Source organism: Enterovibrio paralichthyis (assembly GCF_019209835.1).
Taxonomy (GTDB): Bacteria; Pseudomonadota; Gammaproteobacteria; order Enterobacterales; family Vibrionaceae; genus Enterovibrio; species Enterovibrio paralichthyis.
The window spans coordinates 1-57,671 of the sequence record NZ_JAHUTS010000022.1 but is presented as its reverse complement, the minus strand read 5'-3'; the positions used below and the strand labels follow the sequence as shown (position 1 = coordinate 57,671).

Annotated in this window: 52 protein-coding genes and 2 rRNA genes (1 of these 54 running past the window's edge); 26 read left to right on the top strand and 28 right to left on the bottom strand. The window is 51.1% G+C overall.

Annotated features, from left to right (window positions below; all coding sequences use genetic code 11):
- From rseP to rpsB, 8 genes are all read right to left on the bottom strand, one after another.
- Nucleotides 1-327, bottom strand: partial view of a sigma E protease regulator RseP gene (gene rseP / locus KU854_RS19610; RefSeq protein WP_218360036.1) — the 5' portion only. The gene continues 1,029 nt to the left of window position 1, outside the view; 327 of the gene's 1,356 nt are visible here — the first part of the coding sequence; the start codon lies at nucleotides 325-327; the stop codon falls past the left edge of the window.
- Nucleotides 324-1,520 (bottom strand): 1-deoxy-D-xylulose-5-phosphate reductoisomerase, encoded by a 1,197-nt coding sequence (ispC, locus tag KU854_RS19605; RefSeq protein WP_218360035.1) that lies wholly within the window; start codon nucleotides 1,518-1,520, stop codon nucleotides 324-326. The genes rseP and ispC overlap by 4 nt, the downstream gene beginning before the upstream one ends.
- Before the next feature lie 67 nt (nucleotides 1,521-1,587).
- The gene (locus KU854_RS19600; protein WP_218360034.1) at nucleotides 1,588-2,439 is read right to left on the bottom strand and encodes a phosphatidate cytidylyltransferase; all 852 of its coding nucleotides are present in this window, start codon (nucleotides 2,437-2,439) and stop codon (nucleotides 1,588-1,590) included.
- Nucleotides 2,440-2,449: 10 nt separating this feature from the next.
- Nucleotides 2,450-3,220, bottom strand: a complete 771-nt coding sequence (locus KU854_RS19595; RefSeq protein WP_218360033.1) for an isoprenyl transferase — start codon at nucleotides 3,218-3,220, stop codon at nucleotides 2,450-2,452.
- 75 nt (nucleotides 3,221-3,295) lie between these two features.
- The gene (frr, locus tag KU854_RS19590) at nucleotides 3,296-3,853 is read right to left on the bottom strand and encodes a ribosome recycling factor (protein ID WP_054780474.1); all 558 of its coding nucleotides are present in this window, start codon (nucleotides 3,851-3,853) and stop codon (nucleotides 3,296-3,298) included.
- 56 nt (nucleotides 3,854-3,909) lie between these two features.
- Nucleotides 3,910-4,638: a UMP kinase gene (gene pyrH, locus KU854_RS19585; protein WP_054780473.1), complete on the bottom strand. Its 729-nt coding sequence runs from the start codon at nucleotides 4,636-4,638 to the stop codon at nucleotides 3,910-3,912.
- A gap of 86 nt (nucleotides 4,639-4,724) precedes the next feature.
- Nucleotides 4,725-5,567: a translation elongation factor Ts gene (gene tsf, locus KU854_RS19580; protein WP_054780472.1), complete on the bottom strand. Its 843-nt coding sequence runs from the start codon at nucleotides 5,565-5,567 to the stop codon at nucleotides 4,725-4,727.
- A gap of 131 nt (nucleotides 5,568-5,698) precedes the next feature.
- Nucleotides 5,699-6,427 (bottom strand): 30S ribosomal protein S2, encoded by a 729-nt coding sequence (gene rpsB / locus KU854_RS19575; RefSeq protein WP_054780471.1) that lies wholly within the window; start codon nucleotides 6,425-6,427, stop codon nucleotides 5,699-5,701.
- Between the two features lie 328 nt (nucleotides 6,428-6,755).
- On the opposite strand from rpsB, the gene map reads away from it, so the two are divergent.
- The 3 genes from map to KU854_RS19560 all read left to right on the top strand — a co-directional run bounded on the left by map (nucleotide 6,756) and on the right by KU854_RS19560 (nucleotide 10,766).
- The gene (map, locus tag KU854_RS19570) at nucleotides 6,756-7,553 is read left to right on the top strand and encodes a type I methionyl aminopeptidase (RefSeq protein ID WP_218360032.1); all 798 of its coding nucleotides are present in this window, start codon (nucleotides 6,756-6,758) and stop codon (nucleotides 7,551-7,553) included.
- Nucleotides 7,554-7,601: 48 nt separating this feature from the next.
- Entirely contained in the window at nucleotides 7,602-10,223 is a 2,622-nt protein-coding gene (gene glnD / locus KU854_RS19565) for a bifunctional uridylyltransferase/uridylyl-removing protein GlnD (protein WP_218360031.1), read from the top strand.
- Between the two features lie 165 nt (nucleotides 10,224-10,388).
- The gene (locus KU854_RS19560; protein WP_218360030.1) at nucleotides 10,389-10,766 is read left to right on the top strand and encodes a DUF3461 family protein; all 378 of its coding nucleotides are present in this window, start codon (nucleotides 10,389-10,391) and stop codon (nucleotides 10,764-10,766) included.
- 53 nt (nucleotides 10,767-10,819) lie between these two features.
- Here the strand turns inward: KU854_RS19560 and truC are convergent, their stop codons facing one another.
- Together truC and KU854_RS19550 are read right to left on the bottom strand one after the other, a co-directional pair.
- A complete protein-coding gene (gene truC / locus KU854_RS19555; RefSeq protein WP_255555651.1) occupies nucleotides 10,820-11,599 on the bottom strand; it encodes a tRNA pseudouridine(65) synthase TruC in 780 nt (259 codons plus the stop codon).
- A gap of 6 nt (nucleotides 11,600-11,605) precedes the next feature.
- On the bottom strand, nucleotides 11,606-11,932 hold the full coding sequence (locus KU854_RS19550; RefSeq protein WP_054780485.1) for a YqcC family protein: 327 nt from the start codon (nucleotides 11,930-11,932) through the stop codon (nucleotides 11,606-11,608).
- Between the two features lie 161 nt (nucleotides 11,933-12,093).
- Here KU854_RS19550 and KU854_RS19545 point away from each other — a divergent pair, with 161 nt between their 5' ends.
- From KU854_RS19545 to KU854_RS19530, 4 genes are all read left to right on the top strand, one after another.
- The gene (locus tag KU854_RS19545) at nucleotides 12,094-13,131 is read left to right on the top strand and encodes a DUF3549 family protein (RefSeq protein WP_218360029.1); all 1,038 of its coding nucleotides are present in this window, start codon (nucleotides 12,094-12,096) and stop codon (nucleotides 13,129-13,131) included.
- Between the two features lie 3 nt (nucleotides 13,132-13,134).
- A complete protein-coding gene (locus KU854_RS19540) occupies nucleotides 13,135-13,446 on the top strand; it encodes a DUF3301 domain-containing protein (RefSeq protein ID WP_218360028.1) in 312 nt (103 codons plus the stop codon).
- Between the two features lie 1,526 nt (nucleotides 13,447-14,972).
- The gene (locus KU854_RS19535; RefSeq protein WP_218360027.1) at nucleotides 14,973-15,212 is read left to right on the top strand and encodes a DUF2789 domain-containing protein; all 240 of its coding nucleotides are present in this window, start codon (nucleotides 14,973-14,975) and stop codon (nucleotides 15,210-15,212) included.
- Nucleotides 15,213-15,255: 43 nt separating this feature from the next.
- Nucleotides 15,256-15,531, top strand: a complete 276-nt coding sequence (locus tag KU854_RS19530) for a hypothetical protein (protein ID WP_218360026.1) — start codon at nucleotides 15,256-15,258, stop codon at nucleotides 15,529-15,531.
- A 29-nt stretch (nucleotides 15,532-15,560) separates the two neighbouring features.
- Here the strand turns inward: KU854_RS19530 and KU854_RS19525 are convergent, their stop codons facing one another.
- Entirely contained in the window at nucleotides 15,561-16,334 is a 774-nt protein-coding gene (locus KU854_RS19525; RefSeq protein WP_218360025.1) for a Zn-ribbon-containing protein, read from the bottom strand.
- Between the two features lie 6 nt (nucleotides 16,335-16,340).
- Nucleotides 16,341-16,886: a SecY-interacting protein gene (gene syd, locus KU854_RS19520; protein WP_218360024.1), complete on the bottom strand. Its 546-nt coding sequence runs from the start codon at nucleotides 16,884-16,886 to the stop codon at nucleotides 16,341-16,343.
- Nucleotides 16,887-16,948: 62 nt separating this feature from the next.
- On the opposite strand from syd, the gene queF reads away from it, so the two are divergent.
- The 5 genes from queF to xni all read left to right on the top strand — a co-directional run bounded on the left by queF (nucleotide 16,949) and on the right by xni (nucleotide 24,249).
- The gene (gene queF, locus KU854_RS19515) at nucleotides 16,949-17,794 is read left to right on the top strand and encodes an NADPH-dependent 7-cyano-7-deazaguanine reductase QueF (protein ID WP_218360023.1); all 846 of its coding nucleotides are present in this window, start codon (nucleotides 16,949-16,951) and stop codon (nucleotides 17,792-17,794) included.
- A 60-nt stretch (nucleotides 17,795-17,854) separates the two neighbouring features.
- On the top strand, nucleotides 17,855-20,122 hold the full coding sequence (locus KU854_RS19510; protein ID WP_218360022.1) for a tetratricopeptide repeat protein: 2,268 nt from the start codon (nucleotides 17,855-17,857) through the stop codon (nucleotides 20,120-20,122).
- Nucleotides 20,123-20,253: 131 nt separating this feature from the next.
- Nucleotides 20,254-21,810, top strand: coding sequence for a GGDEF domain-containing protein (locus tag KU854_RS19505; protein ID WP_218360021.1), 1,557 nt, complete (start codon nucleotides 20,254-20,256; stop codon nucleotides 21,808-21,810).
- 189 nt (nucleotides 21,811-21,999) lie between these two features.
- A complete protein-coding gene (gene ppnN / locus KU854_RS19500; protein ID WP_218360020.1) occupies nucleotides 22,000-23,370 on the top strand; it encodes a nucleotide 5'-monophosphate nucleosidase PpnN in 1,371 nt (456 codons plus the stop codon).
- Nucleotides 23,371-23,469: 99 nt separating this feature from the next.
- On the top strand, nucleotides 23,470-24,249 hold the full coding sequence (xni, locus tag KU854_RS19495) for a flap endonuclease Xni (RefSeq protein WP_218360019.1): 780 nt from the start codon (nucleotides 23,470-23,472) through the stop codon (nucleotides 24,247-24,249).
- 29 nt (nucleotides 24,250-24,278) lie between these two features.
- Here xni and rlmM read toward each other — a convergent pair whose 3' ends face one another.
- Genes rlmM through KU854_RS19475 form a run of 4 tightly spaced genes read right to left on the bottom strand, consistent with a single transcriptional unit; the run spans nucleotide 24,279 to nucleotide 27,298 of the window.
- Nucleotides 24,279-25,346 carry a 23S rRNA (cytidine(2498)-2'-O)-methyltransferase RlmM gene (rlmM, locus tag KU854_RS19490; RefSeq protein ID WP_218360018.1) on the bottom strand — a complete coding sequence of 356 codons (1,068 nt, stop codon included), beginning with the start codon at nucleotides 25,344-25,346 and terminating at the stop codon, nucleotides 24,279-24,281.
- 58 nt (nucleotides 25,347-25,404) lie between these two features.
- On the bottom strand, nucleotides 25,405-25,779 hold the full coding sequence (locus KU854_RS19485) for a DUF423 domain-containing protein (RefSeq protein ID WP_218360017.1): 375 nt from the start codon (nucleotides 25,777-25,779) through the stop codon (nucleotides 25,405-25,407).
- Nucleotides 25,776-26,396 carry an alpha/beta family hydrolase gene (locus KU854_RS19480; protein ID WP_218360016.1) on the bottom strand — a complete coding sequence of 207 codons (621 nt, stop codon included), beginning with the start codon at nucleotides 26,394-26,396 and terminating at the stop codon, nucleotides 25,776-25,778. The genes KU854_RS19485 and KU854_RS19480 overlap by 4 nt, the downstream gene beginning before the upstream one ends.
- Entirely contained in the window at nucleotides 26,393-27,298 is a 906-nt protein-coding gene (locus tag KU854_RS19475) for a transcriptional regulator GcvA (RefSeq protein WP_218360015.1), read from the bottom strand. Before KU854_RS19475 ends, KU854_RS19480 begins: the two co-directional genes overlap by 4 nt.
- A gap of 383 nt (nucleotides 27,299-27,681) precedes the next feature.
- On the opposite strand from KU854_RS19475, the gene KU854_RS19470 reads away from it, so the two are divergent.
- The 6 genes from KU854_RS19470 (at nucleotide 27,682) to phaC (ending at nucleotide 34,137) form a co-directional block, all read left to right on the top strand.
- A complete protein-coding gene (locus KU854_RS19470) occupies nucleotides 27,682-28,905 on the top strand; it encodes an aminotransferase class V-fold PLP-dependent enzyme (RefSeq protein ID WP_218360014.1) in 1,224 nt (407 codons plus the stop codon).
- A gap of 11 nt (nucleotides 28,906-28,916) precedes the next feature.
- Entirely contained in the window at nucleotides 28,917-29,342 is a 426-nt protein-coding gene (gene csdE, locus KU854_RS19465; RefSeq protein ID WP_218360013.1) for a cysteine desulfurase sulfur acceptor subunit CsdE, read from the top strand.
- Between the two features lie 551 nt (nucleotides 29,343-29,893).
- Nucleotides 29,894-30,634: an SDR family oxidoreductase gene (locus KU854_RS19460; RefSeq protein ID WP_218360012.1), complete on the top strand. Its 741-nt coding sequence runs from the start codon at nucleotides 29,894-29,896 to the stop codon at nucleotides 30,632-30,634.
- An 18-nt stretch (nucleotides 30,635-30,652) separates the two neighbouring features.
- Nucleotides 30,653-31,861: an acetyl-CoA C-acetyltransferase gene (locus KU854_RS19455; RefSeq protein WP_218360011.1), complete on the top strand. Its 1,209-nt coding sequence runs from the start codon at nucleotides 30,653-30,655 to the stop codon at nucleotides 31,859-31,861.
- Nucleotides 31,862-31,911: 50 nt separating this feature from the next.
- Nucleotides 31,912-32,259 (top strand): phasin family protein, encoded by a 348-nt coding sequence (locus tag KU854_RS19450; protein ID WP_054780419.1) that lies wholly within the window; start codon nucleotides 31,912-31,914, stop codon nucleotides 32,257-32,259.
- A gap of 63 nt (nucleotides 32,260-32,322) precedes the next feature.
- Complete coding sequence (gene phaC, locus KU854_RS19445; RefSeq protein WP_218360010.1) at nucleotides 32,323-34,137, top strand: class I poly(R)-hydroxyalkanoic acid synthase; 1,815 nt, start codon at nucleotides 32,323-32,325, stop codon at nucleotides 34,135-34,137.
- Nucleotides 34,138-34,238: 101 nt separating this feature from the next.
- On the opposite strand, the gene tcdA is transcribed toward phaC, so the two are convergent.
- Together tcdA and KU854_RS19435 are read right to left on the bottom strand one after the other, a co-directional pair.
- Entirely contained in the window at nucleotides 34,239-35,045 is an 807-nt protein-coding gene (gene tcdA / locus KU854_RS19440; protein WP_218360009.1) for a tRNA cyclic N6-threonylcarbamoyladenosine(37) synthase TcdA, read from the bottom strand.
- Between the two features lie 92 nt (nucleotides 35,046-35,137).
- On the bottom strand, nucleotides 35,138-36,022 hold the full coding sequence (locus KU854_RS19435) for a LysR substrate-binding domain-containing protein (RefSeq protein ID WP_218360008.1): 885 nt from the start codon (nucleotides 36,020-36,022) through the stop codon (nucleotides 35,138-35,140).
- 125 nt (nucleotides 36,023-36,147) lie between these two features.
- Between KU854_RS19435 and KU854_RS19430 the strand changes: the two genes are divergently transcribed.
- The 3 genes from KU854_RS19430 (at nucleotide 36,148) to KU854_RS19420 (ending at nucleotide 39,399) form a co-directional block, all read left to right on the top strand.
- On the top strand, nucleotides 36,148-37,467 hold the full coding sequence (locus tag KU854_RS19430; protein ID WP_218360007.1) for an aspartate aminotransferase family protein: 1,320 nt from the start codon (nucleotides 36,148-36,150) through the stop codon (nucleotides 37,465-37,467).
- Nucleotides 37,468-37,476: 9 nt separating this feature from the next.
- Nucleotides 37,477-38,310, top strand: a complete 834-nt coding sequence (locus tag KU854_RS19425; protein WP_218360006.1) for a beta-keto acid cleavage family enzyme — start codon at nucleotides 37,477-37,479, stop codon at nucleotides 38,308-38,310.
- Nucleotides 38,311-38,430: 120 nt separating this feature from the next.
- The gene (locus KU854_RS19420) at nucleotides 38,431-39,399 is read left to right on the top strand and encodes a TAXI family TRAP transporter solute-binding subunit (protein WP_218360005.1); all 969 of its coding nucleotides are present in this window, start codon (nucleotides 38,431-38,433) and stop codon (nucleotides 39,397-39,399) included.
- A gap of 67 nt (nucleotides 39,400-39,466) precedes the next feature.
- Here KU854_RS19420 and mltA read toward each other — a convergent pair whose 3' ends face one another.
- Nucleotides 39,467-40,561 (bottom strand): murein transglycosylase A, encoded by a 1,095-nt coding sequence (gene mltA, locus KU854_RS19415; RefSeq protein ID WP_218360004.1) that lies wholly within the window; start codon nucleotides 40,559-40,561, stop codon nucleotides 39,467-39,469.
- 272 nt (nucleotides 40,562-40,833) lie between these two features.
- Between mltA and KU854_RS19410 the strand changes: the two genes are divergently transcribed.
- Nucleotides 40,834-41,055: a thioredoxin domain-containing protein gene (locus tag KU854_RS19410; protein ID WP_218360003.1), complete on the top strand. Its 222-nt coding sequence runs from the start codon at nucleotides 40,834-40,836 to the stop codon at nucleotides 41,053-41,055.
- Between the two features lie 4 nt (nucleotides 41,056-41,059).
- Here the strand turns inward: KU854_RS19410 and KU854_RS19405 are convergent, their stop codons facing one another.
- Nucleotides 41,060-41,491 (bottom strand): DUF2850 domain-containing protein, encoded by a 432-nt coding sequence (locus KU854_RS19405; protein ID WP_255555649.1) that lies wholly within the window; start codon nucleotides 41,489-41,491, stop codon nucleotides 41,060-41,062.
- Nucleotides 41,492-41,580: 89 nt separating this feature from the next.
- On the opposite strand from KU854_RS19405, the gene argA reads away from it, so the two are divergent.
- Nucleotides 41,581-42,936 carry an amino-acid N-acetyltransferase gene (gene argA / locus KU854_RS19400; RefSeq protein WP_218360002.1) on the top strand — a complete coding sequence of 452 codons (1,356 nt, stop codon included), beginning with the start codon at nucleotides 41,581-41,583 and terminating at the stop codon, nucleotides 42,934-42,936.
- On the opposite strand, the gene recD is transcribed toward argA, so the two are convergent.
- From recD to KU854_RS19380, 4 genes are all read right to left on the bottom strand, one after another.
- Nucleotides 42,902-44,899 (bottom strand): exodeoxyribonuclease V subunit alpha, encoded by a 1,998-nt coding sequence (recD, locus tag KU854_RS19395; protein ID WP_218360001.1) that lies wholly within the window; start codon nucleotides 44,897-44,899, stop codon nucleotides 42,902-42,904. The genes argA and recD overlap by 35 nt on opposite strands.
- Before the next feature lies 1 nt (nucleotide 44,900).
- Nucleotides 44,901-48,455: an exodeoxyribonuclease V subunit beta gene (gene recB / locus KU854_RS19390; RefSeq protein ID WP_218360000.1), complete on the bottom strand. Its 3,555-nt coding sequence runs from the start codon at nucleotides 48,453-48,455 to the stop codon at nucleotides 44,901-44,903.
- A gap of 116 nt (nucleotides 48,456-48,571) precedes the next feature.
- Nucleotides 48,572-51,967, bottom strand: coding sequence for an exodeoxyribonuclease V subunit gamma (gene recC / locus KU854_RS19385; RefSeq protein WP_218359999.1), 3,396 nt, complete (start codon nucleotides 51,965-51,967; stop codon nucleotides 48,572-48,574).
- Between the two features lie 111 nt (nucleotides 51,968-52,078).
- On the bottom strand, nucleotides 52,079-53,035 hold the full coding sequence (locus KU854_RS19380; RefSeq protein ID WP_472848987.1) for a TDT family transporter: 957 nt from the start codon (nucleotides 53,033-53,035) through the stop codon (nucleotides 52,079-52,081).
- Nucleotides 53,036-53,200: 165 nt separating this feature from the next.
- Here KU854_RS19380 and KU854_RS19375 point away from each other — a divergent pair, with 165 nt between their 5' ends.
- On the top strand, nucleotides 53,201-54,109 hold the full coding sequence (locus KU854_RS19375; RefSeq protein ID WP_218359998.1) for a LysR substrate-binding domain-containing protein: 909 nt from the start codon (nucleotides 53,201-53,203) through the stop codon (nucleotides 54,107-54,109).
- Here KU854_RS19375 and KU854_RS19370 read toward each other — a convergent pair.
- Nucleotides 54,106-54,792 carry a DNA-3-methyladenine glycosylase I gene (locus tag KU854_RS19370; protein ID WP_218359997.1) on the bottom strand — a complete coding sequence of 229 codons (687 nt, stop codon included), beginning with the start codon at nucleotides 54,790-54,792 and terminating at the stop codon, nucleotides 54,106-54,108. The genes KU854_RS19375 and KU854_RS19370 overlap by 4 nt on opposite strands.
- Before the next feature lie 81 nt (nucleotides 54,793-54,873).
- Between KU854_RS19370 and KU854_RS19365 the strand changes: the two genes are divergently transcribed.
- Together KU854_RS19365 and dapD are read left to right on the top strand one after the other, a co-directional pair.
- Nucleotides 54,874-55,173: a YebG family protein gene (locus KU854_RS19365; RefSeq protein WP_054780426.1), complete on the top strand. Its 300-nt coding sequence runs from the start codon at nucleotides 54,874-54,876 to the stop codon at nucleotides 55,171-55,173.
- A gap of 221 nt (nucleotides 55,174-55,394) precedes the next feature.
- The gene (gene dapD, locus KU854_RS19360; RefSeq protein ID WP_218359996.1) at nucleotides 55,395-56,426 is read left to right on the top strand and encodes a 2,3,4,5-tetrahydropyridine-2,6-dicarboxylate N-succinyltransferase; all 1,032 of its coding nucleotides are present in this window, start codon (nucleotides 55,395-55,397) and stop codon (nucleotides 56,424-56,426) included.
- 56 nt (nucleotides 56,427-56,482) lie between these two features.
- Here dapD and KU854_RS19355 read toward each other — a convergent pair whose 3' ends face one another.
- The 3 genes from KU854_RS19355 to KU854_RS19345 form a co-directional block, all read right to left on the bottom strand.
- Nucleotides 56,483-56,845, bottom strand: a complete 363-nt coding sequence (locus KU854_RS19355; RefSeq protein ID WP_218359995.1) for a DUF2799 domain-containing protein — start codon at nucleotides 56,843-56,845, stop codon at nucleotides 56,483-56,485.
- A 475-nt stretch (nucleotides 56,846-57,320) separates the two neighbouring features.
- Nucleotides 57,321-57,436, bottom strand: a 5S ribosomal RNA gene (gene rrf, locus KU854_RS19350).
- A gap of 157 nt (nucleotides 57,437-57,593) precedes the next feature.
- Nucleotides 57,594-57,671, bottom strand: a 23S ribosomal RNA gene (locus tag KU854_RS19345); the annotation flags it as partial.

Here is a 57,671-nt window from a genome sequence, read left to right as displayed (position 1 = left end):
GAAGTTGGCAATAGGACCAGCAGCGACAATGGCGCTGCGCTGCCACAAGGGACGGTTATTGAAGGCCTGCTCGCGCATCTCTTCCGGCACATCATCGACACGCTCATCGAGCATTTTGACGTAGCCGCCGAGCGGGATCATCGCCAGAGTGTATTCCGTGCCATCTTTGCCGACACGGTTCCAAATGGCTTTACCAAACCCGATAGAGAACCGCTCAACCTTCACGCCACAACGGCGGGCAACCCAGAAATGTCCAAACTCGTGCACGGCAATCAAAATGCCGAGTGCAATCAAAAAGAAAAGCAGATTCCACAGTACACTGCTCATCGCGCTAACCTCATAATCCGTTCTTTAGCCATCTCGCGAGCCTTCGCATCTGTTTGTAAGAGGCTATCAATACAAGATGGTTCAACCAGTTGGGAATCTTGTAACACAGCATCGTTGATTTCAGCAATCTGCATAAACCCAATCTGCCCTTGCAAAAAGGCATCCACCGCAATTTCGTTTGCGGCGTTGAGGGTTGTTGTTGCAGCCTGGCCAACATAGCAAGCATCGATAGCAAGCTTGAGGCACGGGTAGCGGTTAAAGTCAGGTTTAAGGAACGTAAACTCCCCAATCTCACTGAAGTCGAGCGGTTTAACGCCAGCCTCAATGCGCGACGGATAGGCCATAGCATAGGCAATCGGGGTACACATATCAGGATGCCCCATCTGCGCCAATACCGAACCATCGCGGTATTGCACCATCGAATGGATGACTGACTGGGGATGAATGATCACCTCAAGCTGCTCGCGGCTTGCGTTAAACAGCCAGCGCGCTTCGATGTACTCCAGCCCTTTATTCATCATCGTGGCTGAATCGACGGAGATTTTAGGCCCCATTGACCAGTTTGGATGGGCAATTGCCTGCGCCGGTGTCACCGACTGCAATGCATCAAGTTCGCTATAACGGAACGGGCCACCTGAACCGGTCAGCAAAATCTTACTCACGCCTTCTGCCGCCAAATCACAAATGCCAGGACGGGATTGAATCGCTTGAGGCAAACACTGGAAAATTGCATTGTGTTCACTGTCGACAGGAAGAAGCTCAGCGCCATACTGATGAACCGCGTCAATAAAAAACTGACCGGACATCACCAGCGCTTCCTTGTTGGCCAGCAGGACACGTTTACCCGCTTTCACCGCCGCCATGGTAGGAATAAGACCTGCAGCGCCAACCACCGCTGCCATGACGGTGTCGACCTCTTCATGGGCAGCAAGCGCCGAAAGCCCCTCTACGCCACTCAAGACCTCTGTCTTACAGCCCTGGTTTTTCAGCGCCAGTCTCAACGCAGCAGCAGCGGTTTCATCAGCCATTGCTGCAAAGGTGGGTTGCCATTTGAGGCACAGCAAAATCATGTCGTTGACATTGGCATTCGCCGCCAGTGCGAACACCTGATAAGCATGAGGATTTTGTGCAATCACGGCCAGCGTACTGCTGCCGATTGAGCCTGTCGCTCCGAGGATAGTGATCTTACGCATAAGAAGACTCTAAAAACTGTTTCATCCAGCCAGAAGACAATTCACCGGCTTTACGCCGGTGAATTCGTTATGCCAACCAGAAGTACAACACAGTGAAAACCGGGAAAGCAGCCGTCAGGCTGTCAATCCTGTCGAGAATACCACCGTGTCCTGGCAGGATACTGCCACTGTCTTTCACACCGGCCACACGTTTAAACATGCTTTCCGCCAGGTCGCCCAGTACAGAGGCAAAAGCGGTAACCAAAGCAATGACCGCCAATACCGGCAGGGATGAGAATGGAATAGCTAGATATTCTGCGGCACCGAGTGTCACTACAATCGCAGCCGCAATGCCACCAATCAAACCCTCAATGGTTTTGTTCGGACTCACCGACGGTGCCATTTTACGTTTACCAAATCGCTTACCGGCGAAATAGGCACCACTGTCTGCAGACCATACCAGCAAACAGACCAGCAACACCAATTTTGCGCCAAGGAATGGGGTCGCATCGTAGTGATAAGCGCGAAGCAGGAGGACACTCCAAAGGAAAGGCAACAGAGTGAGGATGCCAAATCCCTGCTGCATGACATTGCTTTGCGCCCATCCGCGGGTTCCTTTGGGATAGCGAAGCACCATCACAGTAGCCACAAGCCACCACAATGCACCAATAACAGCAAACGTGCCGCCACTTAAGGAAGAAAGAGACATGCCGTTTTCAGAAACCGGCAAAACAAAACCCAAAGAAGCCAGCAAGATAATGGCAGGGAAAATAAATGCACTAAAACGTGATGACATAGTCACAAACTTGGTCCACTCCCAGTGCCCAAGCAGCGTAATGCCCGCTACCGCAATCACGAAATATTGAAACGGCAAAAAGAAAATAGCCGCGATAACAAGTGGTGCTAACACCGCCGCCGTTAAAACACGTTGTTTCAGCAAACGAAACCCTCTACTTTTCTACTTGTAACATGGCCTTGATCTGCTCACCGGTGCAGCCAAAACGGCGCTCGCGGTTAATAAACCAAGCAATGGCTTCAGTGAGACTGGTCTCGTCAAAATCTGGCCAGAATTGTTCGGTAAAATACAGTTCAGCGTAAGCTGCCTGCCACAACATGAAGTTGCTGATGCGACATTCACCGCTGGTACGGATCATCAAATCCACATCGGGCAAACCGGCGGTAGAAAGATGTACCTGCAAATCGGCTTCCGTCAGTTGCTCGGCAGGGATTTCCCCTTTCGCCACCTGACCGGCAAGTTTGCTCACCGCCTGCATGATGTCCCACTGGCCACCATAGTTGGCCGCGACATTCAGTACCAATCGGGTGTTATTGGCCGTCAGCGCTTCTGCGGCAGCGATTTTATCTTGTAATGACTGGCTAAAGCGCGAAGTATCGCCAATAACCCTAAGCTTTACGCCATTTTTGTGAAGTCGTTTAACTTCGCGGCCCAGCACAGTGACAAAAAGTTCCATCAGCAAGCTGACTTCTTCTTCTGGTCGTCGCCAGTTTTCACTGCTGAACGCGAACAGGGTTAAAACCTGGATACCGAGACGGTTGGCGGTAGAGACCGTTTTGCGCACGGCTTCAACGCCGGCTTTATGACCGAACATACGCGCTTTGCCACGCGCTTTAGCCCAACGTCCGTTTCCGTCCATGATGACGGCAATGTGCTTGGGCAACAGACTTGGATCTATATCGGGATGGGAAGACTGAAAGCTCATCATTATCCTTCGCAAAGAAAAAGCGCTGTACTGCTAGCACAGCGCTTTGGCAATGGAGTCAGAGTGTAGCCGGAATTAAACTTCCATCAACTCTTTTTCTTTTGCTTCAAGAATCGTATCGATTTCTTTTACCGCTGCATCAGTCAGTTTCTGGATATCTTCCTGACCGCGACGCTCTTCATCTTCAGAGATTTCTTTCTCTTTCAGCAGCGCTTTCAGATCGCCGTTCGCATCACGACGGATGTTACGCACAGCAACACGACCACCTTCGGCTTCGCCACGTACAATCTTAACCAGATCACGACGACGCTCTTCAGTCAGCGGAGGAAGCGGAACGCGGATAACCGCACCAGCAGACATTGGGTTCAGACCCAGATCTGATGTCATGATCGCTTTCTCAACTGCTTTAGAAACAGACTTGTCGAAAACAGTCACTGCCAGAGTACGTGCATCTTCCGCAACGATAGAAGCCAATTGCTTCAGTGGTGTTGCTGAGCCGTAATAATCTACTGACAGACCGTCCAGCAGCGCAGGGTGCGCACGACCGGTACGGATTTTAGACAGGGTGTTCTTCAGCGCTTCAACGCTTTTCTGCATGCGCTCTTTCGCATCTGCGTTAATTTCATTGATCACGAGAATATCCTTGAAAATTCTTTATTCAACGAGTGGGATTATGCCACTAAATTCGATTAACCGTTATTAATTAGTGTGCCTTCCTGCTCACCCATCACAACACGACGCAATGCACCCGGCTTGTTCATGTTGAAAACACGGATTGGCATCTTGTGGTCACGAGCCAGAGTAAACGCAGCCAGGTCCATCACTTTCAGCTCTTTTTCCAGAACGTCTTGATACGTCAAGTTGCTGTAAAGCTCAGCATCCGGGTTCTTCGCCGGATCATCAGTGTATACACCGTCAACTTTGGTTGCTTTGATCACGACGTCCGCTTCAATTTCAATACCACGCAGACATGCAGCCGAGTCAGTGGTAAAGAATGGGTTACCGGTACCTGCAGAGAAGATAACAACGCGGCCGTTGCGCAATTGGCTGATTGCCTCTGCCCAGTTGTAGCTGTCACACACACCGTTCAGTGGGATTGCAGACATTACCCGTGCGTTCACATAGGCACGATGCAGTGCATCACGCATTGCCAGGCCGTTCATCACGGTCGCCAACATACCCATGTGGTCGCCCACAACCCGGTTCATACCCGCTTCTGCAAGGCCAGCACCGCGGAACAGGTTACCGCCACCGATTACCAAGCCAACTTGTACGCCAAGTTCAACCAGTTCTTTGATTTCTTGCGCCATACGGTCCAGTACGGCTGGGTCAATACCAAAACCTTCTTTTCCTTGCAGCGCTTCGCCGCTCAGTTTAAGCAAAATACGTTGATAGGCTGGTTTAGGGTTTGTAGTCATTCTCACTACCTTTAGGCACTTACTTCTACGGATGGGATTGTGAAAAGACCGCAGGTTTCTGCGGTCTTTTGGGTCTCAAAGAGGAATTAACCTTTCTGAGCAGCTGCAACTTCTTCTGCGAAGCTCAGGCCTTCAACTTTCTCGATACCTTCACCTACTTCCAGGCGTACGAAGGTAGAAACAGAAGCGCCTTTCTCTTTCAGGATTTCGCCTACAGTTTTCTTAGGCTCCATGATGAAAGGTTGACCAGTCAGAGAAACTTCGCCGGTGAATTTCTTCATGCGGCCTTCAACCATTTTCTCTGCGATTTCTTTAGGCTTGCCTTCGTTCATCGCGATTTCAACTTGAACTTCGCGCTCTTTAGCAACTACGTCTGCTGGTACGTCTTCTGGGTTAACGTACTCTGGACGAGATGCTGCAACGTGCATTGCGATGTGCTTCAGAGTTTCTGCGTCGCCTTCACCAGCAACAACAACACCGATGCGCTCGCCGTGACGGTAAGAAGCCATCGCTGAACCTTCAACGTAAGATACGCGACGGATAGAGATGTTTTCGCCGATTTTAGCAACCAGTGCTACGCGGTCGTCTTCGAACTGAGCTTGCAGTTCTTCTACAGACGCTTTAGACGCTACAGCTGCTTCAGCTACTGCGTTTGCGAAAGTAGTGAAGTTGCTGTCTTTAGCAACGAAGTCAGTTTGGCAGTTAACTTCTACCAGCGCAGCAACGCCGTTAGATTCTTTGATGATGATTGCGCCTTCAGCTGCAACGTTACCTGCTTTTTTAGCAGCTTTCGCAGCGCCAGACTTACGCATGTTTTCGATCGCCAGCTCGATGTCGCCGTTGGTCTCAACCAGTGCTTTTTTACATTCCATCATGCCTGCGCCAGTGCGTTCGCGCAGTTCTTTTACCAGGGCAGCGGTAACAGCCATTGTTCATTCCTCGATTCGAAACTATTTGGGTAAAAATCAGGGGCCCGTAGTTGGCCCCTGCTAACCTACTTAGCTTACAGCGCTGTCTGTGACAGTCTGATGGCTAAGAACGCTCACAAGGAGCAAGTGTCTTATTCAGCGACTTCAACCAGCTCGTCTTCAGCTTGAGCTACGATGTCCTGGCTACGGCCTTCGCTGTAAGCTTGTGCTGCAGCGTTCAGGTACAGTTGAACTGCGCGAATCGCGTCGTCGTTACCTGGGATAACGAAATCAACGCCGTCTGGGTCAGAGTTGGTATCAACTACCGCGTACACTGGGATACCCAGGTTGTTTGCTTCTTTAATAGCAATGTGCTCGTGATCAGCGTCGATTACGAACAGTGCGTCTGGCAGACCGCCCATGTTTTTGATACCGCCCAGAGACTTCTCAAGTTTCTCCATTTCACGGGTGCGCATCAGAGCTTCTTTCTTAGTCAGCTTCTCGAAAGTACCGTCAGTTGACTGAGTTTCCAGATCTTTCAGACGTTTGATTGACTGGCGAACAGTTTTCCAGTTAGTCAGCATACCGCCCAACCAACGGTTGTTCACGTAGTACTGATCACAGCTTTCTGCTGCTGCTTTTACAGATTCGCTAGCGGCACGCTTAGTACCAACGAACAATACTTTACCTTTACGCTCACCAACTTTGGTCAGCTCAGCCAGTACGTCGTTGAACATTGGTACAGTTTTTTCTAGGTTGATGATGTGAACCTTGTTACGTGCACCGAAGATGAATGGCTTCATCTTAGGGTTCCAGTAACGGGTCTGGTGACCGAAGTGAACACCAGCTTTCAGCATGTCGCGCATTGAAACAGTAGCCATTTTAATTCCTCTCGGGGTTAGGCCTCCACATATCCCATACATCCGACCCGCAAGGGGCACCCCGGAGCATGTGCCGATATGTGTGTGTGTTAAAAATAAGTGTTTAGTGAAACCACGTTAGTGGAACCCAAATTTGGATTAACCATTAAGGCGTATTTCGGCGCGCTTTATACCACAAAAAGCATCCTTTAATCCAGCATAAAAAAGTGACCACCGTGTAGCCCGAGGTTCACACTTCGCGATGCGATTGATACTATGTATTAAATGCAGTCCCATCCTCCCTGAACGATTTTGACCTAAAATTCAGGGAGCCAACTGAGAGAAAGCAATGAGCGCCATTATCAAATCGGCTGAAGAAATTGTAAAAATGCGTGAGGCCGGTCGCCTTGCAGCGGAAGTGCTTGAGATGATCGAGCCACACGTGAAAGCAGGCGTGTCTACCGAAGAGCTGGATGCGATTTGCCACAAATACATCACAGAAACCCAGCAGGCGATTCCAGCGCCGCTGAACTACCACGGTTTCCCGAAATCAATCTGTACTTCCATCAACCACGTGGTATGTCACGGCATCCCAAGCACAGAAGAAGTATTGAAAGACGGTGATATCGTCAATATCGACGTGACCGTGATTAAAGACGGTTACCACGGCGACACCTCCAAGATGTTCCTGGTAGGTGAGGTATCAGCGGAAGACAAAGCGCTGTGCCACGTTGCGCAGGAAAGCCTGTATCAGGCGCTGAAGAAAGTAAAACCGGGTGCCCGCGTGGGTGACATCGGTACTGAAATTCAGAAGTTCATCAAGAACCGTCCGCGTCGCTACTCCATCGTGAAAGATTACTGTGGCCACGGCATTGGCGCAGAGTTCCATGAAGAGCCGCAAGTGGTGCACTACAAAAACAGTGACCGCACTGTGATGAAAGCCGGCATGTGTTTTACCATCGAGCCGATGATCAATGCGGGCAAGTTCAGCACGGTTCTGGACGATGAAGATGGCTGGACGGTATACACCGAAGATGGCAAAAAATCGGCGCAGTGGGAACACACCATTCTAGTAACAGACAATGGCTGTGAAATCCTGACCCTGCGCAGTGACGAAAAACTGCCACGTATTCTGGTCAACGCTTAATCATTAAAAAGTCGGCTCACGAGCCGGCTTTTTTTATCAAGGACGACAATGGACAACGTTTTGCTCTCCCCGCGCGATCTCACCGAAGACCAACTCAACCTCGCCTTTTTAAAGCAACAACTCGCCCTGTTCAGCGAGCAGCAAAAGAGCATCTTTCTCGATAAAGGCTTGGTGACCGATTTGGTTTATGAGCGTTCTGACTACATGGATGCGCTGCTAACGCGTCTTTGGCATCACTTCGCCTTTAGCCACCACCCCAACCTGGCGTTGATTGCGGTCGGCGGGTATGGTCGCCGCGAGTTGCACCCATTGTCCGACATCGACCTGCTGATCCTTTCTGAAAGTGGGATTGATACAGACTATCAGGCACGTATCAGTGAATTTTTTACCCTGCTGTGGGATTTAAAGCTCGAAGTGGGGCACAGCGTGCGCACCCTGGCTGAATGTTTTGATGTCGGGCTGGATGACCTGACCGTTGCGACCAACTTGCAGGAAGCAAGGCTGCTTTGCGGCAATGAGCGCACTTTCAATGAATTGAAAAGCCGCGTTCATTCAGAGCAGTTCTGGCCGAGCGAAAAGTTTTTTAAAGCCAAAGTCAAAGAGCAGAAAGAGCGTCACGCCCGCTACCATGATACCGCCTACAATCTGGAGCCTGACATCAAATCCAGCCCCGGCGGCCTGCGAGATATCCATACCCTAAGCTGGATTGCCCGTCGCCATTTCGGCGCCACCAGCCTGCGTGAAATGAGCAAATATGGCTTTCTCACGGATGCAGAGTTCCGCGAACTGGACGAGTGTCAGACCATGCTGTGGCGTATCCGATTCGCCTTGCATCTTGAGCTTCGCCGTTATGACAACCGTCTGACCTTTGCACACCAGCCCTCCGTCGCTGAATCGCTGGGCTACCAGGGCGAAGGAAACCGCGCCATTGAGCTGATGATGAAAGACTTCTACCGCACCCTCGGCAGAGTCTCTGAGCTTAACAAAATGCTGATCCGGCTTTTCGCCCAGGCGATTGAAAACGAACCAGACAGCAAAACCATCGAGATCCTCAGTAACGACTTTCAGCGCCACGGCCGCCAGATAGAAGCGCGCAAACCTGCACTGTTCCAGGCTCGGCCGGAAACCATCCTGGACATGTTCCTGCATATTGCCAATGACAAATCGATTGAATCTATCTCGGCACCAACCCTGCGCCAGCTTCGCACCGCGCGCCGCCGTCTCAACCGATTCTTGTGTGATATCCCGGAAGCCAAAGAAAAGTTTGTCACCCTGACAAGGCACCCTAATGCCCTGTTCAAAGCTTTCCCACTGATGCACAAACACGGCGTCATGTCCGCCTACCTGCCTCAGTGGAGTCAGATTGTCGGCCAGATGCAGTTTGACCTTTTCCACGCCTATACCGTGGATGAGCACACTGTGCGTCTGCTCAAACACATTCACAGCTATACCATTGAGGAAAACCGCGACCGCCATCCCATCTGTTGCGACGTTTATCCGCGCCTTGCCAAGCCAGAGCTTTTGCTGCTGGCCGCGATTTTCCACGATATCGGCAAAGGACGCGGCGGCGACCATTCAGAAATCGGTGCTGTTGAAGCGTATGAGTTCTGTATCGACCACGGTTTTTCGCGCCCGGAAGCCAATTTGGTGAGCTGGCTTGTCGGCAACCACCTGCTGATGTCAGTGACCGCGCAGCGACGAGATATCTATGATCCGGAAGTGATCACCGATTTCGCCCAGACCGTGCGCGACGAAGAGCGCCTTGATTACCTGATTTGCCTGACAGTGGCAGACATCAACGCCACCAACCCTGAGCTTTGGAACAGTTGGAAACGCACCCTTCTGGCAGAGCTTTACTACTCGACGCAGAAAGCACTGCGCCGTGGGCTGGAAAACCCGCCGGATATCCGAGAGCGTATCCGTCACAACCAGCAACTGGCCTCGGCACTGCTGAGAAAACACGGTCACACGCCGCGAGAAATTGAGCTCTTGTGGCAACGCTTCAAAGCCGACTATTTCCTGCGTCACACCCACAAGCAAATTGCCTGGCACAGCGAGCATATCCTCGCGCATCAAAGCGATGAGCCTTTGGTGCTTGTAAGTAAAAATGCCACCCGGGGCGGCACTGAGATATTCGTATACAGCCAGGACAAACCAAGTCTGTTTGCCCGTGTGGTAGCGGCGCTGGACAAGAAAAATCTCAGTGTTCATGACGCCCAGATCATGACCAGTAAAGACGGCTTTGCCCTTGATACCTTTATGGTGCTGGATGCCAACAACAAAGCGATCCCCCACGATCGGCACGAAAAAATCCGCGAAGGGGTCGCACACGCCCTGATTCAGGACGGGGCGATTACCATTCCGGTGAAGCGCGCATCGCGCAAATTGATGGCATTCAATGTAAAAACCCAGGTTTCTTTCCTGCCAACCCGCACCGGACGTCGCACCTTGTTGGAACTGGTCGCACTGGATACACCGGGGCTGCTGGCAAGGGTCGGGGCGGTTTTTGCCCGTCAGGGCGTATCATTACAGGCAGCCAAGATCACCACCATTGGGGAGCGTGCAGAAGACTTCTTCATTGTGACCGACGGTGAGCGACAGGCGCTGTCTGATGAAGCCCAGCAGGCGCTGCGCGAAGCACTATTTGATACTTTAAGTGACGCCCACTGATGCTATTTGCTGCCAGACCCCTTCCGTCTGGCAGCACATTAAGCGATCTTGACCACAAGTCTCAGACTTTGATCAGTGCGGTTATTGGGGGGATTTCGGACTGCTGCTAAAGTGAACAATAAGTGATTGAAAAAGTAGTCTGATTGCAAAAATAAGGCGGCAGTTATGTATGAAAATCTAAAAAACATCGGCGTAGAACATCCGGAAAACATCGAACGTTACACACTTCGCCAGGAAGCCAATTCAGACACGCTGAAGATCTATTTTCACAAAGCCAAAGGCGAGCTGTTCGCAAAAAGCGTGAAGTTCAAATATCCGCGCCAGCGTAAAAATGTGGTCGTAGACAGCGGTAGCGGCCGCTTCCGTCAGGTGACTGAAATCAACCGCAGCCTGTCTCTGGTTGTAGATGAGCTGGATAAAATTGTACGTGCGGAGCAAAACGAGCACGACGTGAAGAAGAAGATCCTTCACGACCTCCGTCACCTGGAAAAAGTGGTGGCCAGCAAGATCGCCGAGATCGAATCGGATCTGGAAAAACTCTAACGGCAACCATCTGGTAACAAGCATTAAAAAAACCGCCGACGGCGGTTTTTTTATTACAACAACTCCTGCCAGCCAAGGCCGTCGAGCACACGTCGCCAGACAGGGTCAACTTTGGCTTCAATCACCAATGGCTCTCCAGTGACCGGATGCAAAAACTCCGTACGTGATGCATGTAAAAGCAATTGGTGACAGTCAAATTCTTGTCTAAACAAGCGGTTGTGTCTGCCATCGCCATGGTTTACATCACCGACAATGTGGTGACTCAAGTGGTGCATATGACGTCGAAGCTGATGCTTTCGCCCAGTATGCGGCTTCATTTCCACCAGCGTGTAACGGCAGCTTTGGTAGCGCCCCATTGGGATTGGCAGTTCCGCATAGGCAACAGGCTGATATTCAGTAATGGCCTCTTTCGCCTCTGGCTCTGCGGTAGCGAACTTGTCAGCGACCTTATCCAACTCTTCTTTGAGCGGATAATCGAGCGTCGCCCCTTCTTTTACCCAACCACGTACAACTGCATGGTAGGTTTTGTGGATATCACGACCGGCAAACTTTGGCATCATCTGTGAGGCCATTTCAGAAGACAGGGCAAACAGCAACACACCGGATGTTGGGCGATCCAGACGGTGCAGCGGAAACACATGCTGGCCAATCTGATCACGCAGGGTTTGCATCACAAAGCGCGTTTCTGCTTTATCGAGCCAGGAGCGGTGGACCAGCATGCCGGACGGTTTGTTGACCGCGACTAACCATTCATCGCGATACAGTATCTCAAGTTCTACTTTTTCCGGTGCTTCCAACCGCACTTCTTCTGATGGCATGTTTTCTAATTGCATAATGACTTACTGTGATGCGTGACTGAACAAAGCGTCGATATCTACCGACACCTGGGTAATAGCCTGCCCGCCTTCAGCACCTTTCAACGCCTCTTCCACGTAGGGTGAAATGGAAAAAGCCTGCGGAAGCGGAAAGTTGTGTTCGACCAAAAATTGCATCTTTGGCAGAAAAATCCATTGCAGCCACTCGGTACAAGACAGGGTATCAATGGCAAATGGCTCAGTGCTGGCCAGTTTGTCTTCAGAAGGCGGTGTCGGTTGCCAGTAACCATGTTGCTCAAGGGCATCCTGTAACTGCACCAGCAACACGCCGACTTTTTGGTGTTGGTTCATGATAATGCTCTCTTCTTTAGCAGCATGGGTTGAAATTTCAGGTTCGCGCAAGCATATCAAAAAACACAGGAGGCGGTGAAAACTCCGCATCCAGAATTACGGCTGATATACTGATGCCTTTCTTATTTACCGCCAGCAGTGGCAACAGCAATAGAAGTTTTATGGAAAATTCGCTCTCTCTTCATGCCATTCTCGATCAAGCCAACTGTGATTATCTGGTGTTTGATCTCAGCCGCCGCGTGACAGAAATCAGCCAAAAGGATTTTGTTGCCATTGAAGAAAACCGCGCGCCCTATCCCTACCCTATCCAACAGCATGCTCAGTTGGGCATCGCCTTTTGGCAGGCAGGTCAAGCGCCGTGGATTTGGTTCCTCAAAATGCCACTTGATGAGCGGGGGTTACTAAACCAAGCCGCACTGGGGGATTTTATCCAGTACGTAGCACAAGCTATGGGCGCAACACTGGACAAAACCCCGACCGAGGAAGAGCAGGAGAAGCTGGCAAACAACCCCTATACCTTCAACCCGCAGGATGACAAAAAGGCGATTTTCCATGCCTTTTTGACCTCACGCCTGAACCAGCCTGCCAGCCAGTATTATGACCATGCGCAGCACTACACCTCTGGTGAGCTGGGCTGGGAGCAATGGCAGGGCGTTGGCCTGCAGGGTATTGCAGACCTCTGCGCTCGTATGGACAAGCACAATAACCTTACCCGCCTGCGCAAGGCGGTTGCCAATATGCCGGAAACCCCGAAATATGCGTTATTGGGTTGTCTTGAGCACTGCGCGGTTCCCGCATCACTGGCAGAGCGACTCGAAGACGCTATTCAGGCACAGCTTGCTAGCAATGAAGCCGATCTGTTTTTGCTTACCGCCCATGTCAGGGCTTTGGCAGGTGCCGAATCTTCAAGGTTACAGCGGATCATTGAAACTGTTCTGGCACAGCCTTCCCTTCGCCACCGGGAAATGTTGATTGCCATTGCCGGACGTTGCTGGCAGGCGCTCAGCCAAAGCGATTTGCTGGATACGTTCCTCATCGCCGTGGCAGAACAAAACGATCAAGCTTTTTTCCAGCAAATGGTTGCGGATTTGGTGATGATCCCAGCCCTGCGTCCACAGGTGTTGTCACTGTTGCACGGCGCTGCTTCACCGACACTGCTTGAGGCAGTCAAGCAACTGCAACAAAGCGTGAAGGCCTGAGCCATGATTAGCGATCTGCTGTGGATTCTATTGATAGCCGTTGCCGCCAGTCTGTTCTGGCAGCAACGTCGCCAGAGTGAGTTGGCCAGAGGCTTTATCCAGCGCCGCTGCCAACAGGTCGATGTACAGCTTATTTCTATTGCGCGGGGAAGCCATTCTTTCGGTTGGCCAAAAGGGCCTTTGAATATCCAGACCCGCTATTACTTTGAATTTTCAGTGAACGGTCTTGATTGCTATCAGGGCTATGCCGTGATGAAAGGAATGCGGATCCAGGAGATGTATATGCCTGCGTATCCAGTGATAGAAGGCCATTAAGAAAAAGTTTGTGGCGCAGAAAAAAGAACGGGCGCGACTTTCGTCGCGCCCTTAAGGTCTTACTTGCAGCTATCCGGCTACGAAATTTGCTCCCTGCATCAATCCTTGATCAGTAGCTGATTCCTTCAGCGTAATCCTTATCTCTCCTTCCTGGAGGTGTCCTTCGGTCTTACCATGACCCATCGAGCATTCCAGTTCTCGACTCTCATCCTCGTCCTGAGGGTGTCCTTACTTCGTCCTGAAGTGATTTCCTTAAGCCCCCAATCCCGGGTTGTCCTAAGTGTCATCCTGACCAGTAAACATCCTGCTTACTGCTACGGTTCCATCCGTGTCCCTAATTCCGCTTTCCTTGCTGGTAACACATTCCTTGCATTACCTGCTCATCCTGAGCAACCAAGTCCGTGGTGTTAGTTCCTGTTCCGTGTGTCAGTTCCCTTCCGACACCGAGAAGATTACGCGAACCAATTTCCAAAACAACCAACCTCAGCGTGATTCTCATCACACTTATCAAACACACAATCACACAATCACACAAACCATTGAATTTTAATCTTTTATTTTTAAGACTTTTACCACTATCCCTACTGAAAACAGTCGTTTCTTACCTTCATGTAAGAGATATCTCACAAGCCTGTCAGCTATATCAACCGAATAATGCACCGTCAACTTTGGGCGTTTCCGTTGAGGATCAGCATTTATCGCTAATTTGTTATCAGCTTGTGGTTATATTCTTGATGTGGAGACAGAAAAGGCAGAGAACAAAGAGCGAGACAAGAGATTAGAGATTAGAAACCAAAGATGGGGTAAAAGCGATAACGCTCCGCGAAGAAAAGCTTGGGAAATGCAGCGCTACAAAAAAGAGCGGGCGCGACTTTCGTCGCGCCCTTGAGGTCTTACTTGCAGCTATCCGGCTACGAAATTTGCTCCCTGCATCAGTCCTTGATCAGTAGCTGATTCCTTCAGCGTAATCCTTATCTCTCCTTCCTGGAGGTGTCCTTCGGTCTTACCATGACCCATCGAGCATTCCGATTCTCGATTCTCATCCTCTTCCTGAGGGTGTCCTTACTTCGTCCTGAAGTGATTTCCTTAAGCCCCCAATCCCGGGTTGTCCTAAGTGTCATCCTGACCAGTAAACATCCTGCTTACTGCAACGGTTCCATCCGTGTCCCTAATTCCGCTTTCCTTGCCGGCAACACATTCCTTGCATTACCTGCTCATCCTGAGCGACCAAGTCCGTGGTGTTAGTTCCTGTTCCGTGTGTCAGTTCCCTTCCGACACCCAAAAGATTACGCCAACCGTTTTCTTAAACAAGCCTCCCCTTACTGATGAGGGTCACATTTTTTCACCCACCACACGAAGGTTCGTGTAACAAGCTGTATTTAAAGAATTTAAATACAGGAGCTACCGATTTAGCCATCACTAAAAACAGGATAATCCTACTTGCGCGTAAGAGATCTCTCACAGATAACCACGGTGACTGGCAGTATCAGCTTCTATACTGTCGGAATATTCACAGGAGGTGCACGATGGAAGTGTTTAACCATGATCTTGAAAACCTGTTTAAACAGCTGGGATTAGCGGCTGACAGCCAAGCTATCAACACATTTATAGCCAACCACCACCTTTCTGATGACGAGAGTCTGGCGCAAGCGGCTTTCTGGTCGCCAAGTCAACGCCAGTTCCTCGAAGAGGCTATGCACCAAGATGCGGACTGGGCGGAGCATATCGATATACTCGACACCCTGTTGCGCAAAGGGAGAAGTTAAGGTATTTCTTGCGCCCATGCGCACTTACCTTAAGGACAGCCCCATGAGCAAAGATTTCACTTCCGTTTTGCAACAAGCCATAGACACCCTGGTCGCTGAGCAGAAAACCCCGAGTGTCGCGCTGATTAAAAGCCGCTTGAGCGAACCCGTGCCAATGCCGCTGATCATCAGTGCGCTGCAGCGTTGGAAGAAAAACGGTACCGTGCCCAAAGTGGAACTGGTTGAGAAAGAGAAAGATGCTCAACAGAGAATTGCCGAGCTGGAAGCACAGGTTAAGGCGTTGACTGCACGCATTGAAGCGCTGGAGCAACGCCAGTAACCAAGCCTGGGTTTCAATGGCCAATTTTGCTATTGAAAGTCCCAGGAGAGATTGGAGACCAAACGGCAAGCGTCGCACTTAAAGTGGAAAACATCGTGCAGTGGCGATTCCAGCAGCCACTCGCCGCCACATTTCGGGCATTTCCTTGCCAGCTCACCCTCTTTATCCGTTCCGCCGACGCGGTATTGATAGTAGTACGTAGGCACCTTGGTCAGGTATTCAATACGGCCACGGATATCCCACCCTTTGCGGAACAGCAAGCTATCGGCATCCTGGATCTCCGCCAAAGCCGCATGCTCAGCCTTAAATGCGCCTGCCATCTGGATTTCATCGCAAGCCTGCCATTCGGTCTGCCACTTTACTTCTGCTTTGTGATCGCCATTAAAGGTGGCAGGAATGCGATAAAGCGGAATTGGCAGCAGGGTTTCACCACATCGCAATGGTGAGCAGGTGTGAACATAGGTGGTGTACATCACCTGCCAGCTCCGCGCTTCATCGGGTGCACTCTCTTCAGAGTTAATATCGCGCCCAAGCACTTTCACTTTCGGAGACAACAGGCAGGCATCTGTCAGTTGTTTCAGTTTTTGCTTCACCTGTGGGCTGCTGTATTTTGGGCTCAGGCTGTCTTTTTCCGGGCACACTGCACGCACATGGAATTGGCCGTCTCCCATTACCATTGGAAATTCCCGTCCCAATACCTGGCCGTTGTAGCGAAGTGCATCCATCAGGCCATTTACCGCCCGGTCAACGGCTGAAATGGTGGTGTTATCAAAGCATTCGAAAGTGAGTTCTACAACATACATCGACGGTTAAACCTCTGGCGTCAGTTGCGACAAAAAGGTTTCCACGTTAGGTGCCAGTACCGTCCGGTTAGCAGTGCCAATTCGCTCTTTGATCACCTCGCCACTGACATTGCAGATAGAAACCACATCCAGTTCGTCATCCGTTGCCGCGATAAACACAGTTGGATTTTGCTTAAGGCGCTTTTGCATCAAAAGGTGGCCGAGGATATTTTCCTGCAAACGCGGCAAATCCTCATCACTCCACACCTGAATCAGCTCCAGCGAAAGCCCGTCAAAACGCGCCAGCATATCGCCACAATACTGACCGGCATAAAAGGCTTTAATGTCATCATGAAGCTGAATACCAATGCCATTTTCCACGTTGGAAAAGTCAGCCAACGCTTCGCGCTTGACCGGTTGCCAAATCACCACCCCGTTGGTTTCCTGTACCGTACATGGCGACTCGAGCCCCAAATAGGCGTCACTTTGTGGCTTTGAACCATGTTTCTGGTGCCAGCCGTCAACAAAGCGCTCACTGAAAGACCAAAGCGCACGGGTGACAGAGTGATTCATTAGCAAGATTCCTCAAGATTCAGTAAACTTTGCGCATTCTAATCGATCCGTGGCAAAACCGTATGAGCAAATATCAAGATGCAAAAGAACTCGCTGGCCTGACGTTAGGTCAGAAAACGGACTATCAGGAGCATTATGCCCCCGAACTGCTGCAACCCGTACCACGTAGCCTCAACCGCGATGACCTGAACCTGGGCGATTCGCTGCCATTCAGCGGCTACGATATCTGGACGCTCTACGAACTGTCGTGGCTGAACCCGAAAGGCCTGCCACAAGTGGCGATTGGTGAAGTGCGCCTGCCTGCCACCAGCCCGAACCTGATTGAATCCAAGTCATTCAAGCTCTACCTCAACAGCTTCAACCAGACCAAATTTGAAAACTGGCAGGAAGTGGTGAACACACTGGCAAAAGATTTGTCAGCCTGTGCCGGTGAAGATGTGGATGTAACCCTCTCTCCACTGGAGGAGTTCACCAACGCGCCTGTTATCGCCTTTGGTGGCGAGAACATCGATGAGCAGGATATCGAAATCGACAATTACGAATTCGATCCTAGCCTGTTAGAAGGTGCTGCGGACGGCCCGGTCGTCACCGAAACCGTGAACAGCAACCTTTTAAAATCCAACTGTCTGATCACCAGCCAACCGGATTGGGGCTCGGTGCGCATTGCCTACAAAGGCAAACGCATCAATCGCGAAAAATTGCTGCGCTACATTGTCTCATTCCGTCGCCACAATGAATTCCACGAGCAATGTGTCGAGCGTATCTTTACCGACATCATGCATTACTGCCAGCCAGAGTTGCTGACAGTGTACGCACGCTATACCCGCCGTGGCGGTCTGGATATCAACCCATACCGTACCAACATGGGTAAAACGCCAAGCGAGAACAACCGCCTGGCGCGCCAGTAATTCCCATGCGGGCTCCGTTTTAAGAGCCCGCCTGTTTCACTCATTCAGATTCCTATCGCCATGCGCTTTTTGCCAGCTTCCCTGATTGCCCTGTCCCTGTCACTCAGTCCATCGGCCAACGCCCGTATGTATTCCGCCCCCGCATTGTTTGAAGCGGAACAACTGGTGCAAACCGCACCGGAGAAAGCACTGGAAGCGTCAGAACGCTATCTGATCCAGCGCCGGCTGGAGGATACGGCAAACCGTGCTCACGGGAACAATGAAGTGGACCGCTCTATCCGAACGCCACTCAACACCGTGCATGCTTACCTCATCATCGCCAAAGCAAACAGCGAGTTAGGCAACCATGCTGCAGCCTGGGAAGCACTGAACTTCGCAAAAGCACTCATCGCTGAAAACAACCTCGAATTAGCAGGGCTGGGTGCTAAGTACATTGAAGCATCAATGCTTTACACGCTGGATGGAAGGGCAAATACGGCAGTAAAACTGCTTCATTCTTTGCTTGAAGAACTGCCAGATGACAATCAGCTAGTACCGAGTCTTGCCCGCGTGGAATTTGAGTCAAAATTGCTCAATGCCTGCATTATCGAGAATGGGGAAACAGAAGCGCAAAGCCTTGCTCAATTTGACGAAGTCGCAACACTGTTGGTCAAAAACCCGGATCTGTCCTGGAAGGTGCGCTACCAAATCGCTCTGGGCAAATATCATCTCAACCGAAAATCCTATGAGCGCGCGCTCTCGGAATTACTGAGTGCCTACTGGCTTGCCAGTGAAAACGAATTCACCATCCAGATAGGCCAAGCAAACCTGGCACTGGCATCGCTTTATATGCACCAGGGGGCGCTGGAAAAAGCACAACAACATGCCAACCAGGCCGCTGAGTTTTACGCCCGTTTTGATATCAGCCGAGGGCTGTCTGAAGCGCAAACCCTGCTCGCGACTATCTACCGCGAACAGGGACGCTACAACTTTGCGCTGGCAAACTACTTCAATGCACTGGACATTGAGACCTCGCTGGGACGTCCGGCACAAATGGCCAGCCTTTATGTCGCTATTGGTAAGATTTACCGCGAGCTACAAAAGTACAAGCTCGCAGACGAGTACGTTGACAACGCCATTGAGATTGCCACCAAACACGAGCTGCGCCGTCCGTTGACCGATGCACTGATCCTGAGCGGTGACATGGCGATCGCCGCGGACAAACCGGACACCGCTATCCAATCCCTTTCCCAAGCGCTGGACAACGCAGAGAAAGTCCAAAGCCTTAACCTTACGTTGCAAAGCCTGTCAGCATTGTCGAAAGCCTACGAGAAAAAAGGGGAATTTCAACAAGCGCTCAGTGTTCAACGCCGCTACGATGTTCTTTCCCAGCAGAGCCAAACTGAAAAGCAGCGCGAGGAAGCCGAGTCTTTCCTTGATCGTCAGCGCATGATTGAGCGGCAACTTCAGTTTGATGACATGCAACGCAAACAGGCTGAAGATGCCGAGAAAATCGTCGAGCAGAAAAAGGTTAACCTATTCTTGATTGGCAGCCTTGCAGTCTTGCTGCTTATCCTGCTGCTGCGTAACCGCACCGCAACGTTACGCCAGCAAGAACTCGACGATCTGCGCACCGAGCTTTATACCCACCCCCGCAGTGGGTTGCGTAACCTGCGTATGCTCAATGACAGGCTGTCAAACTCGCTGGCGAAAAGCAGCGCCCACTTTGAACAGTGGTATCTGGGAGAAATGATCCACGAACCTTTGAGTGACAAACTGAGCTTTGCCATGTTTGAAGTTCCGTTTCTCAAAGTGGTGTACCTGCAGCATGGCTACCATCAAGGGCTGGAGCTCGAACGCCAGTTGGGGGATTACCTAAAATCTGTGATTCACAAGCCAGCGCGCCTGTATCACTTTTCCGATGCCATGTTCATCTATATCGAAGCCTATTCGGAAACCCGCCGCGGGCCCGAAAAACTGGCCGCACGTATTCAGTCCATGGTGGATGATTTTGTCCAGAAAAGTGGTCTCGAAGACGTTGATGACCGCCTGCGGATCGGGATGGCTGACTACCCCTTCCTGCCCCGCGCCTATACCTCAATCAATGACAAAGAACTGATTGATATCCTGCTGATGGCAACAGGCGCGGCGCGCCAGGCCTGCAAGCTTGAACACTCCAGCCAGTGGGTTCACCTGAGCGCTATCGACTCAACGCCAGCAGCCTGTTTTGCGGATAATCATGTTCGCCAAGCCTGTCTGGACGGCATAAACACTGGGCTTATCAAGGTTAAAACTTCGGCGGTCGGCGGAATTAACTGGCAGACGGTTCACGATTCTGATAAAAACTGACGCCATTCTATTGATAGGCCTAGCAATAAACCGTTATAGCTAGGCGTTGCCCCCGTGCGTTAGTGAAATAACAACCCTATTTTTCAGGCTTTTGTCGGTCTGGATGGGGTTTGGAGATATAGTCGCGTTTTATGTCCAACTTCTCGTCAGATGAAGATATCATCGAGCTTAAAGAAAAGTTGCAGCATTCCCAGCTGGCATTTCGCGATCTGGCCTTAAAGTCTCGACGCGAAGCGGCGATCCTGAAACGGTTGATCTCCCGTCTTATTGCTGCCTCCCGCGTGCATGGCGACACACAGTTGAACGAACGCCTGTCGCAAATCCATCGTGATCTCGACACTCAGGACAATGTCAGCCGACTCATCCCACAACTAGCTTTAGTGGAGCGCATGGTGAACCGACACAATCAGGCAATTGAGAAATCCACTGATGCGCTGGAATGCCAATTCCTGCAAAGTGGCGAAACGCTGAAGTGCCTGCCCGGTTTACCCGCCCAGCTGAAACGCGACCTTCGCACCTTGTTGACCAGCCCGGCGGCGCAGCAAAGAGGCAGTACAGAAAAAATCATCGGCTTGTTGCAACTGTATGAGCGTGCGCTCAAGCTGCTTTCTCTGCCATCCAACGGCCTCAGTGCACGTGATCTGCTCAATATTGACCGCATCAACCAGCTTTGCAGCCAGTTACAACACCTGATCACTGAATTGGATTTTGACGGTGAAGTGGGTGATCGCCTGCTGGATATCCGAAGCCGCCTTTTGCTGTCACCGGATGCCCAGAGCCTGCTTGAACTGACGCTGGAATCTGTCCAGCTTATCCTTGATGGCACCCGCAACGAACGCAAGGCATCTCAGACCTTCCTGGCCCAGGTCAACGAAGATCTCTCGGCACTGCAACGTCACAACGGCCGCTCCATTGACAGTACTCAGTCTCTTGCCAGCCAGCGTGGCGCGCTGACGGATGAGCTCGCGGCTTCTGTCGATGCAATGCAAATGCATCTTCAGCAGGATACCTCTATCGAAACGCTTCGCCCTAACCTTTCACAGGTATCGGTGAATTTGGCTGCTATCGTGGCCAGAAACAAAGAACTGGAAGCACGAGAACAACAATTGCTTGAGCAACTGCAACATGCTGACCAGAAACTCGAGGCGCTTTACCAACAGACCATGGATTACCGCCGACGTCTTGGCGATCAGGAGCGCAAGCTGCTGCTCGATCCCCTGACCAAGGTCTACAACCGTGCAGCACTGGATGATCGCCTTGAGCATGAATTCCGCTGCTGGCACCGCTACAACACTCCTTTCTGCCTGGCCATGATTGACATTGACCACTTTAAAAATGTTAACGATCAATATGGTCATCTGGTCGGCGACAAGGTGTTGAAAGTGGTAGCCCGTACCATTCACCAATGCTTGCGTGATACCGACTTTATCGCCCGTTTCGGCGGTGAAGAGTTTGTTGTGCTTTTGCCGGATGCCAATGAGGAAACTCGTCACGCTATCCTGGATAACATCCGAGAAACCGTGGCTAAGCTACCATTCAAGTTCAAGGATGACCGTCTGACGGTCACCGTTTCTGTGGGAGCCAGCGTATTCCGCGGCACAGATACACCGGTCGATGTCCTGGAGCGTGCAGACACAGCGCTGTACAACGCCAAGCACAATGGACGCAATAAACTGTTCTGGTCCTGATCGCTCAATATTCATCTCCTTCCTGCTGGATGTTTTTTTACCCTATCACTGGCTAATCCGAAATTCTCTGTGTATGGTTTATTAACACACTGATTTTTAAACCATTGAATAAAAACAGCCGAAACAAAAATAATGGTGTCTTCGCACCCTCCATCCATACAGTGTGTTTTCTCTGCACAGGAGGTGACTATGATCACGCATATCAGCCCGGTCGGGGCGATGGATCTCTTATCCCAACTTGAAGTAGACAGACTCAAGGACACGGCGCAAAGCGATCTCTATCGCCTGTACCGAAACTGCTCGCTGGCCGTTTTGAACTCAGGCAGCCATACCGACAGCTCAAAAGAATTACTCGAACAATACCGCTCCTTCGACATCCGCGTAATGCGCCGCGAGCGTGGCGTCAAACTGGAACTGATTAACCCGCCGGAGCACGCTTTTGTCGACGGGAAAATTATCCGGGGAATACAGGAGCACATGTTCTCCGTGCTTCGCGATATCATTCACGTCAACGTGCAACTGGAACATGCCAAGGTGTTTAACCTTACCAACTCCAGCCATGTCACCAACCTGATCTTCGATATCCTGCGTAACGCCAAGGCGCTGGTACCGGGCAAAGATCCCGATCTCGTGGTTTGCTGGGGTGGTCACTCCATCAACCCAGTGGAATACCAGTACACCCGAGAAGTCGGCCATGAGCTTGGTCTTCGCGAGCTGAATATCTGCACAGGTTGTGGCCCGGGCGCAATGGAAGGCCCGATGAAAGGCGCGGCAATTGGTCACTCCAAACAGCGGGTAAAAGACAGCCGCTTCCTTGGGCTGACCGAGCCGTCCATCATTGCAGCTGAGCCGCCAAACCCGATTGTGAACGAACTGGTTATCATGCCGGATATCGAAAAACGGCTGGAAGCATTTGTACGTATTGGTCACGGGATCATTATCTTCCCTGGTGGCGCAGGCACGGCAGAAGAGCTGCTTTATCTGCTTGGCATACTGATGCATCCGGAAAACGAAGGGCAGCCAATGCCTGTCGTGCTTACTGGCCCAGAGGAAAGCGCCAGTTATTTCCGTGTCATTGATGAATTTATCCGGGATGTGCTGGGTGAAGAGGCAACCCAGTACTATGAGATAGTGATTGGCGATCCGGCCAAGGCCGCGCGTATCATCAAGCAGGCCATGCCCGCAGTGAAAGCGCACCGCCAATCTACCGGTGATGCGTACTCATTCAACTGGTCACTCAAAATCGCGCCGGAGTTCCAACTGCCGTTTGCCCCAACGCATGAGAACATGGCGAATCTCGACCTGCACATGAACCAGCGTCCGGAATTACTTGCGTCGGCATTGCGTCAGGCCTTCTCGGGCATTGTAGCCGGTAACGTGAAAGAAGAAGGGATCCGCGAAATTGAACGCCACGGCCCATTCAAAATCAATGGCGACAGTGTGCTGATGAAGAAGATGGACAAGCTGCTGCGGGGCTTTGTTGAACAACAACGCATGAAATTGCCAGGGACTGCTTACGTCCCTTGCTATGAAATCGTACAGGGCAGCAACGGGCAATAGTATTTCCCCTACTGTCTCAAACAGATATACCTGAATCCTGCACCTTCAGGCAGTTTATGGTTAGAATGGCCCTCACGGGCCATTTTTATTGAGCGACTCATGTCCATTCATCTTGTCATCATCGACGCCATGAACCTTATCCGCCGTGTGCATGCGGCACAGCCAAACCCTGACGACATTCCTGGTACGGCTCAGGTCTGCTGCCGTGCACTAAAGAAAATCATTCAATCCTCTGCACCAACCCACATTGTGGCTGTTTTTGATCATGCAGAGCAGGACAGAGGCTGGCGGGCAGAATTGGTGCCGGAATACAAACAAGGCCGTAAGCCCATGCCAGAAGCCTTACAGCAAGGGCTGGACAATATCCAGGATGCCTTTTGGGAAATGGGCGTCGACTCCCTGCTCTCCTCCGGTGATGAAGCTGATGACATGATTGCCACACTCGCAATCAAAGTCGCCAGCCATGATGGCCAGGTGACCATTGTTTCCACCGATAAAGGATACTGCCAGCTACTGCAACCCACTGTCCGCATCCGTGATTACTTTCAGCAGCGTTGGCTGGACAGCCCGTTTATTGAGAAAGAATTTGCCGTACAACCGGCCCAACTGACTGACTATTGGGGGCTGACGGGCATTAGTTCCAGCGGTGTATCTGGCGTGCCTGGTATTGGCCCGAAAACCGCGTCAACCTTGCTCCAGCGTTATGGCAACCTGGAGGCGCTGTTTGCCGCTGACGATATCGAGCCAAAGTGGAAAAAGAAACTAGATGGGCAGGAGGCACTGGCGCTTCGCTGTAAGCAAGTTGCAACACTGAAAACTGATGTAATTCTTGGTTTCAATCTGCAGGACATCCGGTATCAGGCTGAAACAGTACAATAAAAAACGGCAGCTTTCGCTGCCGTTTTTTATTACTTCAGTACACGGATGTGAACCGTCACTTCCTCACGGTCGTGATAAAGATGCTTTGCCTGCATCTCAAATTTCACACCGTTCTCAATCAGGAATTTCTTGAGGTTTTGTAGATCATCCCTCACCTGCTCGTAACGGCGGTTCATTGGCAGCTTGAGGTTAAAGATAGTTTCTTTTGCCCAGCCTTCGATCAGCCATTCACCCATCAGTTGTGCCACGCGGTAAGGCTTTTCAATCATGTCGCACACCAGCCAGTAAACGTTCTTACGTGGTGGCTCGAACTTGAAACCATCAACCGCATGGTATTTCACCTGGCCGGTTTCCATCAGGCTTTCCGCCATGGCGCCGTTATCCACAGCGTGAACAAACATAGAGCGTTTTACTAACTGATACGTCCAGCCACCCGGACATGCGCCCAAATCCACCGCCCACATGCCAGGTGCTAGACGCTCATCCCACTCGTCACGTGGAATAAATGCGTGAAACGCTTCTTCCAGCTTCAGGGTTGAACGGCTTGGCGCCTCAGGTGGGAATTTAAGACGGTGAATACCCATAAAGTGCGGTGAGTTGTTGTTCGTCAGTGAGTAGCCCACGAGGCAACAACCTGGCGCCGTAAAACAAACGTGCAGTACCGGCTTTTTCGGGTTTTCTTTTGCCAGCAATACGCCACGCTTACGCAGTGCCTGACGCAAAGGCACAGTGAATTTACGGCAGAACTTGAGCAGTTCTTTTGCCTGCGCGGTATCCGGCGTTTCTACACGGATATCACCACATTTAGGCAGCTCACCACCCAACGCCAGAATGGGCGAAATACGGTCACCCGGATCCAAATCGCTTAGTGAGTCAACAACCGCAATCATCTGCCGCGCAAAGATAAGTGATGTCAGTGGCAGCTTCTGAAGCAGCTTTTCTGCATCGCCTTGCTGGTAACACTCAAACAGCACATAGCCGGTGTTCTTTTCCACACGTGGAAAACCATACACTTCGACTTCTGTCGCTTTGTCCTGAATTTCACCCGCACACTCTTTTTCAAAGCCCTGGCGGCAATACAATAAAATCTGGTTCATTTCGAGCCTGCATACCTGAAAAAATAACGCGACATTATGATCAAGCTAACAGGTTAACTCAAGCATTGCGCCAGATTGCTATCGCCGCGAGCACCCAGCCAATCAGAAAACCTGTTCCCCCGATTGGGGTAACAGGCCAAAGCCAGCGCCAGTCTGTTAGCGCCAACCCATATAAACTGCCACTAAAACAAAGCATACCGAACACCATAAAGCCAAGCGCCAAGGCCAACAGGCGCTGCGGGCGAAGCTGGAGCCAGGCACCAAGGCCAATTAAAGCCAGCGCATGCCAAAACTGGTATTGAACGCCTTTTTCAATAATTGAAAGCTCATAGGCAGGAAGCTGGGCTTTCAGTGCATGGGCGGCGAATGCCCCCAGCGCGACCGCAATACCTGCAAAGATGCAGCCCAATACCGCGAAGTGTTTTCCTGTCATTGGCATACTTCCTTGATAAACGCGGCAATCTCATCCGCCGCCAGTTGTCGGTTTTGCGTTTCCGTATAGCCGGAGGCCTTCCGCGGTTTAAAGCTGTGGTCACCATCAGGAATAAAGGTGAGGGTTACTCTATCAGACAAGGGATACCCCTCCAGCTCAGAGCGGTTGCCAAACGTATCACGCTCTCCTTGCAGGATAAGTGTCGGTGTTGTCATGTCAGCCAGATGCCCGCCTTTGTCCTTTTCCGATTTACCCGGTGGGTGGAAAGGAAAGCCAAGGCAGGCAATGCCTTGAACGCCGGTATGACCATCCATATGACTGGCCATGCGTCCTCCCATAGATTTCCCACCAATCACGGTATTTTCCCCACCATACAGGGACACGACATCCTTAAACGCTTCAAGCAATTTCGGCGCACGATCTGGTGGGCGTTTTTTCCCGTCTTCAGCCCGTTTCACCATGTAGGGAAAATTAAAACGCACCACTCGGATACCATGGGCAGCAATGCGCTGCGCCACGTCCACCATGAAATCATGCTCCATACCGGCACCCGCCCCGTGGGCAAAGATAAAGGTATATTCGGCCGTCTCTGGCCCATCAATTAATACGTGACTCATGCAGAGATACTCTCCTGTTCTGCGGCGGCTTTCGCCAGTATCCATTCCCTGAACGCCGCAATACGGCCGGAATCGGCATCTTTTTGCTGACTGACCAGATAAAAGGCGTTTTTACTCATCAGAAAATGTTCAAACGGGCACAGCAAACGACCGGATTCCAGCTCTGGCTGAGCCAGTACATTGTTGCTCAGTGCAATGCCCTGCCCCAACGCGGCTGCTTGAAGCACCATGGCGGAGTGGCTAAAAATTGGACCGTAGTCGAGATTAATATCAGTAATCTGATAATGCTTGGCATACGCCTTCCAGTCTTTGCGCGAACGGTCATGCAGAAGGGTGTGGTGTTTCAGATCAGCCAGACAGGTCAGGGGCTTGGCACCACTCAGGACCGAAGGGCTGCAAACCGGCAGTAAAAACTCCGGATACAGTTCGTCACAACGCAATCCTGGCCAGTTACCGCGACCATAGTAAATAGCGACGTCAACATCGTCGGTCAGTGAACCATCTTCCAAGTCTACTGCCTTGATTCGCACATCGATTTCTGGGTGTTGTTGGTTGAAATCTGCAAGCCTTGGCACCAGCCATTGAATCGCAAAACTTGGCGGCAGACTGATCGTCAGCGCCCCTTTAGCTCCCCGCTCCAACACCCGATCCGTCGCATCGGCCAAAGAGGTAAATATATCTTTAATATCAAGAAAATACCCTTGCCCTTCTTCCGTCAACAATAAGGAACGGTTACGACGTCTGAACAGCTTCAGCCCCAAAAATTCTTCCAGGGCTTTAATTTGGTGACTTACTGCCGCCTGGGTAACGAACAACTCCTCAGCCGCGCGAGTGAAGCTCAGGTGACGGGCTGCAGCTTCAAATACCCGCAAGGCGTTGAGAGGGGGAAGTCGACGTGCCATAACGCATCCTTATTCATAAGATTTTCTAATGCAAAACATTATAAAATGTCGATTGCCTGGCTACCAGAGAAAACCTATTATTTGCGCGCACCACGGGGTTTACGCAGCCTACGTGCGTAGAATTTTGTGGTTGCGATGTTGTGTTTGCATATTTCGGTTATGCCGAATGTCGGTAGTAATCACTACCTTTCATACTTGCTATATTTTTTGAAGCCTATCTATCAAAAAATTTGTCGTGGCACTGAGTCTAATACTCGGTGCTTTTTTTTGTTTTTAATCCCACACCAAAACCATTTCAGTAGCATTACTTTCTCTTGAGTTAACCCGCCAGAAAAGCGATCATCCCCTATTCTGAGTGAAAGCAAGACAAAGTGAACCGGCCCATGACCTCTCGTCCTTTTGACGTTTACCAAATTCGTCGCGATTTTCCATCGTTGGATCAACACATCCATGGACAGCCACTGGTGTATCTCGACAGTGCTGCGACATCCCAAAAGCCCCGTCAGGTCATTGAAAGCATCAGCCGCTACTACTCTGGCGCCAATGCAAACGTACACCGCGGCTCCCACTCCCTGACATCAACGGCGACCAACCAGTTTGAAGCCGCGCGCGACACTGTCGCAGAGTTTCTGGGTGCGCCGAAAAACAGCATTGTCTGGAGCCGGGGCGCGACAGAAGCCCTTAATCTCATCGCGCAAAGCTATGGCCGTCACATCCTCAAGCCTGGCGATGAAATTCTGGTCAGCGAGATGGAGCATCACGCCAATATCGTCCCCTGGCAGCTGGTTGCTGAGCAGACCGGCGCAAAAGTCGTGAAATGGCCGGTCGACCCGATTAGTTGCCAACTCGATATGGCACAGCTGGACGCCCTGCTGAATAGCAATACCAAACTGGTGTGTGTCTGTCATATCAGCAACGTCACCGGTACGCTCAATCCTATCCGGGAAATCACTGAAAAAGCCCACAACATCGGTGCTGTTGTCGTCGTAGATGGCGCTCAGGCCGTGGTGCATGAACACGTAGACGTGACTGAACTCGACGCTGATTTTTACGTATTCTCAGGTCACAAGGTATTTGCTCCAGCGGGGATAGGTGCACTTTATGGTAAACCTGCATTGCTGGATGCAATGCCGCCATGGCATGGCGGCGGAAAAATGGTTGAGAAAGTGTCTTTTGGCGGCACATTGTTCGCTCAATCTCCAGCCAAGTTCGAAGCAGGAACACCCAATGTCGCGGGCGCAATCGCACTGGCAGAGGCGATCACCTGGTACAAGAGCATCGACAGGAAGGCTGCTGAGCGGCACATTGCCCACCTGCAGAAACGGCTGGTTAACGGTATTCAATCTCTCGATGATCTGAATATCGTCGGACTGCAACCTGCAGCCAGCGTAGTTGCTTTCTACGTTGAAGGCGTCCATCACTCAGACCTTGCTACCCTGCTCGATCAACAGGGTATTGCAGTGCGCTCAGGACATCACTGCGCCCATCCCCTGATGGATGCAATCGGCATCAATGGCTGTGTGCGTGCCTCTATCGCCCTGTACAATACGGAGGAAGATATCGACCGCTGTATTGAAGCAATCCGCAAAGCCTGCGACTTGCTCTAGAGGACAACCAGATGACAAACATCACCCAACAACACCCTTTTGGTACAGACATTACTGCTGATGACATCATAGATCTGATGGCCAACAGCCGAAGCTGGGAAGACAAGTATCGCCACATCATACAGCTTGGGAAAAAGCTACCACCACTAGATGAAGCAGCGAAAAATCAAAGCATTTCTGTTCCCGGCTGTGAGAGCAAGGTTTGGCTTAGCTGGCAAGAATGCAATGGCGTTTACGTGTTTTGTGCGGACTCCGATGCACGCATTGTTAAAGGATTGTTGGCAATCATACTTGCCGCTGTTCACGGCAAGCAACGTGACACCCTCATTGCCTTTAACTTTGAACACTACTTTGAACAACTCGATTTACTGGCCCATTTGAGCCAATCACGTAGCAATGGAATAAACGCCATAATTACGCAAATTAAGGAAATATAAATTCACCTAAAAAGCGATGATCCGGGCGTAAAATCATCGCTTTAACTGGTCATTTTACCGTACAAAAAACACTAAAACTCTGAGACTTTGCTCAATAAACGCCATATCAAACTTGCATAATCAGTGCTTTATTTCCTATCTTAAATCGACCACTTTTTAGTCAAGCCATTCGTCAACACCTTGCCTTACCAAATTTGAAAAAGCTGAGCCAAACCAGCCAATTAACAGCAAGGATCGCCAAATAGATCGAAATCATATCCATTTGTTAACATTACGATAACGAATGGTCTTATATTGTGGATCGCGATCTTGTTTTGAGAAATTCCCTTCTAATGGCTTTGCCTTAATCCTGAGAACGTATATCTTTGAACTCGATGGTCATTAAATCATCACATAAAAATTCTAATCTTATTCAGAAATCAGATGAGTTTCTCTGGTTTCAACCCTTACTGCGCTAGAACTAAATAAATTAATGGTGCCTGTATTTTTGGACTTCCAAATGCAGTTACAGGGTCTTGTAAAATTGCTTGTTGTTATGAATGGAGTCATCAATGAAGAAACTCGCGCTCATCACCGGTTCTAAAGGTGGTATCGGTTCGGCGATCACAGAAAAGCTGGTTAACGAAGGCTATCGAGTGATTGCGACCTACTTTACCGGTAATCTGGTTTGCGCTGAGCAATGGTTTGAAGAGAAGAAATTCAACTCAGACCAAGTTCGCCTTTTTGAACTGGATGTTACAAACACCGCCGAGTGTGCAGAACGTCTTCCTATCCTTCTTGAGGAAGAAGGGACTATCGACATTGTTGTGAACAATGCCGGTATTACCCGCGACGGTCTGTTCAAGAAAATGGCTGCTGAAAACTGGCATGCTGTTATCGATACAAACCTCAATAGTCTTTTCAACGTCACCCAACCCCTGTTTGCTGCCATGTGTGAAAAAGGCGGCGGCCGCGTTATTAACATTTCCTCCGTCAACGGCCTTAAAGGTCAATTTGGCCAGGTCAACTATGCGGCAGCAAAAGCCGGCATGATCGGTTTTACCAAATCACTGGCATTCGAAGGTGCTCGTTACGGCGTTACTGCTAACGTGGTTGCACCTGGCTACACAGCAACGCCAATGGTTGAAGCGATGCGTGAGGAAGTTCTGGATTCAATCCGTAATGAAATTCCAATGAAACGTTTGGCTCGTCCAGAAGAGATCGCTGATGCCGTGGCATTCCTGGCTAGCGACTCTGCCGCATATATCACTGGTGAAACGCTGTCGGTCAACGGCGGCTTGTACATGCACTAAAACAGGGAAATACAACACATGGAAAAAGTGTATATCGTTGCGGCGAAGCGCACTGCTATCGGTGCGTTCACCGGTTCATTGAAAGACGTTCCTGCGGGCAAACTGGCAGCAGTCGCTGTTAAAGGTGCACTGGAAGCAGGTAATGTTTCCCCTAACGACGTCAACGAACTCATCCTCGGTAACGTTGTCAGCGCGGGTCAAGGCATGGGCATCGGTCGTCAGGCAGCTATCTTTGCAGACTTACCTGAATCTGTGCCTGCCTACGCTATCAACATGGTTTGTGGCAGCGGCATGAAAGCCGTGATGGATGCAGTTGCTCACATCCGTTGTGGCGATGCCGATGTCGTCGTTGCGGCTGGCGTTGAGAACATGTCTCAAATTCCTTTCGCTGCGTCAGGTTCTTTGCGCAACGGACAAAAAATGGGCGACATCAGCCTTAAAGACCTGCTCATCAGCGATGGTCTGACTGATGTTTACAACCAATACCACATGGGCGTAACAGCAGAAAATGTTGCCAAGCAGGTCGGTTTAAGCCGCGAGCAGCAAGATGCCTACGCCCAACAAAGCCAACAGAAAGCGGTTGCCGCTGTTGAAGCAGGTCGATTCAAGGATGAAATCGTGCCAGTTGAAGTGCAGCAACGCCGTCAGACCGTGTCATTCGATACCGATGAATATCCGAAAGCAGATTGCACACAAGAAGGTTTGGGTAAGCTACGTCCCGCCTTTGACCGCGAAGGTACAGTCACTGCCGGTAATGCATCTGGTCTTAATGACGGAGCAAGTGCAGTTGTCGTTGCTTCTGAAGCAGCAGTCAAACGCCTTGGCTTGAAACCGTTGGCTGAAATCACTAGCTACGCGCAAGTTGGGTTAGATCCTAAAATCATGGGCCTTGGCCCTGTGGGTGCAGTAACCGAAGCTCTGAAAAAAGCAGAGTTGTCGATTTCCGATGTGGATCTTTTTGAGCTCAACGAAGCTTTTGCTGCTCAGGCGCTGGGCGTTGTTCACCAATTGGCGGACACACACAACGTCAGCACTGACAGCATTTTGGAGAAAGCGAACGTCAATGGCGGCGCAATCGCATTGGGTCACCCTCTCGGGGCATCAGGTAACCGCATTCTGGTTTCACTGATCCACGAGTTGGAAAAGCGCGAAGGCACATATGGTGTTGCTTCGCTTTGCATCGGCGGCGGCATGGGTACGGCAGTAGTCGTTAAACGTGTCGGCTAACACAATGTTAAACCCCCTTGGATCTAATTAATACACTCAGGAGAAACACCATGTACACTGATATGTTTAAAGCATTCTCAGAGCAAACTGAAAAAACTCTGGCGCCTTACATCAAATTCAACAAGCTGGTAGCGAAAAACGTAGAAACGCTGACCGAGCTTCAACTGAGCGCTGTAAAAACTTACAGCGAAATGGGCCTGGCTCAAGTGAAAGCTGCAAGCGAAGTAACTGACGTGACTTCAATGACTGCATACAGCAGCCAACAACTGGCAGCGATGACTAAACTGTCTCAACAAATGATGGACGACAGCGCGAAGCTTCAAGCGATTGCGAAAGAGTTCAAAGATGATCTGGAAAAACTGACTGCTGACAACCTGAAATCTGTCACTCCAGCCTAATTCAAGGTGACTCCGCCCTCTTTGCTAGAGGGCGGAGTATTTTCCGATCAAGAGGGTTTAGACATGTATCATAACTTCTTCTCGGACTACCTTGTAAAACTCCAAGAGAGTAACCAGAAATGGTGGAAGGATCTTGAGCAAGGCAAGGCAGCCGTTAACACCCCACTCAACAAAGCAATGCAAGAGCTGAGTATCGAAGATACCACCAAGCTCCTTGAAAATGCCGCAAACCAGCCTGCTGCACTGTTGCAAATCCAAATGCAGTGGTGGGAAAAGCAAATGCAGATCTGGCAGAACGTTGCACTGACTGCTAACAATCAAGAAATTGTATCGCCAGATAAAGACGACAAACGCTTCCAGGATAAAAGCTGGCAAGATGAAGTGATGTATAACTTCATCAAACAGTCTTACCTGTTGTTTGGCCGCACTTTCCTCGACACCATTAATGCGGTGGAAGGATTGGATGACAAAGCCAAAGAGCGTCTGACCTTTTTCTCTCGCCAGGCTATCAACGCTATGTCTCCCAGCAACTTCGTGGGTACCAACCCGGAATTGCTGAAGCTAACCATGGAGAAAAACGGCGAGAACTTGGTGAAAGGGTTACAAACCCTGCAAGAAGATCTCGAGTCCAGTGCGGATATCCTGAAAGTCCGCATGACTAACAACAATGCGTTCAAACTCGGTGAGGAGATCGCCAACACCCCAGGTGATGTGGTGTTTAAAAACGATCTGTTTGAGTTGATTCAGTACCGTCCGATGACGGAAACCGTCAACGCAACGCCACTGCTCATTGTTCCGCCTTTCATCAACAAGTACTACATCCTCGACCTTCGTGAGAAGAACTCGATGGTGCGCTGGTTGGTCGAACAGGGACACACTGTATTTATGATGTCCTGGCGCAACCCAGGTGTAGAACAGCGCAATGTAGAGTTTGGCGATTACGTTACTGACGGCGTGGTTCAGGCCGTGAATGCGATTGAAGAGATCACGGGGCAACAGCAAATCAACGCTGCTGGTTACTGTATCGGTGGTACTGTTCTGGCATGTACGATTGCTTACTACGCTGCCAAACGCATGAAAGCGCGCATCAAGTCAGCATCGTTCTTCACCACACTGCTAGATTTCTCGCAGCCAGGTGAAGTCGGCGCTTACATTAATGACAGCGTTGTCAGCGCAATTGAACTTCAAAACAGCACCCGTGGCTTTATGGACGGCCGCTCCCTGAGCGTGACCTTCAGCTTGCTGCGTGAAAACAGCCTGTACTGGAACTACTACATCGATAACTACCTCAAGGGTAACAGCCCGGTAGATTTCGATTTGCTTTACTGGAACAGCGACAGCACCAACGTAGCTGCAGCTACCCACAACTTCATGCTTCGCGAGCTGTACCTGAACAACAAACTGGTACAGGACAAAGGTGTGAAAGTGGGCGGTGTTTGGATTGACCTGAATAAAATCAAAATCCCGACTTATTTCATTTCAACCAAGGAAGACCACATTGCCCTGTGGCAAGGTACTTACCGTGGTGCACTGAATGTCGGGGGTAACAAGACGTTTGTTCTGGGTGAATCAGGACACATTGCCGGTATCGTTAACCACCCTGCAAAGGGCAAGTACGGCTACTGGATCAATGATGAGCTGAGTGAATCTGCAGATGAGTGGTTTGAATCAGCAGAGCACAGCACGGGTTCTTGGTGGACTCACTGGGATAAGTGGCTCGCATCCTACAGCCCGAAAGAGAAGATCGCACCTTATGCGCAAGGCTCTGACGCTAACCCAGTCCAGCAGGCAGCACCGGGCGATTATGTGAAGCAAGTGCTTCCTATTCCTGAAAAAGCCGCTACTGAAGCAAAAAAAGTTGACGCAGCTGACGCTTAATATCAGGGCTAATACCCTGTTATAGAGGCAGATAGACGCGATAAAAAAGGCCGCATTGTCATAATGCGGCCTTTCTTTTTAACTGGCATTTACCTGTTATATCAATGCTTTGCCTTCGCGGTCAGTTTCGCAATGATGCGGGAAACAGCAACAAAACCAAATGTCGCCGTCACCATGGTCGCCGCGCCAAATCCACTGGCACAGTCCATACGTTTCGGGCCTTCCGCAGACGATTTGGCTTCACATACCGAGCCATCAGGTTGCGGGTATTTCAGCTGCTCTGTCGAGAAAACACAGTCGATACCGAATTTACGTCCCTGCGTTTTGGTGAAGTTATGAAAACGACGCAGGTTATTGCGCAGTTTCGCGGCCAGCGGATCCTGAATGGTCTTGGTCAAATCAGCCACCTGGATTTGGGTCGGGTCAATCTGGCCACCCGCACCGCCTACAGTGATAATTTTGATTTTATTGCGCTTACAGTAAGCAAGCAGTGCCGTTTTTGGCTTAATGCTGTCGATGGCATCCAGTACATAATCGTAGTCTTTGGTGATGTACTCAGGAATATTGTCTTCTGAGATAAAGTCATCAATCAGGTGAACGACGCAATCTGGATTAATCGCGCGTACACGCTCGGCCATCACTTCAATTTTGCTCTGCCCGACAGTGCCACTCATTGCGTGGATTTGACGATTTATGTTGGTGACACAGATGTCATCCATATCAATCAGCGTCAGTTCACCCACGCCGCTTCGCGCCAAGGCTTCAACAGCCCATGAGCCAACCCCACCTATACCAATCACACACACGTGAGACTGACGGAGGATCTCCAGCTCAGTCATGCCATAAAGGCGGCGGGTGCCACCAAAACGTTGCTGATAGCTTTCTGATGCAGGAGTGGTTGTGGTCATACTCATTCGCTCTGTTTCCGAAAATAGAGTGCGGTTTATACTCGCTTGGCGCTCAAATGTCCATGTCACCACAGCGGGCAGATTGGCACATTTTAGCGCGGCATCTTATCCCGCAACCAGCTAATCACCTGAGACACAGGTTCCAGCCGTCGCTTATAGCCCAATGAATACAAAAAGTAGCCATATTGGCTGTCAAAATATAGCCCGAGTGGGTTGATAACCTCCCCTTTTAAGAGGCTGTCATTAACCAAAAACTCAGGGATCAGCGCCATGCCCTGCTGCTGTTTGACCGCTTCAAGCGCCATATAGAAGTGTTCAAATCCCACCCCATAGCTTGGCGAGTCCGGCGCAATACCGTGCGAATGCCAGAACTGCTGCCAGATTTGGGGACGGGTGATATGTGAGATTGAATGATAAAGCAGAAGATCCCGGATATTCCGAATTGGAGAGGTAATCAGCGCAGGGCTAACCACCAGCATCAAACGCTCACGGACAAGCAACTCGGCCTCTTCATCCAGGTTTGCCAGTGGCAAGCAATGCACTGCGATATCCCCTTGAAAACGGTTTTGTATGTCAGAGGTAATAGAAGCTTTCACAGCCAACTCTATGTTCGGCAACGACTGCCGGAAATGTTCAAGGCGGGGGATCAGCCACATGCTGGCTACCGAAGGGGGCAGCGACAGTGCAATTCTGGATTTGGTGTGCGGTGTCTGCATGATGTTGGATGTCGCATGCTGCAGGTTTTCCAACGCCTCCACAACTGATGGCAGGTAACGCCGCCCCATTTCTGTCAGCTCAATTTTCCCGCCGGAGCGCTCGAACAAGGTGCACCCTATCTGTGCTTCCAGCTGCAGGATTTGCTTACTGATTGCACTTTGGGTCAGGTTGAGCAAAACCGCCGCCTTGGAAAAGCTCAAGGTCTGGGCCACAACCGTAAAGGTCATTAATGTCTTAACCGGTGGGATAGGCATAGCCATCAATAGCACCTATGAAAATATGGAATACCCATTGAATTTATATCGTTTGCCGTTCAATTTCCAACCGATTAATACTGAACAGGAATTAGTCAATTTTTTTGCCCACGGAGCGGCTGACAAACATCATGACACATATACTACAGCGCCACTGTCATTCAAAACTTCCCGTTGTTTCAGGTGGGGAGGGTATTTTTCTGTTCGACGACCAGGGAAAGCGTTACCTGGATGGCTGTGGCGGCGCAGCCGTTTCCTGCTTGGGACACAGCCACCCGCAAGTGCTCGGCGCAATTCAAAAGCAACTGAGCACTATTCCTTATGCGCATACTGGTTTTTTCACGTCACCCGCCGCAGAAGAACTGGCAGATAGGCTGGCGGACAAAGCCCCTGGGCCGCTGAACCACGTTTATCTGGTCAGTGGCGGCTCTGAAGCGGTGGAAGCTGCGTTGAAGATGGCACGTCAGTATTTTCTGGAAATTGGCCAACCCTCACGCACCCGCTTTATAGCAAGGCGCCAGAGTTACCATGGCAACACATTGGGCGCTTTGGGTGTGGGAGGCAACATGTGGCGCAAGGAGCCTTTCGCTCCCCTGATGCAAAACGGGGAATTAATAGCCCCATGCTATGCCTACCGTGACAAGCAAGCGGATGAAACAGACTTTGATTATGGGCAGCGTGTTGCCAATGAGCTGGAAGAACGGCTCCTGGCAGTAGGACCAGAAACGGTTGTCGCTTTTGTTGCAGAGCCGGTTGTCGGTGCAACCGCTGGCGCACTGGTGGCAGAAAAGGGCTATTTCAAACGCATCCGGGAAATCTGTGACAAATACGGCATCCTGCTGATCCTCGATGAGGTTATGTGTGGTTGCGGCCGCACAGGCACCTACTATGCCTATGAGCAGGAAGGGATTGTGCCGGATCTGGTCACTATGGCCAAAGGTCTGGCAGCAGGTTACCAACCCATTGGCGCGGTGATGATCCATGACAAAATCTATGATGCCATCTTTCACGGCACCGGATACTTTCAACACGGTCATACCTTCATGGCGCATCCATTAGCCTGCGCTGCGGCCTGTGCCACACTCGACGCACTGGAATCCGGAGTGTTGAAAGACGTGACTGAAAAAGGGGGTTATCTGGTCAAACAATTGACAGCCAGACTTGGCGATCATCCTTTTGTCGGTGATATCCGTGGCAGGGGGTTATTCCTGGGACTTGAGTTTGTGGAAGACAAGGCATCAAAAACACCATTTTCGCCAAGCCGGCCGCTCCACCAGCAAATCAAAGCCACTGCGATGGATAACGGCCTGATGTGTTATCCCATGGGTGGCACGATTGATGGAAAACAGGGGCATCACATCCTGTTGGCGCCGCCTTTTATCATCGACGACAATGAAATGGATGAACTGGTTAACCGACTGGCGATAACACTCGACAAGGTCTTTGTCTAAGGAATGATCGTGCATCAAGGAAGAACCATTATTGTTGCGCCAAATGGGGCGCGTCGTGGCAAACAGGAGCACGCTCAGCTGCCAATGACTGTCGACGAAATGGCAGAATGTCTAACCCAATGCCAGGCTGCCGGTGCCGCCATGGCCCATATGCATGTACGTGACAGTCAGGGCAAGCACACTCTGGATGTGGGCCTAAACAGGGAGTGGCTCGTGGAGACCCGGGCCCGTTTTGACCACCAGTTGGTTATCCAATTAACCACAGAAGCCGTCGGCCTCTATCAGCCGGATGAACAAATGGCTCTGGTCAGGGGAACAGAGCCTGAAGCCGTTTCCCTAGCCCTTCGCGAACTGCGCCCCAACGCTTCATTCGAAAAATCAGCCAGTCATTTTTTCCATGAACTCAATGAGCGCCGTATTTACGTGCAATACATTTTGTATGATGCGGCAGATTTGTCGCTTTACTTTCAAATGGTTAATGACAAAACATTGCCGAACAACGGGCATCACCTACTATTGGTACTGGGGAAGTACAAAACAGGCATGTTATCTGACCCCACAGATTTACTCGAATTCGATATCAAGCGCCTAAGCCACAGTGGTGTTTCATGGGCGACCTGTGCCTTTGGACAATACGAGCATCAATGCCTGGCCGCTGCAATGTCGCTCGGTGGCGATGTCAGGGTCGGCTTCGAAAACAACCTGCTCAATTTAGCGGGACAGCGTGCGGAAAATAATGCCGAACTCATTCACCAACTGGCTAATTTGTCTCGGAGCATGGGCTTAAATATCAACTCTGCGGAAGATCTAAGAAAAAATATCTGCCGTAGCTTTGAATCGTGAGGCATCTCTCTTGCGATCGAAAAACCAAGTGTCAGATAATTTCGACGCAAATGGACTCACATTTTATTAACAGCGGATTCTCACCGCGTTAGCAATCACGTCATCGACAAGGACAAAAGCATGAAAGCGTTAAAACCAACTTTGGCCGCAATCAGCTTTGCAGCTGCTCTGACCGCCGTACCAGCACAAGCCAACCAGTTTGTCACTATCGGTACCGGTGGTGTTACGGGTGTTTACTACCCTACAGGTGGCGCAATCTGTCGTCTGGTTAACAAAACCAAGAAAGAGCATGGCATTCGCTGCTCCGTAGAATCTACCGGTGGTTCAATTTACAACATCAACACTATTCGCGCCGGTGAACTCGACATGGGTATCGCCCAATCTGACTGGCAATATCACGCATATAACGGCACCAGCAAATTTGAAGAACAAGGTCCGTACAAAGATCTGCGCGCCGTATTCTCCGTTCACCCAGAACCGTTCACCGTAGTTGCACGTGCTGATTCCGGCATCAAAACCTTTGATGATCTGAAAGGCAAGCGCGTTAACGTAGGTAACCCAGGCTCTGGCCAGCGCGGTACGATTGAGGTACTGATGGACGAAATGGGCTGGACCATGGCCGACTTCAAACAAGTGTCCGAGCTGAAAGCGGCTGAACAGTCTAAAGCACTGTGTGACAACAAAATTGATGCCATGGTTTACACCGTGGGTCACCCAAGTGGCGCCATCCAGGAAGCAACCACCGCTTGTGACAGCGTGATCGTAGATGTAAACAACGCTGCTGCGCAGAAACTGGTTGCTGACAACGATTACTACCGTAAGGCGACAATCCCGGGCGGTATGTACCGTGGCAACGATGGTGACGTGCAAACCTTTGGTGTTGGCGCGACTTTCGTTTCTTCTGCAGAAGTGCCGGAAGAGGTGATCTACAACGTGACCAAAGCAGTGTTTGAAAACTTTGATGACTTCCGTCGTCTACACCCAGCGTTTGCAAACCTGAATAAAGAAGAGATGGTTGCTGACGGCCTGTCTGCACCTCTGCACCCTGGTGCACTGAAGTACTACAAAGAAGCTGGCCTTATCAAGTAAGCCAGATTTAGATAGGCAAAAGGCGGGGTATTTCCCCGCCTTTTTCATGTCTGCGTATTAATGCCGCTTACTGTTTGGCTTCGCCTGTTTCAGCCTCAGCGCTCACTGGCGGTTTGGTCAACTTCCAGACCCGGCCGAAATGCTTGTGATGCCCGGCATCAATACCCGCTTTCTCACCCATACCGTGATAAAGGTCGAGGTGGTTCTTTTTCACCGCGCCGCCAGTATCCAATGCCATCAGCAGTTTAAGCACATGCTGTCCATTCCAGTTTCCCTGCTCATCCAACTGCGGAACTTCAGCCAGCAGTACAGAGCCCATCGGCAGGTATTCGCGGTCTGCCGCCACAGATGCGCCAGCCAGCAATGGGACACCTGCGGTTCCTGTTACTGGGTGTGCCGCCTTGGGCGTGAAAAACACATAAGACGGGTTTTGGTTCAGCAGCTCTTCAACGGTTGCCTCGTCTTGCAAAGCCACCCAGTCTTTGATCGCTTTCAGTGACATTTTCTCACGCGGCACTTCATCACGCTCAATTAACACTTTACCGATGCTGACATAGGGATGACCATTTTTCCCACCGTAGGCAAAATACTCCAGGTTGTCGGTATCGCCGAAATGAATAAAGCCACTGCCCTGCACTTCCATAATGAAGTTATCGATCAGCGATGCACTGTAACCCAGCTCCAGTCCCATGCCATCAAGCGCGCCGTTGTAGATCTCTTCGCGGGTCGGGCAACGCTCGCCACACTCCGGCATGGCATAGACCGGATAACGATACTCAGCATCCGGCTGATGGCGCATTTCGATCACCGGTGAAAAATAGCCGGTAAACAATACGTTGCCATAGCTATCCCCACCACCCATCTGCTCCAGGGAAATACCGTAATCAGCCAGAGCAGTCGGCTCCCCACTCTCTGCCAGCCAGGTTTTCACGCTGTCATACAGCGCTTGATTCGGTGTACTGAGCCGTGGAGAAAGCGTCTCGACTTTCTCCAGCTGACCTGGGAATAGTGAGTAGTCACGGGGCTTGTCAGACGCGATGATCGACACCGGGTTCAACACCTCGTCGAAGCTTCCATCTACATACTGTTGACCTCTGTCCGTCGGGCGTGCGCAAGCGGCCAGAAGTAAAGAAATACCGACAACTGAAAGTGCCTTTTTCACGGGAAATCCTGTTCGTAATTACGTTGCGCAAAGGGTGACAGAAGCACGGAAGATCTGCAATGAAAAGCAGATCTGACAAGCTGAAAGCCACATGAATACCGGCAGTTATATTGCGATCCATGACATATCAATCTTCATTTGAAACACTTTGTCACATATTCGTCATAAATATCAGTTTAAATCTGGTGACACAAAAGTGTCTTAAAAGTTAAACACCTTTGCCGCCACCATATCAGCAAGATAGACGTATAGATTTCGTGAAGGAGTACGGGATGAATTTGAAAGTTGGACGCAAAACCCTGTTGGATCCGGATGCCATTGAGTATCAATGGATCCGTGCACTTGCCAGTGATGGCAGTACAGATGAGATGATCAATGCCAGCATTCGCCGCTGCCTCGGTGGCAGCGACGATGTCGCGGACAGGATTCGAAAGGTAGCACTGGGGTTGTGTCCCGTAACTGAATTGCTGCGCCTTTTACCCAACGGCTATTAAACGGCTACCGAACTTTGACAAATGGCGTACTGTAATGGAAGGGTTTTTCCCTTTGCAGGGTGCTGCTGTTTTCCACAACATAGAGGTAGGTGTTGTTCCCAACAGTATAAATAAGCTTATTGCCGTTGAAGTCATAATGACTGGTCGTGCGGGCACCTTTTACATAAATCCCATCCTTTCGCACCTCAAAACGATCAGCGGCGTAAGGGGCCACACCTTGTTCTATCCACTCACCATAAATGATCGACTGATCAACCTCCACGAAGATCGGGACATCCTTGGCCACTAAAAAACCAATGGTGCCTCCAACAAGCACCACAAAAAGAGAAACAGACTGACCGACAATGCCCAAAATAGCGTCTCGCCAACGAGAAAAAGAAGTAACTATCAACAATATTATTATAAAAACAGTATCAGTGCCGACAAAGCCGGGCATCAATAGTTTGAAGCAGCGTCACCCCTTGCAAAATTAAGAATATTTAGTCACTATCAACGAATATAAAATCAAAAAAATGGAGTAAGGTGTTGAAACTTCGCAGTACAGCACTCGTAAATGGATTTAGACAATCTGCGCCTTATGTGAATGCGCACCAGAATAAAACTGTCGTCATCATGCTGGGTGGCGAAGCGATTGCCGATCCTAACTTTGGCAATATCGTGAATGATATTGCCCTGCTCAATAACCTTGGGATGAGGCTGGTCTTGGTGTACGGTGCTCGTCCGCAAATTAGCCAACTGATAGAAAAACAGGGGCTGGAGACGCCTTACCATAAAGGGGTGAGAGTCACTGACGCCTCAGCTCTTGAAGTGGTCAAGCAAGCAGCCGGGCAACTCCAACTCGATATTACAGCCCGCCTTTCCATGAGCCTGAACAACACCCCTATGGCGGGTGCCCAAATCAACGTTGTGAGTGGCAACTTTGTGATCGCCCAGCCTCTCGGTATCGATGATGGTATCGATTATTGCCACAGTGGACGCATCCGGCGCATTGATATCAACGGGATTAAGCAGCAACTCAACCAGCACTCAATTGTCCTGCTGGGGCCTGTTGCCAGCTCTGTCACCGGGGAGTGTTTCAATCTGACGTCGGAAGAGCTTGCTACCCAATTGGCAATTCGCCTCAACGCAGACAAGCTGATCGGCTTTTGTTCTCTGCAAGGTGTGATTGGCCAGGAAGGAAATGTGGTTTCGGAGCTTTTCCCTCATCAGGCAGAAGAAATTTTACGCCAGCGGGAACAAGCCGGTGACATTAACTCCGGCACTGTGCGCTTTTTACGTGGCGCTGTTGCCGCCTGTAGAAGTGGTGTGCCGCGCTGCCATTTGTTGAGTTACAAAGTGGATGGTTCGCTGATTCAGGAGCTTTTCTCTGTGGAAGGTATCGGCACCCAGATAGTTACTGAAAGTGCCGAACGTGTCCGTCAGGCAACCATTGATGATATCGGTGGTATTCTCGACCTTATCCAGCCGCTCGAAGAGCAAGGTATTCTAGTGCGGCGTTCCCGTGAACAGCTGGAACAGGAGATTGCCCTTTTTACCGTGATTGACCGTGATGAACGGATCATCGGGTGTGCAGCGCTATACCCCTATCCGGAATCAAGCAGCGCAGAAATGGCCTGTGTGGCAGTCCATCCCGAATACAGGGACAGTGACCGCGGCACTCATCTGTTGCAGCATATCAAGCAGCAAGCGCTTCAAATTGGGCTGAAAAGCATCTTCGTGCTGACAACCCGCAGTATTCACTGGTTCCGTGAGCACGGTTTTTTGGAAACCGATGTCTCGGCGCTGCCGGATGCAAAGCAGCAACTCTACAACCTGCAACGCCGATCCAAAGTGTTGACGCTGAGCCTCAACGGCCACGCAATGCGTCGGCCAAGCCGCTAAAGCGCTGGGTTTTACGTTTCACCGCCCGCGCCAGACTGGCGCGGGTTGCAAACACATCCAGCCTGTTCTTGGCACGGGTGATCCCGGTATAAACCAACTCGCGCGTCATGACAGGTGTTGGGGTTGGCGGCAATACCAGAATGGTGTGACCAAACTCCGAACCCTGGGATTTGTGCACCGTCATGGCAAACGCCGTCTGGTGCGCCGGGAGACGACTAGGCAGGAAGGTTTTTGACGAACCGTCAGCCATATCAAACACCACCCTCAATCCCTCTTCCTGCGCCACTACAATCCCAATATCACCGTTGTACAAGCCAAGACCATGATCGTTTTGCGTCACCATCACCGGCCGCCCGACATAAAACAGCTCTTCACCCGGCGCGATCAGCTTTTCGGCCGCCAGTGCTTTTTCAATCGCAATGTTGAGCCCTTTTACCCCGAACGGGCCTTCCGCCAACGCGCACAGTAACCGGACATCCCCAAACTTGCCCAGCACAGAGCGGTTATCGGCGCCGGCTTTCAGCGCGGTGAGGTAGTCCCGGTAACCCGACACGGCAAGCGCAATGGCTTCAGAGTACACATCCGTATCCAGATCATGCAGCGCGATATCCTTAAAGCCACGCTGCAACACCCAGTCCAGCCCGGCTGCATTACCTTCATTTATCGCTTTGGCGAGCTGGCCGATGCCAGACTGGGCATGGAAACGGTAACTCTTTTTCAGCAGACAGACGCCATCAGACACCCGTGATACCGAGTCATCTGCCGCCAGCGAAAAGCCGGTTAATGATGACAGTGTTGCCGTGCGCGGTGGGCTGTAACGTCCATCAGCGCCGAGACAGATATCCCCCAACACAGCACCTGCTTCAACAGACGCTAATTGATCGCGATCCCCGAGCAGAATGACACGCGCATGATCAGGGAGTGCCGATAACAAACGGGCCATTAAAGGCAGATCCACCATAGAGGCTTCATCCACCACCAAAATATCAAGGTGAAGCCGGTTGCCTTCGTGGTGACGGAACTCAACCCGGCTTGGAATTGCCCCCAACAGGCGGTGGATGGTCGACGCCTGAACCGGGATTTTACCCCGAACTTCATCACTGACCGGCAAAGCCGCTACCGCATTGCCGATAGACTCTGTCAGGCGGTTGGCAGCCTTACCCGTGGGTGCCACCAGTTTGATATCAGGCCCGTTTGGTTTATCACTGCTTTGCACCAGTGCCGCCAGCAGTTTTGCAACCGTCGTGGTTTTACCGGTTCCCGGCCCACCGGAAACCACCGCAAAGCGGTAGCTGAGGGCGACAGCTGCGGCCACTTTCTGCCAATTCAGCCGGGCATTGTCATGCACAAGCGATAAGATCTCTGCATCGCTGGCACCGTTTTCCAGAGCCGATTGCAGGGAAAGCAGGTCCACTTTCTCACTGTCAGTGATATCGAAAAAGTCCACCAGCTTGCCGGCTTTCTCGCTCTCATCCCAGCCTGGGAAGAGCTTTCGCAGCAAAGTGATATCTGGCTGGAAAAGCGCATCCAGAATTTCGCTGGCGCCAGAAGCCATTGGAATTTCATTGGTGCGTGAAACAATCTCCTGCGCGACACGCTGTTCTGCCGCCCAGTAACGGTGAAGATAGAGCCGGGTTCCCGCCAGCACCATAGGCGTGGGTGAACTGCCATCCCCGACAACTTCACTGCCCGCCACCAGCGATAAAGCGTTTTCAGGCTGCATGATGGCAGCCAATTTTATAGATTCTGCCGGTGATAAATCGAATAGGCGGGAAGCATCCAGCGCATTGAGATCCACACAGACATTACCTTTACCCAGTTCAAAGCTGACCAATGCCGCCCAACCCACAATCGGTGAATTCCCATCGCCAACCTGCTCGGCGATAAAGCGGGCAAACTGACGGTCAATTGCACGGATGGCATTGCGTTTATACAGGGTTTGTAACCATTCACTCATCGCCATATCAGCGCTCTCCGTCGGTAAACATGGCGTCGAGTCCATCCAGCAATTCAATGGATGGACGGGTGTAGAAAATGCCGTGACGAGTACCGGCCTCAATGCCACGGACAAACAGGTAATAGACGCCGCCGAAATGACGCTCAGGGTCATAATCCGGCAGGCGCTGTTTCAGAAAACGGTGCAGAGCCAGTGAATAGATCTGGTACTGGAAATCGTAGCGGTGATCGACCATCGCCTCTGCCAGAGCCGCTTCTGTGTAATCGGAAGGCGAATCACCAAGATAATTGGACTTCCAGTCGAGCACGTAATATTTGCCCTGCCAGCAGAACACAAGGTCGAGAAAGCCTTTCAGCATGCCGCTTGCGGTTTCAAAATTCAGCTCTCCCGCTTTGGCGGACAATGCGTCATGCTCGCGGATAAGGCTATTGACCCTGGTTGCATTGAGACGTGAGACCGGCATGACAAACTCCATCTCGGTAAGCCTTGCAGCTGCATCAATGTGTGCCAGCATCATGCCTTCATCATTCAGGGGCTGGGATACCACATCGGACAACAGGGTCTGAAGAACAGGCACCCAAGCTTCATCGTAGTTTTCCAGCAGCAACTGATGACGGATCATCGCCGCTACCTCTTCTGAGAACATTGACTGGTCAAACTCAACGTTTTCAAACAAGGTGTGGAGAAAAGTACCCGGTCTGGCACCTTTCGGAAAACGGAAGATAGACAGGACGTCTTCAGCGCTCTCCTCTACTTCAGGACTCTGTTCGCTGGCGGCATCAATATCAAATGCCGGCAGATCTGGCAGTGCACTGCCACTGTGTCCTTGTTTGACCAAACCGGAATAGCTGGTCAAGCGCCAGTCACGACGGATCTGCCCCTGGAACTGTCGTGCACTCAAGGACGTTGATTCTTCCGTTGCGATGTCCAGCTTTCCGCTTTCAAGCGCTGGCGGCGGCAGCATTTGCATTGCCCTTGATGATGGTTCAATCAATTTCTCGACAGCCGAGCGCAGCCCTGCGGTATCTGCCGCTTCTCCTTGTTGGATAAGGTAACCCAGTGCTGAGTGGTGCAGGCCAGTATCACCACCGGATTTGCGTCCCTCTTTCAGCGGCGCCAAACCGATATAACAGCCGTAGACTGCACGGGTCAGTGCCACGTAAATCAGGCGCAGATCTTCTGCCAGACGCTCTTGATCCGCCTGTTCAATCGCATGCTCTGTGTTGATCAGTGACAATATCGGACGGTGCGCTTCGTCATGGTAGAAAGGCCGGCTTGACGGGCGGTAGTTACAGGCAAACGGCAGAAAGACCAGATCGTACTCTAGCCCTTTGGATTTGTGGATGGTGACGATTTGTACCAGATCGCGCTCCGACTCGAGACGCACCTGCTGCTCTTCGCTGTTACCATTCGGGTTGTCGATATGATCGGCCAGCCAGCGGATCAGGGCATGATGGCTGTCCAGCGTCTGGCTTGCCTGTTGTAGCAATTCAGCAAGGTGCATCAAATCGGTCAGGATACGCTCGCCGTTTTCTTCACACAGCAAGCGTTCCGCAATTTTGCGGCGCTGCATCATCTGGCGCAGCATCGGCATCACGCCACGGCTGAACCAGACGGACTGATAAGTGGCAAACTCCACCACGGCCCGCTCCCACGCCTTTTCATCATGGTTAAGTTCATCGATATCTTTCGCCGTCAGCGCAAACAAGCCACTTGCCAACGCAGCGCGAAGTGCCCGCTCATTTTCCGGCATCAACACCGCCGCCAACAGCCGCTGCACATCCTGCGCCAAATGGCTTGCAAACACGCTGTCGCGGTTAGACAAATAAACCGACGCAATACCCTGCCGCGCCAGCGCTTGTTTTACCCTGGCAGCTTCGCTACCGGTACGCACCAGAACCGCAATATCCCCCGCCTGCACCGGTTTACATTTTTCGCCTTTGCAAAATACTGTCTGGCCGTCGGCAGACTCAGTCAGGATCTGGCGGATGGTGGTTGCCGTTGCCGCCGCCATTTGCACTTCATAGTCTGTGCGGGACACAGGCTCTTCGGCATCATCCAGCCAGAATGTCATGGCCGGCTGGGTGATACCGTTTCGCTTCCAGTGACGCAGCTCGGCGCCAGGCGCGTGGTCGACCGCATCGAACGGGATGTCGTCCTCGTAAATAAACGGCGCTTCAGCATGGCTGAACACCCGGTTTACCGCTGTCACCATCTCGGCGGTTGAACGCCAGTTGGTACCTAGATTGTAGTGGTCAGTCACCTGGCGGCGTGCATGGATGTAGGTGAAGATATCTGCGCCACGGAAGGCGTATATTGCCTGCTTGGGATCGCCGATCATAAACAGGCCACATTCCGGCGCGTCGTGGTAGATATCGCTGAAAATCTGGTATTGCTGCGGGTCAGTATCCTGAAATTCGTCAATCATGGCGACCGGGTAAAGCTCCCGGCTCCGGCCAGCCAACAGGCCTTCACTGTCTTGGCGCAGTGCATGTGCCAATTGTGATAGCAGGTCGTCAAACGACAACCAGCCAAAGCGGCGTTTCTCCTGCGCAAGCAGTTCCCGCACCTGACGGATAGCATGGGCGGTTAATGCCTCTTTCAGTGACGGCGGATTGGCGATCAGATCATCGATAGCCTCAAACACCGAATGGGTCGGCACTTCGCCTTTTTTGGTTTTCTCACTTAACGTCGAAGCAGAGAACCGGTAGAGATTATCCGGCAGCTTGTAGCTTTGGGTTGGCTGCACCGCCCATATAGCGATCTCTTCCAGCCAGTTTGGCAAAGAGCGGGCGCTGTAGCTTCGCTTGTCGACACCGGAACTTTTGATGATCGCTTCCAAATCCGCCGCCGCGGCCAGCCATTTCGCTTTCACCTCATCAATGCGCTCAAGGTGATGCTGATGGGCGTCTTCCAGTGAATCCGGCATAACCGGTGCCTGAATATCCACCAGCGGCCCAGAAAGATATGTGCCTATGTCTGCCAACAGGCTTTGCGGCGCAGGCCAGTAGCCACGCACCACCCCCGCTAGCGTTTTTGGCAAGGGGTAAAACTGGCGACGCCAGAAATCGGCCACTGCACGTTCACGCAGCGGGCTTTCGTCAGTAATAAATTCGTTGGTAAACAGGCTGCCGGATTCAAACGCATTCTGGGTCAACATACGCTGGCAGAAGCCATGGATGGTATAGATAGCCGCTTCATCCATTTGGCGTTCAGCCTGCAAAAGGCGAAGCTCGGCCTGACGATGATCGCTTATTGCTGCAAGCAAAGGGGCTATCACCGGATCAGCACTTTCGCCGCGGCTGAAGGCCAGGCGCGCATCATGAATGCGGGCGCGGATACGGTCGCGCAACTCCTGCGTGGCCGCTTCAGTAAAAGTCACCACCAGAATTTTATCCACGCTTAGCGGTGTCGCATGGGCGCTTTCTTCCGAACCGTGACCAAGCAACAGGCGAAGATAAAGACCGGCGATAGTGAAGGTCTTACCCGTACCGGCAGACGCTTCAATCAATCGCTGCCCGTGCAGCGGAAAAGTCATCGTTTCGAGGCGTTGGGTTGGCATAGGTTATTCGCTCGCTGTACAGGTAATTTTTATTGTTATCTGCGTGAAGGGTTGGCGATGAAAAATCATCTCTCCGACAGATGTGGTAGTGGTGTTGTCCCGTTTCAGGCACCTGTTCATTCCGGTGACTCCTCAGCCAACAAGGCCGGTAACAGCACTGCCTGCCCAAGCGCCAACACATTCTCCATTAAACGGTCATCAGCCTGAGGCCATACACGGGCAACGTAGGCATTCTCGCCTTCCCCGTTGGTCATATAGCCACCGTTAAAGGCGACATACATTTTACTGAATGCCTTTTCTAGCGTGCCGGTGTCATCCATCCAGTTGCCTTTCTTATCCAAACAGGCAGCAATCCCAGCCATCGCTGTATCCGGCAGGTAGGCCAAAGGTTTGTCCATGCCTTCAAAGTACAGGTTCAGGTAATCCGAAAGACGAGAGATGGCTTCATCTGCCGCAACCGGCAACCACACGACCTCTTCATCAATACCGATAAAGCGTGTCGGGATAACCTCACCCGCTGCACATTGACAGAGGTGATCAATCCAGGCTGCCAGCCTGTCTTTGGCGCGCACCTTACCGCTTCGGTACAGCAGGCGGCCATCACGGTAGCGATCATCCAGCCACCCCTGCAGCGAAACTTCGCCGTACTGGGTTGAGATCCGCAGGTTGATTTCCTGAGGTACCCGCTTGGCTTCGAGACAAGGTTTGAGTTTCGTGTACTGGGCGAGGATGGCACTTTGCTCGGCTTCCAGCGCCAGCTCACCAAAATGGCTCAGTGGCAAACTGCCACTGGCTTTCTGGCGTTGGAAAAATGCGGACAGCGACGCTTCATCGTCACCCTGATTAATCACATGGGTAAGCAAGGCATCGCGCAGTTGATAGCGGTTGAGATTGTCCAATGCAAATGGCTCTGCATCTTCCATGGCACCGTCGCTGGCTTCAAACACCACCTTGAGACGGCGGTTAAAGAAATACTGCACCGGCATCCGCCAGAAGCGCTGAAACTCTGCCAGCTCCAGCACGTTGCTTTGGGTATCTGCCTCCGTCAAGAGGGCATCGTCCCCGAAAAACGGCAGAGCCAGCTCACCTTCTCCACGCGCAGCAGGCAACCATTCGGCGGCGTAGCTTTGGCGACCTTCAGTAAATGCCAATTTACTGAATGGCACCAACGGATGGTGATGGATGAGATGCGAAAGGAGCTTTTCGCCGGATTCGTGCTCCGGCAGCCGTTCATCCCCCGCAAGACAATAGCCCTGACGGCAATAGTCGAGCAGCTCAGTGACCAGCACTGACGGCACTTTCACGGAGTTATCCTGCACCGACCGCCCTACGTAACTGATGTAAAGGCGTTGCTGCGCAGATTGCAGGGCTTCGAGGAACAGGTAACGGTCATCATCCCTGCGGGATCGATCCCCAGCGCGGCCGCGACCAGCCATTAAATCAAACCCGACGGGGGCAATGGTACGCGGATAGTCGCCATCGTTCATGCCCAGAAGGCAGACTACCTGGAACGGGATCGAACGCATTGGCATCAAGGTACAGAAGTTAACCTGCCCGGCAAGGAAACGCTGGCTTACGCGCTCGCCACCCATTTTTTCACTGAGGTAATCACGCACTATGGTCAGCGGCAGGGGCAGGCTGAATCCGGCATCGTCCAGTTGGGTCAGCCAGTTATCCAGTTGGCTACGGATAAGTTGACCGGCAAGCTCTTCCCCGGTATCCAGGTCAAACAACTCTGTAAACAATGTGGTCAGGGTTTGTACCCATTGCTCGCCATTTTGAGCAAGGTTGAGTGACGCCTGCGCATCAATCAATACCCGGAAGAATTCCCCGAGTTTTCCGGCTAAATCGGCTTCCAGCCCCTGCACCTCGTCGTAGGCCAAAACATCGTTGTACAAGCCTGCCTCACTTGGCATGGCATAGCCCAGCAACATACGGTTAAGACCAAACAACCAGGTATTCTGGTGCTGCTCTGGCAGCGAGAAATGGGCTGCTGTACTGTCATCCAGCCCCCAGCGGATGCCCGCTTCCTCTACCCAGAACTTCACTTTTGCAAACTGGCGGGTATCAAGGCCAAACTTTCGAAGTACTGCCGGTACTTCCAGTATTTCCAACAGCTCCGCTGCGCTGCAACGGCTATCAGGCAGACTCAGCAGGCGCAAAAATGTGGTCAGTACCGGGCTTTCCTGATCGGCGGTACGGTCAGAAATCGAGAACGGGATATAGCGTTCACCCGGCGCATTGCCAAACACCGCCTGGATAGCCGGGCTGTAGGCATTGATGTCTGCCACCATCACAATGATGTCGCGCGGTGTGAGGTTTGGGTCAGCTTCGAGCATCTCCAGCAATCTGTCGTGCAACACCTCCACTTCACGCATCGGGCTATGGCAAACTTCGACGGTGAGCGAACGGTCGTCGTGCTCAACTGCCAGTTTGCTTTCGCTGGTCTGTGTTTCCTGCAAGTTGCCCGGTTCGACTAAATCCAGGATATCGGCCTGAATATGATGCAGCAGCGAATCGCGCGGTATATCAACAAAACCCTGATCGACTTCGTTGCATTGAAGCTCTGAAATCAGCAGAAGGTTGTCCCGTCCCAGCTTGCCCATCGACGCCAGCAAACTGTTACCCACTTCTGCGCTGTCGTCCTCTTCCATTAACGGCAAGGCAAATTGCGCGGGTTCATCAGCACTTGCCACCCGCGTAACACGGGACTCCATGCTGGCGGCACGTTTGGCCAGATAGCGTTTGTCGCGGATATCTCCCCAGTAATAACGGCAAGGGTTGGTAAACAGGTAATGGACATCAATGTGTTCACCAAGCGCCTTCAGGGCATCCATGTAGCGCGGGGGCAACGCAGATATACCGAAAACAAACACGCGTTCAATATGGGCCAGCCCTTCCGGCTTGGCACTCTGCGCGCTCAGGGCATCAATAAACTCTTCGTAAAGGTTCGCCCTGTGAAACGGTGACTGACCTAACGACAGGGTGTAATCATACAATGCCTGCCAAAGGGCTGGCTGCCAGCCGCTTTCATCGCCTAACTCGGGCACAGGCTGTTGCCCTTCCCAGGCTTTAATCCACTCAGGGCGGTAAACCAAATACTGGTCGTAAATATCCGCTATTTTACCGGCCAACTGATACAGCTTTTGATTGTCGGTGTCGTTTTCAAGGTAACGGCGCAGGGTATCAAACGCCGGCTCGCTGAGCTTTTCCGGCAACACTTCCATCAACTTCCATGTCATGGCTTCTTTATTGAAGAAGCTGCGCTGCGGCACATCGTCCAGAATATGGGTGAACATTTGCCAGATAAACGTCGCGGGAAGCGGAAATTCAACATTGGCAACAATGCCCTGCTCTTTTGCCATTTCCAGCTTCAGCCACTGCGCCATGCCTGGGCTCTGTACCAGGATGATTTCTTTTTGAAACGGATTAGCCAAAGGCTGCTGTTGGATAATGGCGACAAGCAGGCTTTTCAGCAGATCGAGTTGATTGGAGTGATAGACGGTGAACACGGGAGAGACTCTTGATGTCGACGATAAAGCGATTGTGGCGGAATGGTCTCCAGAGTGCAATTTCAGGCGGTTAGAAATGACAGCGCCTGCACAAGGCAGGCGCTTTATCCATCAGGCTGTTGCAGGTTGTTTGAACTGCAGGGAAATGAAGCGGCGGTAATGCATTGCCACAAAACCTACCACCAGGGTTGCCACAATCAGTTCCACGTATGCCAACACTGAAATCTGCTCAACATACTGGGAAGCAACACCAACTGATGCCATCCAGTGTGCTGTCTTATACAGCGCAGTTGCACCGATGACCATCGGGAACGTAAATGCTGCAAAGCCAGGAGAAAACGGCAAACGCATCAGACGAACGAACGAGACATAGATAATAAATGTCATCAGCACTGCGATACCAAACAGCAAGGCAACGATCACAGGCGATGGCGATTGAGTTACGGTCAGGTAACCTGCCAGCGACAGACTGGCTGGCGCCGCCAGAATAGCGATCGTTGGTTTAGCTGCATCTGGCACTTCGCTACAGAAAATCAGGCGATACAGCATCATTGGCAGCAAAATCGCGTAGGCAATCATACCAAAATAGAGCACGGCTTCTGCCACCGGGCGCAAAGCAGGCGTACCAGGGAATGCCACGTCAGCAACAATCAACCCTACTGGGGGTACGAACCAGCTCGGCACCATATGGGTAATATCGAAATCTTTTGCACGGTGGTAGCTGAAAGAAATCAGGAACGCGACATGCGCTATCACCGCCGCCAACCAAAGTGCATTACCCATAGTCGGCGAAACCTTGTAGACGCTGTTAGAGACAATCATTACGCCCATTGCAAAGGTCGGTACCACACTACCCACAACTGGATGTTTCAGATCGTTCCAAAGCCCTTGAGGACTGAGCATAAACTTCAGCGCAATCAGAAGCAGCATTACACCACCGATCACAGCACCCAGTGTTTGCGCGCTGCCACCAAAGTTGCCCGCGTTTTCCCAGCTCCATCCAAGGCTTGCGATTGCCAGCGCCAAGCCGGCCATCGGGGTGGGAAGTAAATTCAGTCGTCTACGCATCGCTCTGTCACATCTTTAGAAGTAAAACACATAATTTATGATAGAACGGCATTAGATTTTAGTATATCTGAATCTTTTTAAACCACCGTTAAGTTATACTTAACAAAAAACTTCCTTACATTTCAGCCACACCAGAAATTCACGTCGCAAACATAGGAACGCAATATGTCCGTTTCACTTCGTCAACTTCAGGTTTTCGTCGCCGTCGCACAGGAAAAGACCATCACTGCGGCCTCTACGTTGCTATACCTGTCTAAACCGGCAGTCAGCATGGCGTTAACAGAATTGGAGAACCAGCTTGGTCACAAGCTGTTCGAGCGGGTGAATAACAGGTTGGTGATCAACGAGCATGGCAGCCGTCTCTTGCCACTGGCCGACGAACTCTTGATGCGAAGCGATGAGATCATGACGGTGTTGGATACGACCAACGAACTGATCGGTCAGTTGAACATCGGTGCCAGCGATACAATTGGCAACCAACTGGTGCCCTTTTTACTGCGGGATTTTCGCGCTGACACCGGTCACACCCAGCAGACGCTCATTGTCTCCAACAGTCAGGCTATTATCGATGCTATCCTCGCGTTTGAGCTTGATATAGGTTTCATTGAGGGGTTAGGGGAAATCCGCCACCAGTTGGGACACTCTGATCTTGCGATGCAACCCTGGCTAAGTGATGAAATGTGTATTGCCTGCGCGATCGATCATCCTCTGACGCAATCAGACAGCCTGACTCTGTTTGATTTAGAAAACCATAACTGGATTTTACGCGAATCTGGCTCAGGAACCCGAGAGCATTTCCTTTCGCGGCTTGCACCGCGGCTGGAGCATTGGAATATCGCTTTCGAGCTTCGCACTACTGAGGCGATCATTAACTGTGCCTCCGCTGGACTTGGGTTAGCCTATCTGTCGAGACTGGCAGCACGTCATGCCGTTGCCAATAACAGATTGAAACTTCTCGAAGTACCACTGGATTTGCGACGCCAATACTGGACGGTGCGCCATAAGGACAAGCACCAGTCCCCACTGATGACGCGCTTCGACAGCTTTGCATCCCAGTGGCAACTACGCGACTAAACCCGATTGTCACCCACACTGTAGGCGATGATCTGACTTATCTGGCATAACGGCCGTCCACTTTCCTCCTGCCAGTGGTTAAAGGCTTCTTGCGCAGCCTGAAGGGATTTTCGAGTATCACGACCACCATCAATGATTTGGTAAGCCCGCAAGTAACCCTCCACGTCGCCAGACAAAATAAAGGTATCTTTTCCCATCATACGAAGAGAATATGGCCCCGTATTTCCACCTAACCGGTTGCCATGCTTTTTAAGGTAAGCCCACAATCCAATAATGTCTGACTCTGGCCAATCAGCTATAAACCGGGAAAAGCTGCCGTGTTGTTTAGCGGCGCGTTGAATCATTTGAGCGTTGTGAGGAATGGTCATCACCTTGCCGAGGTGTCGGATGATTGCTGGGTTGGTTGCTTTTTCTTCCCACATTTCCGGAGGCACCAGGCACATTTTCTCTATGTCAAAGCCCCAAAACACCTCTTCAAATCCTGACCATTTATTTCTAACCACCTGCCAGTTCATACCCGACTGGAAAATCTTCTGGCTGAACATTGCCAGCCAACGGTCATCCGGGATCCCGATTAATTCCTGCTGACCAAGTGGAAATGACAAGCGTTGTTCCAATGCACTATTGCTTCCTTTGCGCGTCGCCGCCCGGTGATAAATATCTGAAAATTTTTCCAATGCCATCACAGTAATCACGGTTAAACTAGACAGGTGTTTTTACTTTACTGTATAAACAGACAGTAAACAAATTAAGAGAGGTTAACCATGGCCGTTATCGTCAAATATGTGGTTGAACGCAACGGAGAAGAGAAGATGACTTTTACCTCTAAAGCGGACGCTGACGCATACGATAAAATGCTCGACATGGCAGATGAACTGTTTGAACTGCTGGGCAAAAGTGATGTTGTCAGCGGTGAAGAGCAACGAGAGGAATTGTCTCTCTTTCTGGCGCAAAATCGCGAAGAAGTGCTGTATGCACTGGGTGCAAAGCGTAAGCCTGCACCAAAAGCCAGCAAGAAAAAAGCAGAAGCAGCATCAAAAGAAGACGACGCAGAAGCCGCGTAATATTGAAAAACGCTCCCCTGGGAGCGTTTTTTATTTCATCTTCGTCCTGTTTTTAGGCCTAGATTCCGCGAATCATTCTTATTCGCCATTTATCTGCAGTAATCTCCCCTCTCTCCCTTCAATCTTCGCAGGGTTCACTTTAAGATGTCCCCAGTAAATAAAAATTGAATAACGTTGGCGCTGCAGCGCGTCAAGTAAAGAGACAAGGAGACTCCTTCATCATGGCAAGTTTTGCTCTTGCGTTTGGCACCGCGACCAAAAACAAAGACGGAAAAATCATCGAAGCATTTTTCCCAACCCCAGTTTTAAACCCATCAGAAGCACTGGTTTCTGCGCTGGCTGATGTAGTTAGCTACAAAGACAGCAACGAAGTGTTCGACGTTGAACCATCACAATGCGCAGCAATCGCTTCTGCATTCTCTGCAGCTGATGAACAAGCGACGGCGGCATTTGCTACTAAAGCGGCTGAATCAAACCAACCTTTGGTCTTGGTCATTCTGGCAACAGATGAAAAACCGGCCAGTGTTGCAGAGGGCTTTTTGAAGCTCCAACTGATCTCTCATCGTCTGGCAAAACCACACACTATTGTTTTGGATGGTATTTTCGGCCTGCTGCACAACATTGCATGGACCAACCAGGGCCCAATCGACCTGCCAGAGCTGGCTGAGCGTCAAATGGAAGCTCGCTTGAAAGGTGAAACCCTGACAGTAGATTGCGTAGACAAGTTTCCTAAGATGGTTGATTACGTGGTTCCAACTGGCGTTCGTATCGCAGATACGGCGCGTGTTCGCTTGGGCGCGCACGTGGGCGAAGGTACTACGGTTATGCACGAAGGCTTTATCAATTTCAATGCGGGCACTGAAGGTGTAAGCATGGTTGAAGGCCGTATTTCAGCAGGCGTTATGGTAGGTAACGGCAGCGACATCGGTGGTGGCGCTTCTATCATGGGCACACTGAGTGGTGGTGGTCAGCTGGTTATTTCTATCGGCGAAAACAGCCTTCTGGGTGCAAACGCCGGTCTGGGTTTCCCTCTGGGCGATCGTTGTACCATTGAATCAGGCCTTTACGTAACTGCTGGTACCAAGGTTACCATGCTGGATGCAAACGGCCAGGAAGTTGAAACTGTGAAAGCACGTGATCTTGCTGGTAAAGCAGACTTGCTTTTCCGTCGCAATTCAGTTACCGGCAAAATTGAATGCCTGACCAACAAATCTGCGGTAGAGCTTAACGCTGAGCTACACGCGAACAACTAAGCTGTCTACAAGCTTTGAATAGAAGAAGACCAGCTAATTGCTGGTCTTTTTTGTACTCAGTTAAAGTTACCCGCCTCTAACCCAGTTTCCCAGTTCTGTTTATACTCCCAGCCTCTTGGGGAGTCATCAATGCACACTGCATTATAAGGTTTACCGAGAATACCCGCTTTGTAAGCATTGTTCGGGTTGCAGTACTCTTTCATATGAGATTGGTAGGCAGTCAGGTAATCCTGCTGCGCTTCTGCACTGCTCGCTCCCAACTTATCCAGTTCCTCTGCAGAGCGCGGTCTATTTCCGGCTTCCACATCATAACTTGCCAGCCCAGCCCAATTATCTTTTTCCGACAGTTGAGTTACGGCCTGATTACTACACCCAGCAAGAGCTGTGGCAAACAATACGCTAATTACTACTTTGTTCATATCGACCTCCTTTGCCATGTTGATAGCAGTATAAGTAACGATACTTAATAGAGACCGTACAAAGATTGAAATCTTATTCAATGAAATTGAAGGCCAGTTTAAACAGGATCAATCTGGCTTTTTACAAACTCCAGACGCGAAAAAGCCCGGACCGGTTGGTCAGGGCTTTTTCTGCTTTTTTTGTCTTCACTTTTTTAAAAAGTGAAAGAAAATTGGGAGCCTGGCGATGTTCTACTCTCACATGGGGGTGGATAAAGCACGTATTGAGGCGCATGCGCCGGGTGCTTTTGGAACGAGAGCAGCTGTGCTGCGAACTGGACGAACCCGCAAACGCGGCGGGCGACCGCGAAGAAGGACACCCCCTCAGATACTGACGATAAGGCCATCCCGATGGTTCGTCCATCCCATTATGTTTCAATTTACTGCAAACGCAAAAAGGCCATCCTTACGGATGGCCTTTTTGACTGTATTTGAAGCCTGGCGATGTCCTACTCTCACATGGGGAGACCCCACACTACCATCGGCGCTGCTCTGTTTCACTTCTGAGTTCGGCATGGAATCAGGTGGGTCCAAAGCGCTATGGTCGCCAAGCAAATTCTGTATTGGGGTTCTCGGTCCTGGGAACACCAATTAAAATCTTGGAAAGCTGATGCCGTTGCTCTTCCTAGTACCTAGGGCCTCGCAACCGCTGTTCTCTTTTACACATTCAATGTTCTTTTCGAGTCCGTCAAAACCCCTTGGGTGTTGTATGGTTAAGCCTCACGGGCAATTAGTACAGGTTAGCTCAACGCCTCACAGCGCTTACACACCCTGCCTATCTACGTCG

Coding starts and splice junctions, on each gene's coding strand:
- ispC (WP_218360035.1), bottom strand. CDS start 1,520: ATGCGTAAGATCACTATCCTCGGAGCGACAGGCTCAATCGGCAGCAGT.
- KU854_RS19595 (WP_218360033.1), bottom strand. CDS start 3,220: ATGAGCTTTCAGTCTTCCCATCCCGATATAGATCCAAGTCTGTTGCCC.
- pyrH (WP_054780473.1), bottom strand. CDS start 4,638: ATGACTACAAACCCTAAACCAGCCTATCAACGTATTTTGCTTAAACTG.
- tsf (WP_054780472.1), bottom strand. CDS start 5,567: ATGGCTGTTACCGCTGCCCTGGTAAAAGAACTGCGCGAACGCACTGGC.
- rpsB (WP_054780471.1), bottom strand. CDS start 6,427: ATGGCTACTGTTTCAATGCGCGACATGCTGAAAGCTGGTGTTCACTTC.
- map (WP_218360032.1), top strand. CDS start 6,756: ATGAGCGCCATTATCAAATCGGCTGAAGAAATTGTAAAAATGCGTGAG.
- glnD (WP_218360031.1), top strand. CDS start 7,602: ATGGACAACGTTTTGCTCTCCCCGCGCGATCTCACCGAAGACCAACTC.
- KU854_RS19560 (WP_218360030.1), top strand. CDS start 10,389: ATGTATGAAAATCTAAAAAACATCGGCGTAGAACATCCGGAAAACATC.
- truC (WP_255555651.1), bottom strand. CDS start 11,599: ATGCAATTAGAAAACATGCCATCAGAAGAAGTGCGGTTGGAAGCACCG.
- KU854_RS19550 (WP_054780485.1), bottom strand. CDS start 11,932: ATGAACCAACACCAAAAAGTCGGCGTGTTGCTGGTGCAGTTACAGGAT.
- KU854_RS19545 (WP_218360029.1), top strand. CDS start 12,094: ATGGAAAATTCGCTCTCTCTTCATGCCATTCTCGATCAAGCCAACTGT.
- KU854_RS19540 (WP_218360028.1), top strand. CDS start 13,135: ATGATTAGCGATCTGCTGTGGATTCTATTGATAGCCGTTGCCGCCAGT.
- KU854_RS19535 (WP_218360027.1), top strand. CDS start 14,973: ATGGAAGTGTTTAACCATGATCTTGAAAACCTGTTTAAACAGCTGGGA.
- KU854_RS19530 (WP_218360026.1), top strand. CDS start 15,256: ATGAGCAAAGATTTCACTTCCGTTTTGCAACAAGCCATAGACACCCTG.
- KU854_RS19525 (WP_218360025.1), bottom strand. CDS start 16,334: ATGTATGTTGTAGAACTCACTTTCGAATGCTTTGATAACACCACCATT.
- syd (WP_218360024.1), bottom strand. CDS start 16,886: ATGAATCACTCTGTCACCCGTGCGCTTTGGTCTTTCAGTGAGCGCTTT.
- queF (WP_218360023.1), top strand. CDS start 16,949: ATGAGCAAATATCAAGATGCAAAAGAACTCGCTGGCCTGACGTTAGGT.
- KU854_RS19510 (WP_218360022.1), top strand. CDS start 17,855: ATGCGCTTTTTGCCAGCTTCCCTGATTGCCCTGTCCCTGTCACTCAGT.
- KU854_RS19505 (WP_218360021.1), top strand. CDS start 20,254: ATGTCCAACTTCTCGTCAGATGAAGATATCATCGAGCTTAAAGAAAAG.
- ppnN (WP_218360020.1), top strand. CDS start 22,000: ATGATCACGCATATCAGCCCGGTCGGGGCGATGGATCTCTTATCCCAA.
- xni (WP_218360019.1), top strand. CDS start 23,470: ATGTCCATTCATCTTGTCATCATCGACGCCATGAACCTTATCCGCCGT.
- rlmM (WP_218360018.1), bottom strand. CDS start 25,346: ATGAACCAGATTTTATTGTATTGCCGCCAGGGCTTTGAAAAAGAGTGT.
- KU854_RS19485 (WP_218360017.1), bottom strand. CDS start 25,779: ATGACAGGAAAACACTTCGCGGTATTGGGCTGCATCTTTGCAGGTATT.
- KU854_RS19480 (WP_218360016.1), bottom strand. CDS start 26,396: ATGAGTCACGTATTAATTGATGGGCCAGAGACGGCCGAATATACCTTT.
- KU854_RS19475 (WP_218360015.1), bottom strand. CDS start 27,298: ATGGCACGTCGACTTCCCCCTCTCAACGCCTTGCGGGTATTTGAAGCT.
- KU854_RS19470 (WP_218360014.1), top strand. CDS start 27,682: ATGACCTCTCGTCCTTTTGACGTTTACCAAATTCGTCGCGATTTTCCA.
- csdE (WP_218360013.1), top strand. CDS start 28,917: ATGACAAACATCACCCAACAACACCCTTTTGGTACAGACATTACTGCT.
- KU854_RS19460 (WP_218360012.1), top strand. CDS start 29,894: ATGAAGAAACTCGCGCTCATCACCGGTTCTAAAGGTGGTATCGGTTCG.
- KU854_RS19455 (WP_218360011.1), top strand. CDS start 30,653: ATGGAAAAAGTGTATATCGTTGCGGCGAAGCGCACTGCTATCGGTGCG.
- KU854_RS19450 (WP_054780419.1), top strand. CDS start 31,912: ATGTACACTGATATGTTTAAAGCATTCTCAGAGCAAACTGAAAAAACT.
- phaC (WP_218360010.1), top strand. CDS start 32,323: ATGTATCATAACTTCTTCTCGGACTACCTTGTAAAACTCCAAGAGAGT.
- tcdA (WP_218360009.1), bottom strand. CDS start 35,045: ATGACCACAACCACTCCTGCATCAGAAAGCTATCAGCAACGTTTTGGT.
- KU854_RS19435 (WP_218360008.1), bottom strand. CDS start 36,022: ATGGCTATGCCTATCCCACCGGTTAAGACATTAATGACCTTTACGGTT.
- KU854_RS19430 (WP_218360007.1), top strand. CDS start 36,148: ATGACACATATACTACAGCGCCACTGTCATTCAAAACTTCCCGTTGTT.
- KU854_RS19420 (WP_218360005.1), top strand. CDS start 38,431: ATGAAAGCGTTAAAACCAACTTTGGCCGCAATCAGCTTTGCAGCTGCT.
- KU854_RS19410 (WP_218360003.1), top strand. CDS start 40,834: ATGAATTTGAAAGTTGGACGCAAAACCCTGTTGGATCCGGATGCCATT.
- KU854_RS19405 (WP_255555649.1), bottom strand. CDS start 41,491: ATGCCCGGCTTTGTCGGCACTGATACTGTTTTTATAATAATATTGTTG.
- recD (WP_218360001.1), bottom strand. CDS start 44,899: ATGGCGATGAGTGAATGGTTACAAACCCTGTATAAACGCAATGCCATC.
- recB (WP_218360000.1), bottom strand. CDS start 48,455: ATGCCAACCCAACGCCTCGAAACGATGACTTTTCCGCTGCACGGGCAG.
- KU854_RS19380 (WP_472848987.1), bottom strand. CDS start 53,035: ATGCGTAGACGACTGAATTTACTTCCCACCCCGATGGCCGGCTTGGCG.
- KU854_RS19375 (WP_218359998.1), top strand. CDS start 53,201: ATGTCCGTTTCACTTCGTCAACTTCAGGTTTTCGTCGCCGTCGCACAG.
- KU854_RS19370 (WP_218359997.1), bottom strand. CDS start 54,792: ATGGCATTGGAAAAATTTTCAGATATTTATCACCGGGCGGCGACGCGC.
- KU854_RS19365 (WP_054780426.1), top strand. CDS start 54,874: ATGGCCGTTATCGTCAAATATGTGGTTGAACGCAACGGAGAAGAGAAG.
- dapD (WP_218359996.1), top strand. CDS start 55,395: ATGGCAAGTTTTGCTCTTGCGTTTGGCACCGCGACCAAAAACAAAGAC.
- KU854_RS19355 (WP_218359995.1), bottom strand. CDS start 56,845: ATGAACAAAGTAGTAATTAGCGTATTGTTTGCCACAGCTCTTGCTGGG.